We start from the raw sequence: 56,834 nt of genomic DNA on the forward strand, positions 1-56,834 counted from the left end.
ACATCTGGACTTCAATGAGTTTAATGCCAATGCCGTAGAACACGCAAAATCGCTATCTGCCCTGCAGGTAGCTGAGGCATGTATTTTGCAGCGAAACCGCATTCTGGATGCCATCACGGGGTTAACGGAAGAAGAATACATACAGGAATATAAGGATGGAGACCGCAAGAAGTTCAGCATCCGCAAGCATTTGCGGGGCTTCCTCCCGCATGACAAGCATCACCGGAAGCAGATCGAGACCTTTTTCAAAGGTCTGAAATAACGAGAATACCTAAGGGGGCTGACCATTCGTCAGCCTTCTTTTTATATAAAGCTGATCAACTTCGAGGATAAAAGTCTTTTCAAACTGATCTTTCCTCTGTTCCCACAATAGAAACATGCTAATCTACTTATGCAACAAGCTTACACATGATGTGTACTGCGAGACATGCGCATTTGATCAGAGCTTGAATCTAGGTAACGAAGGAGTCGGGAAGAATGAGCTTTTTTCCAGTAATGTACTCATTATTGTCTGCGGAGGCCCTATTATCGCATATCATGGGGACATATAAACTGAATCAACCTGCAGAGCTGCAGTTTTTTCTCAGGGGAATGAACGATACGTACATACTGACTGCCGGACAGGAAAAATACATCTTTAGGGTCTATCGTGCAGACCTGAGAAGCCAATCAGAGATTTTCTTCGAATTGGATTTGTTAGCGGAGCTTCATCAGAAAGGGATAGCAGTATCTATTCCCATTCCTCGGATAGACGGGAAGCTTATTAATGAATTTAACGTCCCTGAGGGTATTAGATACGGAGTGTTATTCAGCTATGCTGAAGGACATGAGCGGCACATTCGTACCCCAGAGGATAGTTATGCAGTCGGCAAGGCGGCAGCAGAGATTCATAAGGCTTCAGAAGGTTTTCGTAGCAGTCACAATCGGGGTGAACTGAATCTGGAGCATCTGATCGACAAGCCGCTTCGAATTATTCAAGCTCATATGGCTCACCGGCGTCAGGATTATGAGTTTCTGTATAGCCTTATTATGCAGTTACGACAGAGGCTGGACATGTATCTGGAACAGGGGCTGGATTGGGGGATTTGTCACGGAGATTTGCACGGCAATACCAACGCGGCATTCGCGGAAAATGGAACGTTAACCCATTATGATTTTGATATTTGCGGCTTCGGGTGGCGGGCTTATGATATAGCTGAGTTTCGTCTGGCGCGGGAGATTCATAGCGGTCACGATAAGAACGAGGTAGAGCAGCTATGGCAGGCATTTCTGCAAGGATATGCTGAGGTCCGGGAACTGGGAGAATGTGACCTGCAGGCAGTTCCGCTCTTCGTGGCATTGCGGCAGCTATGGCTGTTCAGTCTATGCTTCAGCGAAGCTGCGTATGTGGGTGCCGCAGATTTTGATGACGGGTTTATCGATGGCAAGCTGGAGTATTTCCGGGGACTAAATTTAACGTAAACAGGCGATTCACAGGCCGGGGCATGATTCTTTATGCTTCGGCCTGTTTGTGTTCATGCTTGATAAGGAGAGCGGACATATATCACTGTAAAAGGATGGAATCACAATTATAATGTAAGCGTTATCTTTTGTTTTATTTACAAATTATATCAAAGGAGAACCGCTATGCATTTGAAGAGAATCCCCTTTAATTTGCTGGTGTTTTTAGGGCTTGGCCTCCAATATAGTATGCTGCATGTGCTTTCGCCCGGTCCTACACTTGTCATTACTAACCTGGAGCTTGTCATCTATATTGCCTACACTGTCATCGGTCTTGCAGGATTCTTCTATAAGAGCCGAAGAGTGCGGAGTGAAGACGTCTCCAGTATGGCAGCGCTGTTCTTCGGCGTGCTATGGACCGTGGCGATCACCTCACATTTTCGGAAAGAGAGCTATACCGAGGTGCTGACACTGATGAACTCTCTCGGAATTTTCACAGCTGGTCTGATTCTGCTTACCGAACTGATTATCCTGTTCAGGGCATGAGCAGTGACAATAGTGTCGACTAGCGATATGGACAACAAAAAACGGCGCTGCCGCAATTCTGCGGACAGGCCGTTTTCATTTGAATTGATTTTTCTAAAAAGAAGGGAACTATCCTTGGAATTCTCCATTGTCATAGTTAAACTGCCATTGAATGCCGAATTTATCGGTGAGGTTACCATAACACTTACTCCAGAAGGTCTCCTGTAATTCCATACCCACCTTGCCGCCATCCTCGAGCTTGCCGAAGAGGGACTTGATCTCCTCGATATTATTGCTGCTATAGGACAGGCTGATATTGTTGCCCTGGATGAACGACATCCCTGGGAACGTGTCTGAGAACATGACGTTACTGCCATTGATGCTCAATCTTGCGTGCATAACCAACTGTTTCGCTTCCTCTGGAAGTGGGTAGTTCGGATCTGGTGGTGTATCGCCAAAGGTCATGATTTGCGGTTCTGCGATTCCAAATGTCTTAGCGTAGAATTCTACAGCTTCACGGCAGTTTCCTTCAAAATTAAGATACACGTCAATGGCCATTGTCTTCACTCCTCAGTTTTAAATGGATCGCACATATTGTATCATTTCAATTCTTGATAATCAAAACTTGTCCTACGTTCAAATGAAAGGGAATTTTGTGCCGTTATGTGATTATGGTTTTGTTAACTTTCTATTCACAATCCTCTGATAATCTCAATACGTGTTAGGGCGGATGATATCGAAGTCCCAATAGATGATGATACGGAGGATAAATGATGTTTACAACGATGAAAAAAAGGTTGGTCGCAGGTCTGGCCCTATTGGTTGTTCTAGGCGCCGGATTAGGAGATACACTGATATTTCCCGGGAAACCAGTCTCGGCAGAAGTCAGGCAAACCAAGCCGATGGCACAGCAGATTGAAGCCCCTGCTAATCTGGAAGACACCGCGGGTCTGACTAGGTTCGTGGACGGAATCATGGAAGAGGACATGAACCGGCTGCACATCCCGGGCGCAGTGATTTCGATTGTAAAAGACGGACAGATTATTTTGGCGAAAGGTTATGGCAGTTCCAATCTGGAGAAAGCTGCACCGGTTGATCCCAAGACCAGCATGTTTCGGATCGCTTCAACGACCAAGCTGTTCACCTGGACAGCGGTTATGCAACTGGTGGAGGAAGGCAAGATTGATCTGGATACCGATGTGAATACTTATCTGAAAAGCTTTAAGGTGCCGAATACCTATCCTGAGCCGATCACAATGCGTCATTTGATGACGCACACAGCGGGGTTTGAGGAAGGGGGAGTGGGGTATCAGATCACGACAGACCCTGCTAAACTGCCGAGTTCGATCTCGGAAACGCTGGACAAACATAGGCTAGCCCGGGTGAGACCGCCAGGTGAGATAAGTTCCTATTCTAATTACGGCACCGCATTGGCAGGCCTGATCGTGCAAGAAGTTAGCGGGATGTCTTATGACGATTATATTAAAAAGAATATATTTGATCCGCTGGATATGAAATATGCGACAGTACAGGAGCCGTTGCCGGAGGCATTCAAGCCTTACGCAGTTGTGGGATACAACAGTGAGAACGGCAGCTTTACTCCCGGCACGCCTACATTTGAGGCAGGCTTCCGCCCGGCCGGGTCCGGGACTGTTTCGGCAGTGGATATGGCACATTTCATGATTGCTCATTTGCAGAATGGACGATATGGGGACAAGCAAATTCTGAAAGCCGACACTGCAGGGCTGATGCATGCAACGGCGTTCCAATTCGATAAACGTATGCCGGGCGTAACTCTTGGCTTTGCCGAGAAAAAGGTCAACGGACTGACCCTCATTACCCATGGCGGTTCCGATCCGATGTTCAATACAGAATTATATCTGGTTCCTGCCAAAAATCTGGGCATATTCCTTTCCTATAATGGAGGGTCGGGTAGTGAATCGGCAGAGGGTCTGCTCCAGGCCTTTTTCAACAAATACTATCCTGCACGCCTTCATGAGACACCGGTAGACCCTTCAATTACGGCTGAATCGATTCAAAAATATGCGGGTTCCTATGAGTTTACACGCCGTAATTTTAGTGATATCGATAAATTTTTCAATTTCCTTGTACAGTTCAATGTCTCCGTATCCGATAATAAGTTGTCTCTGGGAAGCGGTAGTGAACAAGCCATTTACGCACCTATTGGGGAGAATTTGTTCCAGCAAGTTGGAGGTACCGAACAAATCGCTTTCCGCACTGATGATTCTGGAATGGTCACACATATGCTCTTGGGGGCTATCCCGGATATGCCACTGGAACGTACGCCTTTAATGGATCAAACGAAGTTCTGGTTCACTTTACTCGGGGTTTCAGCCTTTATTTTCATCACAGCCATACTGGGATTTATTTTTGGTAGACGCAAAATCAAGATGATGTCTGCTCCGGAGAAGTGGGCGTTCAGACTGTCGGCGGCGACCTCTGGCTGGGGATTGCTCTCCTTCGTCACGATATTTCTGGTAGTAATGTCCATGGATCTTATGACGAAGCTCAGCGGGATCAGTACCGCGCTTTATCTCAGTTTGGCCATGCCAATCCTATTTGTAGGTCTGACCTTGGCTTTACTGGTAGGGACTGTGATGGCCTGGAAAAACAAGTACTGGACGGCTTTGCGGCGTGTTCATTATACGCTTGTGGCATTTTCAGCAGTGACGTTAGTTGTATTTTTCTACCACTGGAATCTGCTGGGCTGGCAGTTCGGTTAAGGCCATTTCTTACTAAGCGTAAAACATTTATAATGGAAGCTTAAGAGAGGAGGGATGATTGTGGCGGTTATCCTTATCGCAGATGATGATGACAACATCCGGAAGCTGATGTCTTTATTTTTACGTAAAGAGGGCTTTGAGATCAAAGAAGCGAACGATGGTGCCAAGGCGCTGTCCATTGTGGAGAACTCACGGCTGGATCTCGTTATTCTCGATATTATGATGCCAGGATTGGACGGCTGGGATCTTTGCAGGGAGATCCGGCGTCAGGATGCCAACCTCCCCCTTCTGATGGTGACAGCCAAAGCCGAATCCGCGCACAAAGTAAAGGGATTCCAACTTGGCACAGATGACTATCTGAGCAAGCCATTTGATCCACTTGAGCTGGTAATGCGGGTAAAAGCACTGCTTAAACGTTCGCTGGTAGTTACTTCCCAGTCCGTGCAGGTGGGCAGTGTCGTTCTTAACCGCCGCACATTTGAGGCCACTCGCGGAGACGAATTGGTCAATATGCCGCTTAAGGAGTTCGAGCTTCTGTTTCTGCTAGCGAGCCATCCCGGACAAATCTTCACAAGGGAACAGCTGATCCAGCAGATCTGGGGACTTAACTATGATGGAGATGGCCGGACGGTCGATGTGCATATCAGCCGGCTCAGAGAGAAGTTTACCAGCAAGGAAGGACCTTTTCAAATTGAAACGGCCCGGGGGCTGGGATACCGGCTGATTCTGCAGCCATGATCAAGACCTTGTATGTGCGTGTTATTATCACGTTCCTGGCCATTATTATATTCAGCCTGTTATGCTCCTTTTTTATAGGACTGTATGTTTTTCAACAACAGATTAGTTACGAAGGTCAGAATGAAATGATCAGTGTAGGCAAAGAGATCATTCACCGCTATGATAACGCCAAACCCGCTGATACAGATGAATTTCTACGGAGTATGGTTAAAATATCTGCCTATCCGATTCATCTGTTCAATCATTCCGGTGAGCATACCTTTTACGGACTTAAGGATAATCCGGCTGTAAGTATCAATCCCGAAGCCGTGAAACAGGTGCTGCAAGGACAGTATTACCGCTCCACGACTGAAGAGCATGATACGTTCATCGGGATGCCTTTTCTTTTAAAAGGAGAATGGCAGGCCATGTTCTTGCAGTATTCCGCTGAGAACGAGAATATCTTCAACCGGATGATCTTTTTTGTACTGCTGCTTGTGCTGCTGCTGGGAAGCCTCTGTATTCTCATCGCTGCCAGATATCTGGTCGAGCCGATCAAAGCATTGACCCGGGCGACAAGAAGACTGGCTAAAGGAGACTTTGAGGTAGAACTTAAGGCCAATCGGATAGACGAGATAGGGGAACTGACGCAGAGCTATGTGGAAATGGCTGGGGAGCTTAAGCAATTGGAGCAAATGCGACAAGATTTTGTATCCAATGTCTCGCATGAGATCCAGACACCGCTTACGTCGATTTCCGGATTTGCCAAGGCCCTGCAAAGTCATGATCTGATCGCAGAAGAAGAGCGTAATGAATACCTTGAGATTATCGTAGCGGAAAGTGGACGGCTGTCGCGTCTCAGTGACAATCTGCTGAAGCTCGCTTCACTGGACTCGGAGCATCATCCCTTTAATCCGGTATCCTTTCATCTTGATGAGCAACTCAGAACTATTGTTGTAACCTGTGAGCCGCAATGGTCGGCCAAAGACATCCTCATTGATCTTGAGTTGCCGGAAGCTGTTACTATTGAGGCGGATGAAGATCAACTGAAGCAGGTGTGGATGAATTTGCTTAGCAACAGTATTAAATTCACACCAAAGGGTGGGCAGATCCGTATCACAATTGACGTTGGTGCAACAGAAATAACCGTTACCATAAGCGATAGCGGCATTGGGATCTCCCCGGAGGAATTCAGTGCTGTATTCCAAAGATTCTATAAAGTCGACAAGTCGCGGAACGGAAATAACAATGGCAACGGATTGGGGCTGGCGATCGTTAAGAAGATTGTGGCGCTGCACCAAGGGAACATCGAAGTGGATAGTGCAGTGGGAGAGGGCACGACGATCATTGTCAGACTGCCGCTCTCTGTGCCTTATGTCAGCGGGAATGACGAACGCCGTGCATAATGAAATCCTTGAATTGCCGGTCGGTGGCCCGATCCTCTTCCGTAATCTGGCCCCCGCGTTGTCGGGTAATGATGACAGCTTTTTGCAAATACATGAAATACAGGTGGGTGGACTTCAGCAGGATGTCTATCCACCTTGTTTTGTCTTCTGGCGCCACCGGCACTGTCTCCGGTTGCAGAAGTCTTGCTGACCAGCCTTGCATAGCTTTCTGGAAATCTGGCAACTCGGCCGGATTCTTGGAGAGGGTACTGTAATAGACTCCGAAAATAGCGTCGTAGTAGATCAGTGCTTCATTCTCCTCCCTAAGTGCCAAATACTTGTCCAGGATAGTTTCCAGAGACTGCTCCGGGTGTTCGAAATTAAAGTCAAACAGTAGCTGCCCGAACATCCGCTCTAAATTCTCAACATAGATTTGGGCAGCCAATTCTTCCTTGTCTTTATAATGATGATACAAGGTGCGCCGGGAGATGCCAGCTTCTTCGGCAATCTGAGCCATATCGGTGCGCTCAATGCCCTGGGCATTGAATAGTGACAGCGCTGCACCCTTGATTAGCTCCCGCGTCATCTGCATCTGTTTTTCACGCAGCTTCATTAGCGTTTCTCTCCTGCCTCTTTCCAGAATATCTTCCTTTCCATCGTACTGGACTTCTTCCTATTTCTCAAGGAACTCACTGCCGACGGAATATCGTTTGTGGTGGTTGACGGCATCACCTAGCCAATTCAGAAGCTTAATCCCATCCTGCTCGGCCTGATAGAAGGTGTCCCGGGTGGCAAAAGTATGCGGGGTTGTACCTTTTGTTGTATCCAGCCCGTAATCGGTCAGAAAGTAGTAGTAATTCGGCAGGGATGCCGTAAGCTTACGGACAGAGGTCCGCATTTCCTGTGACCATACATCTATGTTCTGCTGATCCAGCGGCCCTGAGTAATCATTGATTTTGTTCTGAAAATGAATCAGGATCTCGTCAAACAACGAATAAGATTGCAACAATACCGCATTGGCAGGTAAAAGATGGCCGTTTGCCTCAAAAGCCGCCCCGATAATATCCGGTTCAGCTGTATAACCAAAGGTTTTGGTGAAGTCTGCATGCCACTCTTGGTCAACTACATCTGGCCATTTATCCGATTGCAGGAAGGAGCTGTCGGAATACTGATAAATCTCCGAGTTCTTGTAATGGGAAGCGATTTCCTGTGCCCAGAAGGCAGAGCCGAATCCGCCCGCGCTTTCGCCTGCGATCAGCAGCTTGTCTGGGTTGTTAACATTGGCATAGATCCAGTCCAGACTGCTCCGTACATTGTTGCGCCCATTATAATGCATCGTGAAGAGGGTGCCGTCCTCTTTTTTGTATTCAGCGATGTGGTTCCCGATATGAAAATCACCGGTTGTATACGGGATGTAAACGACATTCCAGCCATGAAAGGGGTTGGCGGGATTATCGGTATCCATCATTCCTTGTAGCAGACTTAGCATATAAAAGGGGATGTTGGGAAAATAGTTGCCTGTATCTCCGCTTCTTATAAAATTCATGAGCTTAATAGGGTGCGCGGCGCTCTTGGCATCCCAACTTGCCCCACCTCCGGAGAAGAAGATAATCCAGTTATTATTCTCTCCTTTTTTATTCCATAGAAAATATTCGGAACCGTCACTGGAGATCACATTTCCGTCTAAGTTCATTTTATTCCACTTGTAGGGCTTCACATCTGCAAGCTCGGGGATGGCTGTTGGCCGTTTGATCACGAAAGCGCTAATGAGCACTACAGCGATCAAAATCAAACTTAGCAAGCCAACTCCAGTAAAGATTGTAATTTTGGCCAATTTCCTCATCTATATCACTCCTCGAAATTAGTATACATAATGATATTTCATTACACAATATGTGTAGTGAAATATTGTAGAATGAATGATCATATTTCCTGTCAGATCGAAATTCGGCTGTCCTTCAGTGGAAGTAAAAACTATTGACGTAGAAAGTTGTTTTACTTATAGTTGTTATAACAACTATATAGGGGAGTGACAAAATTATGCGTAATCAAGGATTGGATCATTCCATCGGATTCCGGCTGGCCATTGCCAGTCGCAGGTTCACGCAGATGTTTCTTATGCGGATCAAAGATTATGATTTGACGCCGGAGCAATGGTCGGTATTATACCGCATCCGGGACCGGGATGGCATGATTCAGAAGGAGATTGCGGACCGGGCTGGCAAGGACAAGCCGACAACGACCCGAATATTGGATTTACTGGAGGAGAAGGGCTACATTACGAAGCGATCCGGAGAGTCCGATCGTCGCTCGTACCATGTATATATTACTGAATCCGGTAGACGTGTAGCAGAAGCTATCGCACCAATCGAGCACCAGACGGATTTGGATGCCACGGAGGTGCTGACTGAAGAGGAGTATCTTCAGTTGATGGACATGCTGGAGCGTGTGAGCAATCATGCTGCACTTTGGATAGAGAACGGAAAGGTGTAGAGAACATCATGAACACACATCAAGACAAGCTATGGACCCAATCCTTTATCACACTGACGGTTAGCTACTTATTTCTGTTTCTATGTCTCCATATGCTGCTGACTCCATTTCCGGCTTATGTTAAGGAGCAGTTTCATCCCGGAGATTTTACCCTTAGTCTCGTCACTAGTCTGTTTGCACTGGCGGCGATTGCCTCCCGTTTTGCGACGGCTGCACTGCTGCGGAAAGTAACCCGCAATACGCTTCTACTAATAGGGATTGTGCTGGCTGCATTGACCACGCTGCTGTATCCGTATGCTGCCAGCATGTCGCAGCTACTTGTCCTGCGCGTGGTTTTTGGCGTGGGCTTCGGTATAGCCAGCACGATTCTTCCGACGATCGTCTCCCAGATTATCCCGCAGAACCGCATGGGAGAGGGGATCGGCTATTTTGGATTATCCACCAGCATAGCTATGTCAGTAGGTCCTATGGTCGGCCTAACGGTGCTGCATGATTACGGCTTTACCTCATTATCTATCATGGGAACGGTTTTTGCGTTAGCTCTTATTCCGCTGCTCTTGACTTCCCGAAGTCTGCCTGCACCAACCGACAGACCTGTTCAGGCAGACTTATCCTCTGAAGCATCAGCACATGCCAAACGGCGTGTCGGAAAAATGCTATTCCCCGCTGTGCTCAATATGCTGTTATCTGTTTCTTATGGTGGGTTGTTAGGCTTTCTGGCTCTGTACGGTCAGGAGAAGCACCTGGACCAAATTGGTTTGTTCTTTCTGTTCATCGCCGGTACGGTTCTGGTCATTAGGCCGATCTCGGGTAGAATGTTTGACCGCAAAGGGCCGGCACCAGTGTTGATTCCAGCTGCTTTGGTGACTATAGCAAGTATGGTGATTCTGTCCGTTGCAGATTCCATGCTACCTGTTATATTGTCAGCTCTACTGTATGGCCTCGGCTACGGGGCGATCCAATCTACTACCCAAGCCTGGGTGATCCGCGAAGCCGCGCCAGAGCAGCATAGCTTGGCAAACAGCCTGTATTACAATGCCATTGATCTCGGTGTCGCCGCCGGCTCGATGCTGCTAGGATTGGTCGCCTCCGCACAGGGCTACTCCGTGATGTACCGTTGGTCAGCCGGGGTAATGGTACTGTTCCTAATTGTTTTTGTCGTACAGCAATGGATGGGACGATCCCGGCGCAGACAGGCGCCCGGCAGGGCGTCTTGATCTCATCTTAAGATCCAACTGATTCTAAGGTCGAGATTTAAGCTGATTAGTTATTTCAAAAATGGTTATTCAATTTGATTATTTCAACGATCTCAGCAGAATCTAAATCCCTGATCACTTTAGTTTTCTTCGTATCAAGTGAGTATCTATATAATTTGAAGGTATCCGAAGGATATTCACTTTCAAAGTCTATGAACGCTCCCTTTTTGTCCCAGAAAATATAGGCGGTGGTGATCGTACTTACTTCTCTGGGTACATAGGTGAGAGAGTTATAGAATACGTTGTATATTGCTATTCTGCTAGTAGAAGGATCTCCATAAGCCAAGGCAAGCTTCTGGCCATTAGGGGACCAACTGTAAGCTGTTACTGTTTCAACTGCGGTTGCGCTCTTTACCAGATCATTGATGATTTTATAGGTGCCGTTATTAAGATTAACGACCAATAATTTGTTACCGCTGCTATACCCTGTTTGGATTGCGAGGTACTTGTTTGAAGAAGAGAGAGAAATTGAAGTAATGGTTGCAGGCTTATCTTCAAAAGGAATAGAGAATTTTATAGTTCCGTTAGTTACTGTTATAGAATCAATGGTAGTGGATGGAAGAACGGTTGATTTTTGCTTAATCGCAGAGACAGTCCACGGACCTTGTTTAAGGGTTATACGACTTGTCGTTTCTTGCTTAGTGAACTTTTCTGGTGTGATGAAATACTGAGAAGTGTCTGCTTTAACTTTTGCTGCGGCCTCAACTTTAGAATTTTCAGTAGATTGAAGTACAGGATAAATTAATGTGAAAATCAAAAGAATTGCGAAGATTTTTCGCATAAGAAGCATACCTCCAATGAATTTGTTGGTTATTTCCAGTTTAGCATATTATCGAAAAATAGCGCGAAGTAGAATCCCCTCTCGGAAGGGCAATATGAATCTCTTAATTCCAATGGGACTACTATAAATAATAATTGACATCGTCATCTCGCGATTATAATATTTCAATATAATATTTGATTATCGCATGATAATAATATAGAGACTAACCTGACAGATGGAGGTCTCATTTTCCCCCGCAGTGGGGAGAGTGAGATCTTTTTTTTTGTGAATAATTCCGATTATGTGCATTAACTTAATGAATTTTAAATTAGAAGGGTTTGGTGATTGGATATGGATGTAAATGTGAATGCTGTGGAATCCAAAAAGGTCAGAGTACTTGCGTCGAAAGGCTTGCGCCAGCAGAGCAAAGGTGGAGTATGAAAATTACGCGCGTAACGGCTAACTACTATTCCTGGCCCCGCACACGGCCAATCTCGAACGGTTCGCATACATGGAGCGATGTAGTGCGCTGCGTGCTCAAAATAGAGACGGATGAAGGTATCACCGGCTATGGTATCGGCAGTGCGTCAGACGGAGAGCGGCAGCTACGTGAAGCGTTCGCCGTACGTCTAATCGGGATGGACCCGCTGATGACCGAGCGAATCTGGTCCACGCTGTGGGATAGCAAGCTGAACGGACGGCGGGGTCATGAGACCGCTGCACTGTCCTCTATTGATATGGCATTGTGGGACATTAAGAGCAAGTACGCCGGTTTGCCCTTGCACCGATTGCTTGGAGGCTACAGTGACAAGATGCCTGTCTACATTGCGGGAGGCTACTATATGGACGGCGAGGGTATCACAGAATTGCAGCGCGAGATGTTGTCTTATGTCGAGCTTGGTGCGCGTGCTGTGAAAATGAAAATCGGCCGCCTGTCCATCCGCGAGGATGTCCAGCGTGTGCGTGCTGTGCGCGAAGCCATAGGGCCGGATATTACCCTTATGGTGGATGCCAACGCCTCGTACCGTTATTTCGAGGCTATTCAGATCGCCAAACGTCTTGAAGAATATGATCTCTTCTGGCTTGAAGAGCCGGTAGCTCCCGACGATTATGCCGGATATAAAAAGATTGCTGCGCATACGAGTATCACACTAGCCGCCGGAGAGCAGGAATATACCAAATATGGCTTCCGGGATTTGATTGAGACCGGCGCAGTCGGCATCCTCCAGCCGGACGCCCGCTGGATGGGTGGAGTTACGGAGTTTAGAAAGGTGGCTGCTTTAGCTGAAGCTTGTGGCCTGGCTATTTCGGCTCATGGCGATCACCAAATCAATCTGCCGCTGATGACCTCGATCCCCTGTGGGATCTGGATGGAATATTATCCGGCTGCGTTCGATCCCATGCTGGCAAGCTTTTATACTGAAGGCGCTGTTCTGGATGCGGATGGCTGTCTCCAGGTACCGGAGGTTGTCGGCAACGGGTGTACGCCGGACGAGATCCGACTTGCGCCTTATCAGGTGAGGCTGTGAGACTGTGAGACTGTGTCGGCATTTGATATCTTAAAAGGCTTAGATGATCTCAGCTGGAACAAAGAAGAAGCTGAAGGCGCACATTTTTAAAAGAATATATGAAGCTGGGTAACGCATGGTTGAAATACGATGTGGAGGGTGAGGAAATGAGCAGGACAATGACGCACCGGGATCATGAGATTGTCCGTGTGGAACCGATTCTGGCTGATATGCATGCTTTTGTGGAAATTGAGACGGCAAGCGGTCTGGTCGGCGTCGGAGAGATTGGGGTGTGGTCACATCTGGAAGCTGCGACTACACTGGCGGAGAAGGCCGGACGTTACCTGATCGGACAGAGTGCTGACCGGATTGAACATCACTGGCAGGCGTTAACCCGGTTTGGCAGCTATCATGGCTCCATTCTGATGGGGGTTGTATCCGCGATTGATATCGCTCTGTGGGATCTTAAAGGACAACAGCTTGGGGTGCCTGTATATGAGCTGCTGGGCGGTGCATTACGCGACCGCGTCAGAGTATACGGCCAGATCAGAGGAGCAAACCAGGAAGAAGTGATAAATAATGTCACGGCTCTTAAGACAGCGGGCTTCACCGCAGCAGGCCATCTGAATCCATTCCTGGATGTCTCGTCTGACATTCCGCTGGATTCCACCTATGCCAAGCGAATGTCTTCGGCACTGGAGGTACTGCACTCCGTGCGCGAAGCCGTAGGCAATGATCTCGACCTCGGCATTGAGCTGCATCGTCGGCTGTCGCCCGGCGAAGCAATTAGCTTCGCGCGGTCGCTGGAGTACTTGCAGCCGCTGTTTCTTGAAGATCCAATCCGGCCCGATTCCATTGAGGCTATGGCCGAGGTTCAACGATCAATTGGTGTGCCGATTGCCACCGGGGAGCGGATCTACTCGCTCCATGAGTTTCAGCAACTGCTTCGAGCAGGAGGTGCCCGCTATATCCGGCCTTGCATCGGATTATGCGGCGGATTCACCGGACTGCGCAAGATTGCCGCGCTGGCAGAAGCTTATGATGTGCAGATTATTCCGCACAATCCGTTCTCACCAGTCATGCTGAACGCCAATCTGCATGCTGCAGCGGCTCTGCCTAATTTTCTGATTCTCGAATACCCGACAGCTAGCTATATTGACCATACGTTCAGTACGTCACTTCGCGGCACTTCGCTGGTTACTTCTGTCCCAACATTCGATGCTGGGTATGTGACTGTCCCGGTCTCTCCCGGGCTTGGCACCTCCTTGGCCTCAGATCTTAAGGAGAAGCATCCTCCCAGAGAAATTCCGATCAAGCTGCGCCATCATATCGACGGTTCACTGGTGGAGCATTAGGTAGAGGTACGCACACCCTATAATAATGCTCTTATTTTCTTTATTTACTTCGATTCAAGAAATATTGTTAAGCAGACTGCATGAATCTTAAGTTCACTTCATATAGACAGGCAAGACCCGTGAGGGACCTAGCCTGTCTTTGTCTTTTCACCCAGGGGCTTGACGAATGCATATCTGCTGTTTATGGTTAAGTCATTTGAGGACGAGCAGCTCCGAAACGGAGGAAACCGAACGTGAAATTACAGCAATTCAAATATGCGGTGGAGATTGCCAATAAAAGCTCTTTTAGTGAAGCCGCGAGAAGTCTGTTCATCTCCCAGCCCAGCCTCTCCAACGCCATTAAGGAACTGGAGGAGGAGATTAATCTCTCCATCTTTATACGAACCCATAAAGGGGTCAGTGTGACGAAGGAGGGAGCTGAGTTCCTGAGTCATGCGCGACAGATGCTAGAGCATTATCAGCTCATGGAAGAGAAATATCTGCACTCCAAGCCGGCCAAGCAGCATTTTTCCGTCTCCACCCAGCACTATACGTTCGCGATTAATGCTTTTGTGAATCTAATCAAGGACTATGGCGCTGATGAATATGAATTCACGATCAGAGAGACGAAGACCTATGACATTATCGAGGATATCAGAAGCCTCCGCAGCGAGATCGGGGTGCTATATATCAACACTTTCAACGCCCGCATTATCTTAAAACATCTCAGAGAAAACGATCTTGTCTTCTCTGAGTTGTTCACCGCTCGGCCGCATATTTTTATCAGCACTCAGAACCCGTTGGCTCAGCGGACAAGCGTTACGATTGAGGATTTGGAGGAGTACCCCTACCTTTCCTTTGAACAAGGCGACAATAATTCTTTTTACTTCTCGGAAGAGATTCTCAGCAATTTAGAGCGCAAAAAAAGCATTAAAGTGACCGACCGGGCGGCGATTGTCAATCTACTTATTGGCCTAAACGCGTACACGATTTCGACGGGGATTATTGGTGAGGAGATTCATGGCGATGATTTTATCGCGATCCCGTTGGAAGTGGAAGAGGAGATACAGATCGGGACCATCAGGCATAAGAATATGAATCTGAGCCGCCTAGGTGAGCAATATTTGGAAGAATTGCAGCGTATGGTCAAAGACCTGGTCTAGCGCGTGTTGAAGTGGTTTTGGCGTTTGTTTGCTTTAAGGTATAGCTTTTAGTTATGGAGTACGATAGTTATTGGGATTTACCCTATAGAGGAAGAGGCCGTCTATAATTTCTTGTACATGAGCAGCAGGCTGAAAGTTGTCTTTCGGATACTGAAGCTCGGGACGAGAAGGGATGGTTCAGCATGAAGAGGCAACATAGTGTGAAGGAGAAAAAGCTTGGCGTATGGACCCTTAGCGGTCTGATAATTGGCCCTATTCTGGGTTCGGGTATTCTGATGCTACCCGCTACCATCTTCGAACTGGTCGGGGAGTGGGCGATTATCGCTTGGCTGATCATTATCGGGGTTAGCTTGCTGACGGCTTATATTTTTGGAGCAATCAGTATCCGTTATCCCGGCGACGCCGGTATTGCTAATGCAGTGAACAGTGCGTTCGGGGGACAGATCAAGGTGCTATCTTCCTTGTATTTGATCCTGGGCGTGTCGGTCGGAGCGGCAGCGGTCTTACTGACTGCGAGTGAATATTTGTCACAGCTTGGGTGGGGAGACCCCTTCTATATCGGATACGGTTTGACAGCGGGATGCGTGCTGTTGCTATTTTGCAGAATTACTTTTGTCGGAAAAATATCGCTGCTGCTGTCCACGGTTTCTGCAGTGGTTCTGTTCACAGGTTCAGCCGTGAGTCTGACCAATCATTCTAAGAACTTTATTATTACGGATACTTTCCAGCCCCAATCCTTCGGATATGCGGTGCTCATTCTCTTCTGGGCTGTCTTCGGTTGGGATATCATCGGGAATTACACGAGCGAGGTGAAGGATATCCGCAAGACGACCAGCAGAGGGATAATCCTGAGCTTTATCGTTATTGCTGCTGTCTATCTGGTGGTGGCGGCGGCTATGCAGTGGAGTAACCTGGCCGGTGCTGGCGAGGGACATTCACTTGGAGGAATTATGTATCCGTTGTTCGGAGACCGAGGGCAGCAGATCATTGCCGGGCTTGGCGTCTTCCTCTGCGCCTCTACCTATCTACTATACGTAGGAGGAATATCGCGGCTGACCGCTTCCTTGTCAGGAGACAGGATTTTGCCTGCTTTTCTTGGACAACGTACGAAGCACAATACTCCTTATGCGGCCATTGGCGTCATCGGTTTAGTGAATGCAGCGGTTATTTTGTTCATGCAGCTTGGGACTTATGATATTAGCGTGCTGGTTCTGATCGCGAACAGCTTTCTGGGAATGAACGCGTTAATCGGGATTCTGGCAGGAATCAAGCTGCTGAAAAGCAGAGTGGTTGCTATATTGGGAATTATTCTGTCGCTGTTCCTGATCGCCGTCATCGGGATGTATTCCTCCCGCAGCTTGCAGTTGATCATTAGCGTTCTTTGTGTGTTCTTTATCTACAAGGAGTGGAGGAGCAGAGTAATGCGTTCTCAACACTAACCAGTACATATTCATGCAAAAGCGTCCTCTGCAAGCAAATGCTGCCGAGGACGCCTTTTTTTCGTTACCGTTTAACCTCTGGAGAGATTGCAAGTCTGGATGCCAGCGCCAGGATCATCTCTCTGTCGTCATAATAACAAGCAGAACACTGGGTTCGGACGCCAGCGGCTTACGCTCAATTAAGCTTCGTTTCTGCATTCTTGTCAGATGATGGGACAATCGGCTCTTGGACCATTTTATAGAATTAACCAGCTCATATGTGTCCCCATGTGACGGATCGTATTTCATTATCGATCAATCTGAAGACATGTTATCTGTCCGTTCTGCCAACTTAGTAATCAATTCAACGTCTTGATCTGTTAATTGATCAAGAAAATATTTGCGTACTGCTTTTGCGTATACGGGACGAGAAGCATCGACTGCTGATTTTCCAGAGGGAGTGATGATAACTTGAACACCATTGCCTGTGTCTAATGGCTTCCTTAGAACAAGTCCACGTTGCTCCATCCGCGTCAGATGATGAGACAATCGACTCTTCGTCCACTCCATCGAGTCGACTAATTCCTGTTGGCGAAGGACACCATTCCCTAAATCAACTAACCTGACTAATACTCCAAAATCACCCTCTTCTGATAGTCCTGTTTTCTCGGACAAGTCTTTTACTACACGATCCATGATTTTCTTATAGTTGGATTTCCACGAATACCATAGCTGCATTTCCTCTTCATTTAGCCAGTCTTTATCCATTATCACATATCCTTTTCATTTAGTTTCGTTATGACCCATAGGGAAATTATCACTAGCGTTGCAAAAAGGCTGAACGCATGAAGCTGTTTCATTCACTTGAAAAACGACTACATAGCTGGTCGTTTACGATACATCATACCGATTTTATTAGCATCTAAATCAAAACGATTCACTCTAACGTACGGAAAAGGATTCAGCACATGGACAAGGATACCCTATTTTTTTTATTTGGTAAATGGTCATTACCTATTCGGAGTTGATGCGTCAACTTAAATGTATTATAGTGAACTAACTACCTGGTTGACGCGTCAACTTAGGTGTGATATAGTGAACCCATCGCTAAGGTTGACGTGTCAACCTGGTGATAGAGCAGATATATTACAAAGATTGCACATTGCTGCAAGAAAGGATGGTACTACAATGCATAATAATCGTGTCGCCCTGATTACCGGGGCAAATCAAGGAATCGGTCTTCAGGTTGCAAAGGATCTTGTAGCAAACGGCCTCACTGTGTTGGTCGGATCGCGTAATTTCGAGCGAGGTGAGGCTGCAGCCAAGGAGATTGGGCCGGGTGCCATCGCACTCCAGCTGGACGTGACCGATCAAGCTTCAATCACCGCAGCAGCAGAGCGCATCCGCAAGGAGCTTGGCCGCCTCGACGTGCTCATCCAAAACGCAGCAATTTCAAATACAGGAATGGGTTCCATGTCCGTCCAGGAGTACGCTAAATTAACCCTTCCGAGCAACGTATCCTTGGATGAAGTACGCGCAGTGTGGGAAACCAACGTGTTCGGCGTCCTTGCTGTTTACCAAGCGATGCTGCCTCTTCTGCGCGAGGCACCGCAAGCAAACATAGTCAATGTATCAGGTGGCGTTGGCTCGCTGACCAATAACTCGGATCCGTCCTATGCCTTCCGTTCGTACTTCCGCCCTACCTACCCTGCTTCCAAAACGGCCCTCAACGCTATGACGCTCGCCATGGCGATCGAGTTGGAGTCGACTGGAATTAAGGTCAACGCAGTCTCCCCGGGCTTCACCAAGACGGCCCTCAATGCAGAGGGTACGCAGACCGTCGAGGAGGGTGCTTCCGAAATCGTGCGCGTTGCGCTGCTTGGACCGGACGGGCCAACAGGCACGTTCATGAGTGCAACCTTTGGAACGATTCCGTGGTAATCGGTAAAGCTTAAACTATACGGTCCCTAAAAATAAAAATGCCATAATTGTTGTAGCGAGTTTTGTATCAAGTTCAGTAAAGCTGACGAGTTAGATAAATTACAAAAAAATGCACATTGATGCATGAAAGGAAGGTATTACAATGCATAATAAACGTGTCGCCCTGGTTACCGGGGCAAATCAGGGAATCGGTCTTCAGGTTGCAAAGGAGCTTGTGGCAAACGGCCTCACAGTGCTGGTCGGATCGCGCAATTTCGAGCGAGGCGAGGCTGCAGCCAAGGAGATTGGGCCGGGCGCTATCGCACTCCAGCTGGACGTGACCGATCAGGCTTCAATCACCGCAGCAGCAGAACGTATCCGTAAGGAGCTTGGCCGCCTCGACGTGCTCATCCAAAACGCAGCGATCTCCAATACAAGACAGGGTTCCATGTCCGTAGAGGAGTATGCTAACTTGACCCTTGCCAGTAACGTGTCCCTAGATGAAGTGCGCGCAGTGTGGGAAACCAACGTGTTCGGCGTCCTTGCCGTTTACCAGGCGATGGTACCGCTCCTGCGCGAGGCACCGCAAGCAAGCATAGTCAACGTATCAAGTGGCGTGGGCTCGCTGACGAGTAACGCGGATCCGTCTTATGCCTTCCGTTCGTACTTCCGCCCCGGCTACCCTGCTTCCAAGACCGCTCTCAACGCTATGACGCTCGCCATGGCAATCGAGCTGGAGCCAACTGGAATTAAGGTCAACGCAGTCTCCCCGGGCTTCACCAAGACGGCACTCAATGCAGAGGGTACGCAGTCTGTTGAGGAGGGCGCTTCCGAAATCGTGCGCGTTGCACTGCTTGGCCCAGACGGCCCGACAGGGATGTTCACCAGCGCAACATTTGGAACGATTCCGTGGTAATCGGTAAACCATGATTGTTACATCAAGTGCATTCATGCATAAAAACAAGTAATTTGCGCTTCTGTGTATGAAGCACCTGTCTATTAACATCACATAATAGACAGGTGCTTTATTTATATTAACGAAATATGCAACAGTTATTAAAATACATATCATGTACAGCTTATTGGTTAACCAATAAAGCGCGCCGGAGGAAGGGACGGCCATTGCGATTGATCTAGCAACACTCAATGATAACGGGCCAACAGGCGGTTTTTTGATGATAAGAGTAAGAATGAGTGGACCACCAAAATGTACAAAAAAAGCTTGGATTTCCTGTGTGTGTAATCACACCTTGAGTCTGGACTCTTTGATACGCTGAAACGGACGATTGATTATCTATGAATGGAGGATAACGAGATGTTTTGTTATCAGTGTGAACAGACGCCGGACGGTGGATGTACTGTTGTGGGTGTGTGCGGGAAGAACGAGACGATTGCGAGCTTGCAGGACACGATGATTTTTGCATTAAAAGGTATTGCCGCCTACGCGACACATGCGAGACAACTGGGCTATACCGATCCTGAGGTGGACCGGATTACTCACGAAGCCTTGTACATGACCTTGACCAATTCCAACTTTAATGTGCAGGAGCATTTGGAAATGGCCATGAAGGTTGGGAATGCAGCGGTACGAATTATGGATGTGCTGGACCGTGCGCATACGGATCGGTTTGGTATTCCACAGCCTATTACAGTGAGCCAGAACAAGATTGAGGGGCATTGCATCGTAGTGACAGGGCATAACCTGTATGCTCTGGAAGAGCTGCTGCGGCAGACAGAAGGCAAGGGAATCAACATCTACACTCACTCAGAAATGCTGCCTGCCCACGGCTATCCGGCACTGAAGAAGTATAGTCATCTGAAGGGCAATATCGGGAAAGCCTGGTATGACCAACGTAGATTGTTTGAGCAGTTTCCTGGTGCTATTCTGGCGACTACGAACTGTGTGATGCCGATTAAAGGGACGTATGCAGACCGCTTTTTCTCTTATGAAGTAGCAGGGCTTGAAGGGGTGGAGAAAATCATAAGCGAGGATTTCACCCCGTTGATTGAGCGCGCGCTGTCGCTGCCGGTGGCGGATGTGGAGTCGGATCTTGTACTTACCACAGGGTACCACCATGAGACAGTGCTGGGGCTTGCACCTGAGATTATTCAGGCAGTCAAGGATGGTCATATCCGCCGTTTCTTCGTAATTGCAGGTTGTGATGCGCCGGGCAAAGGGGGAGAATATTACCGTGAGCTGGCGACCTCACTGCCGAACGATACGGTTATTCTAACCACGTCCTGCGGTAAGTTCCGCTTCAACGACGTAGATTACGGGACAGTGGGGAACACGGGGATTCCGCGTTATATCGATCTTGGGCAATGCAATAATTCGGGTTCCACTGTAAAAATCGCACTGGCCCTCGCCGATGCCTTCGGCTGCAGCGTGAACGAACTTCCGGTCAGTATCGTACTGTCCTGGTTTGAGCAAAAGGCAGTGGCCATTTTACTAGGTCTGTTCAGTCTCGGCATACAGGATATCCGCATCGGGCCGAAGCCGCCGGAATTCATCTCGGAGGGTGTGCTGGACGTGCTTGTTGAAATGTTTGGACTGAAGCTAATTACAACAGCCGAAGCAGATATGAACGCTATGCTGGCATTATCGTAAACGACTCTATCCACAGGGTAACCTGTGGATTTTTTTTGTCTATTAGAAAGGATATAATGATGTTGCCGATGATGGAAGGATTTAGAAGACTCCGCGAAGTGCTATTTATCGTTCCTTGTACAAGATATCGCTGCTTCTTCTCTTTCACCATACGAACAAATAAAGGAGCAGTAGTATATGAGTGAACAGTTTATTGAACTTAACTGGCATAATGATCAGCTTTGGCGAGGCTGTACATTTGCTGCTATAGCTCATGCTATCATGGTTGCTCATTTTCCCAAGTCATCCAATGAACACTCTTGGGACGGAATGAACTACAGTGTACAAGATAGTATGGGGACAAGAGGAACTATTACGTTTAGTCCTAATTATGTTGTTGCTGCTTTTCGTAACGATAAAAGCGAACGGGTATCAGCAAACAAGTTTGCTGAAGCAATCAATTATTTTCATGGCGCACCGATTGAAGTGATTGAACTTGCAAAAAGCGAGACTCTTCAGTATCTATTAGATGATATCGATGGTAACGTTAAACCACTAATTACTACTGCCTTTTGGGGAACCTCGATTAAATCGTATTCCTTGGATTCTTTAGAGGAACTTAATGATCATGGCGCTTTTTTATTGGAAAACCAGCTGATGGATTTTGAAAATTCACTTGAATCATGGAAGGAATACTATGATATGTCAAGTGAGCAGTGTGATTTGTTGATATCGATATTTAACAGGAAAGTTACTAATCCAAACGAAACGATTGTATTAACGAAGGAAGAAATCACCATGTTAGGTGATGTTGATCAAGAAGGGCTAGATGAAAGTGAGATTTCGTTTAAAGAAATTGGAGTGGATTGGGAGTAGAATGATATTTCACAATATAACGAAGGTACTGATCGACTCAGGTGTTTAAAATCGAGCCTCAAACTGGAACTATTATAATTCTTAAACAATCTGATAAGCAGAATTGGATTACTGAAATTGAGGATCGGCTCCCTTATCCATTGCCGTGTAATGAGACAACATTAATTATCAATGGAGACAGAATGGACAAACACAGAAGTAGGTCTGCAAACAATAAGAAGAGTTAACCGGAGGTAAAGATGTATACGACGCTGAATGCGGATTTTTTATACGCACAAATCGATGAAGAAATAGGTGTATTAATGGTTGGTTTTGCTGACAACGAATTTGATACTCAAGAGTATGTGCTTCTTCAAAAAACATTAAATCCTAGTGAGGATGATGTAGTAGCAGGGTTTGATAAGGTTCATATTACGTATAATGATGAGTTGCAGTCGTTATATGGTGGAATTACTAAATGTTATTTTACACGTAATCAAATAGAAATAACTCTGAATGAAGAAGCGACTGAGATATTAAATAGTAAACCTGTTATTGTTATTAAATACGACCAAAAGAATCTTGATATTAATCAGTTCCATAACTACCTTCTTCAACTGTTTTCTAGTGAACAGGATGTATACAGTTACGATATTTAATGTTATCTACCTTGATTGGCTTCGTGCCTTTCAAGGTTTTTTAGTGGGGCTGCCCAGCCCCGAATGAGCTCATTTCTCAACCAATCACATGTTTAACCCGCATAATACCGCTAGAAGAACTCTTCAATTCTTTTAAAGTTATACAGATGCACGAAACAGGTCAATTATGCTCAGATACTACCATTATTGTCTTTTTTGTTATCTTCGTTTTCTTACGCTTTTTTTAAAACTCATTCGCAACTTAACCGACCTTAGCAAAGATGATTACTGTGTTAGGACAATCTGGTGACGAACAGCAACATATAGAGGTATGGATACTTTTTAGGATAGCCGTCTTCTCTACTTGGTTTGATCGGCAATGCGAACTAGGTCAAAATAAGGAGGTGTTCTGCACTTTTGGCTGCGGTACAGCACTTTTTTTACGGATGAATCTTATGATTTCCATGACCTGCATGCGGGATACCGTTATAATAGTAAAAGATTCAAGAGACAGAGGAGCGAGATTATACCCATGACAGAGAAAACAGAGAACAAAACACAATTCCAGCAGGTACGAGAGTTTCACCTTGGCTTTAACTGCCCAGCCCCTGAGGCGCCGGAAAAGCTATCGGATAAGCTTGCGGTTAACCGGGCCTCTTTTATTATGGAAGAGGTAATCGAGCTGCTGCATGCTACTGCTGGAAATGACGAGCGCTTCGCTATATTTTACGAGGATCTTATGACCCGTGCAGCAGAGTCTTATCGCAAGCAATTGCAGAAACCCTATCCTGACGACCAGTTGATCGGGCAGATGGATGCGTTCACTGATATTCTGTACTTCGCCAATGGTGGATTCGTAGAAGCGGGTGTGGAGCCCGAACCGATCTTTAACATCGTTCACGCTGCCAACATGGGCAAAATCTTCCCGGACGGTAAACCGCATTACAACGAAGTAGGAAAGGTCATTAAACCGGACAACTGGGAGCGCGATCACGCGCCAGAGCCTAAAATCCAGGCCGAGGTCAACCGCCAAATTGAGCTGGGTGGAAAACGGTTTGAGTAGTTGCATGTAACATTGTGTTAACAAACACATAGTATGCTTATTTCCCAAACAACCATGTATATTTTAGTGGGGAGGGTGTTGTATGCTACAAATCAAGCGAGTGTTTAGAAACCGTTGGTTTCAATGGATCGCCAGTATTTTTCTGATTGTGATTATTGCGTTCTCCACAGTATCCTTTTTACTGGTGAACTCGGTATCTGCTGCTTATAAAACGGGGAGTATCGAGGAGAAGTATGCGTTACCCGGAACGTATTCAGTCCAAACGGTTGATATTACGGGAGCAAAGGGAGCAAAGCTGTACAAAGTCTATTACCCAGAGTCCAAGGATGTCAGACATCCATTGATTGCATGGGGGAACGGAACGGGAGCACTGCCCAAACAATATGATGCGCTGTTCCGCCACCTCGCGGGTTGGGGATTTATTGTCATCGACAGCTATAGCACAACGACCGGAACAGGGAAAGAAATTCTGGCCTCGATTGAATATATGTTAGCTGCGAACAATGACCCCAAAAGTCAGTTCTATCACAGAGTTCAGCCTGATCGAATAGGTGCGGCGGGTCATTCCCAAGGCTCCACGGGCGTCATTAATGCTCATACGAATTATGAGCGTGGGAAAGTGATTAAAACCGTTGTATCCATCGCGCTTCCGAAGCTGGAATTTTGCGAACCTAAGGATGCTTATGATACATCTGCGCTAAAGGTGCCATTTTTGGTGCTGAGCGGTACCCGTGATTTTATCATCTCACCTGCCTCCTCCAACAAGCTGGAGATCAGCAAAGCTAAGCCGGATCTTCCGGTAATGATGGCCATGGCCAAAGGGGCCGCACATACAGCCATTGAACAGGATGGCGGTCAGCATAGAGGGTATCTGACAGCCTGGATGAGATACCAGCTGATGGGCGATGCAGAGGCCAAGCGTGCTTTTATCGGTAAGGATGCGGAGATTGTCACGAATAGCAATTGGAAGGATGTCACTTCAGCCAATATGCAGAAATGATTCATTTGAGAACAGAAAACAGAGTTATGGAAAATGAGAACGGAGAGACCTGGTCTGACATGACATGGGTTTCTCCGTTTTTTGTTAATGCAACGCTAGTGATTTGAAATCAAAGATAGATTCTCTTCTAGTAATTTCCCGACTTGTCTGGCTATATGTTCACAGTCAGAATTGATTTCATCCATAATAAAGGATTCCACAATACCTAGAACGGCTGTGCTCAGGAAACGAATCGTAAGGTCTCGATCTTGAGTGCTATCTACAATAGGAATTTCTCCCCCGATTTGTTCCATAAGACAATTGAGAAGTTGTTTTCTAAAAGATACAGTGCTTTCACTTTTAAATAAGGCATAGAAAAAATCTTTCCTTTGTTCAAAGTATTGAAACCATATGATTGTACTTTCTATAAAATCAGTTGCGTTACTTTCGGCACAAGTCGATTTGAGTTCTCTGATTTGTTCTTGAACGATCGTATCTAATAAGTCATTTTTATCAGTAAAATGTAAGTAGAAGGTTTTTCTACTGATATCAGCTTTTTCAGTAAGAGTCTTCACTGTAATGCTATCAAATCCATCATGAAGTAAAAGTGTCAAAAAAGTGGATTGAATTGCTTTTCTGGACTTTTTGGTTCTTCGATCTAATTTTTCTTCCATATTAAACTCCGTTTCATACACAGTTTAGAATAAATGAGTATTACTACATGAATTAATAAATGTGGTAATTGTTTTGTTAATCATTCTATTTTAAATTAAATATACAGGAGAGTATTAATACACACAAGGATAGAAATTAATTTTTGTAAAAGATACTTTTTCTGTTAAGAAAACTTGTTGCGATAAAGGAGAGAAAAGTATGAATAGACCTCATGTTATTTGCCATATGATGACGTCCTTGGATGGAAAAATAGACGGGGATTATATGAACACAGAAGAAGCACAATCTTTGTATTTGAAATATGTAGAAATCCAGGAAAGCTATAATCCTAAGGCTTGGATGTGCGGCAGGGTGACTATGGAAGGGAATTTTGCCTTTGGAGAAAAGGTGGAATTTAAGGGGGGTATCACCTTATCAGTACCTAGAACAGATTTTATTGCTGATTCTCATGCTGAAAGATATGTAATTGCCGTAGATCCTAAAGGAAAATTAAGATGGACTCAAAACACAATCCCAACATCGTTCCAGTTAAAAGTGGAATCACATATTGTAGTGGTAATCACTGAGGATGTAGCAGATGAATACTTAACATATTTACGTGATTTAGGGATTTCTTATATTTTTGGCGGTAAAGAACAACTGGATTTGCATGAAGTATTAAGAAAGATTCATACCTTATTAGGGGCCCAGGAAATGATGTTGGACGGGGGAGCTTATTTGAACGGTACTTTTCTAAATGAAGGACTCGTTGATGAATTAAGCTTATTAATTACTCCAACAGCCGATGGGGATACAAGTACACAAGCCTTATTTGCCAAACCAGATTCTCTGGTGAAACAGCCAGCGGCACGATTTATACTAAGAGAAGTTCAAAAATTAGAGTCTAACGGCATATATTTGAATTATACAATTAATAGATAATATTCATAGCGGAAACCAATCGGGGAGTTATGGAAAATAAGAACGGAGAGGCCTGGTCTAACATGACAGGGGTTTCTCCGTTTTTTGGTGATTAAGCAATTTAGGTATGTACCAAAAAGTCACAACACTATTCAACTAACAAGGCAACCCATATAAATATTACATATAGGAGTATCGCTGCCGCTAGGGCGCTAAGCGGAATAATCCAAATTAAATGTGTTTTGAGTGGCTGCGCTATTATTTTCAATCTTTCTTTTGTTGGCAGTATGCCTTTATTTGCTTTTTTGATAATTTTGGCAGCTTGTTTTTCATCAATATTAAGAAGACTTTCCCATAGTTGATTGTATTGCTCTTGAACCTTATCTTTATCAGGACTTTGTTTTAATAAAATCATTGTACCCTCCAATTATTGAGGCTTCACTCGTGTCGAACCTTTACTGTTAGGATGGCTAACAATCAGAGCTCTTTTCATTTTACCAAAAAATTGAAACCAATATAAGCTTGAAAAAAATGTTAGTGTAGATAATACTTATTCTGATCCTTATCGATATGAAAGGACGGAATCAAATGCTTAAATTAGCTTCCTTTGTAGTTGAATTACTCCGGATTTGTATTTTACTTGTTTTTACTTTACTAGTTTTAGATGGATTGGAAAAGGTCGTCTATCAATCGATACTTGGCCAGCCGCTTTATCATTGGAGCATGGCATTGGGAAATATGATATTATTTTTAGTGTTGTACCGTAATTATTTTCAGTTTAAAGGCTGGTATAAATCAGAGAATAATAAAAAATTGAATAAAGTCTGGACAAGAAGTTTAGTTATAATCTCACTAGTGCTATTATTAGTACCAATTTGGATAAACTAGTAGAGGACTTATCTAGAACCTAAGGGAAGTGTTAAACGATGGATTTTGAAATGGTAATGCAGGAGCTTGAAGACCTTGGCAAGGAACGGACGAAGAAGATCTACCAATCCAATGGCGCACAGGAACCGCTTTTTGGTGTGGCTACAGGGCAAATGAAGCCTATTTTTAGAAAAACAAAAATAAATCAACCGTTGGCTGAGCAACTTTATGCAACAGGGAACTACGATGCCATGTATTTTGCTGGCATTATTGCCGATCCCCAAGCGATGACGGCAGCAGATTTTGAGCGTTGGATCGAGGGAGCTTATTTTTATATGCTGTCCGATTTTGTGGTGGCGGTAACGTTGGCAGAGGCAGATATTGCTCAAGAAGTGGCCGACAAGTGGATTGCAAGTGGCGATGAACTGAAAATGTCTGCAGGCTGGAGCTGTTATTGCTGGCTTTTAGGAAATCGTCCGGACGCTGAATTTTCCGAGAGTAAAATTGCGGGTATGCTTGATATGGTGAAAAATACGATTCATGATGCTCCCGAGCGCGCAAAATACGCTATGAATAATTTTATCTACACAGTAGGAGTGTCTTATGTGCCGTTCCATGATACAGCGTTGGAGACTGCGAAGGCAGTAGGTCCGGTTGAGGTTGATCGTGACAAGAAAAAAAGCAAATTTCTACTCGCTTCTGAACGCATTCAAACCGCAGTAGATAAAGGACAGATTGGTTTCAAACGCAAGCATGTAAGGTGCTAAGTGCTTGTTCGAAACCTGCCTATACCAATTAGAAGATGCCAGGAGTCTCCTGTGCGTCTTTTTTTGTTATCTTTGTGCAGAATCAGCTTGAAGCTTTAAGAAAACTCACCTGATAAAATAATTAAATTGACAAGAAATTTATTTTATTGCTACTATAGCAATAAAATAAATGATAATGAAAATCATTATCATAAAAAAGAGTCATTAAAGCGATATATCATGCTCTTTTTCAAAAAATAAGATGAGAATGATTATCCTTTAACGATTCACCTAGCTATTTGGAGAGGAGTTGTAAGCAACAAGGTTTAGATTTGGCAGCTAGAGATTGATTAAGTCAACTAGAATAGTGAAAAGGAAAGTGAAACGATGAAGAAAAGCAAGTCAATGTTTTGTAAATTTGTTTTGTTAACTACTGTGATGGCATCCGCGCTATCTATTGGATATGGAGAGAAAGTATTCGCTGCTCCTGTATTTAGTCAATGGGGAGAAGATGGCGAGGAAGAGGGGCAATTTAGCTTTCCGCAAGGGATGGCAATTGATCAAGAAGGAAATCTTTATGTAGCGGATACCATGAACAGTCGTGTGCAGAAATTCACATCAAACGGGCAGTTTTTGCAACAATGGGATATTGACGGAATGGTCTATGGAATGCCAAGGGCCATTGCGGTTGATCATAGTGGGCTTGTCTATGTGAATAATGGGCAAGGCAACATTCGGGTATTTCAGTCAGACGGCACTGAACGGAGACGTTTGATTGACAGGAATTTTCTGAATGCTGGCGTGTTGGGGATGGCAGTCGATCAGGAAGGTAACGTATATGTATCGAATGCCGGATTGCATCAGGTACGAAAATATGATCCGACAGGACAAGTTTTGCTGACATGGGGATCGCGTGGGGCCGGTCCTGGGGAATTTAATGCACCGTCGGGTATCGCGATCGATCGTGAAGGCACTATTTTTATCGCTGATCCAGGCAACTTCCGCATCCAGAAATTCGATACTACGGGCCATTATCTTGGACAATGGGGAGAGAAGGAGAGCGCCGAACCAGGACAATTCAGTTTTCCACAAGCGCTCACCTTTGACAATTACGGAAATCTGCATGTCATGGAGACGAAGAATTATCGAATCCAAGTGCTAGATCCATATGGAAAATCAATCAGGATGTGGGGCAAGGAAGGCTCTGCGCCTGGGGAATTTGAGGTTACCTTCGGAGTTGCCACCGACAATTTCGGAAATATCTATGTAGATGATTCCATGCTGCGTCGTGTGCAAAAATTCTCACTTACTTTGGAGAGCCCGCAAATCGTCACCACTTCAGACCAAGCGACTATCACATGGCCTGAAGTAGAGGGGGCAACGGATCTTGAGCTTGAATGGTCTACAGACGGAAAAACCTGGAGTAAACAAACCTTGGCTGCCAATGCAACGCAGACAACGATTCAACCATTGGCAGACGATACAAACTATCAGTTTCGCTTGAGCGCCAATTTTGGTCCAGGCTACAGAATGGCCTCCAATCTGGTGGCAGCCAGAACGGCTAGCATACCATTGCCACCTGAAACGGACACACCATCGGAACAATTGCCGCCAACGAATGGTGAAACAACGCCTCCTGTAGATAAAGAGGGCGAAGCGCCAACAAATAGTCAACCAACGCCTTCTACAGATAAAGTAGTCGAGGTTGGTTTTGATAAGATAACGTCAGCAAATGGTCAAATTACACTTCCTGTAGGTAAAATGGGTGAGGTTAGTCTCGAGGATATGATCAGGCTCTCCATTCCAGCCAATGTAACAAATAAAGAACTGAAATTATCGATAGAGAAAGTCCTAAACCCGCAAAATCTTCTAAATAATAAAGAAATTCTGGGTAGCTCGATATTTGAAGTTCTGAAAAACTTCCCTGAAAACTTGAGTAAACCGGTAACGATAACTCTAGCATTTGATCCTGTAAGTCTGAAGAGTAATCAAACAGTGAGTGTCTTCCATTATGAAGATGAAAAGAAAGCATGGAAGGCTGTCTCTGGCGCTAAGATCAACGGTAACCGCATTAGTGTGGAAGTTAATGAACTTGGGAAGTTTGCGATATTCGTCGTAGATCAAGCTACGGGTCTGCCGGTAACGAGTCACAGAGCGGAAATGTCAACAGAAGCTAATATTAGCGATATCTCTGGGCACTGGGCCGAAGCGGACATCAAGCAAGCAATCAGTAGTGGAATCGTCATGGGGTATCCGGATGATACATTTAAGCCGAATCATGCTGTGACACGTGCGGAATTTACTGTAATGCTGATGAATACGTTGAAGCTGCAAGAAGCAGGAGTGACATTGAGCTTCACAGATGCTGCCGAGATTGGAGCTTGGGCGCAGAAAGCGGTCGCGCAAGCGTTGCAAGCTGACATCATTAAAGGTGATAATACCGGCTCATTCCGTCCGAATGCAGAAGTTACTCGTGCTGAGATGGCAGTGATGATAGCTCGCGCTATGAGCTTGTCTACCGAAATTAATGACGCAACTGACTTCGCAGATGACAAGGATATTCCTGTGTGGGCGAAAAGCAGTGTTGCTAATCTGAAGCAAGCTGGTATTATCAGAGGTAAAGGCGGAAACCAATTCGCTGCTCAAGATCATGCAACGAGGGCTGAAGCCGTAACGGTTCTACTGAAAATGTTGGTTCAAAAGAGCAAGTAAAGCAAAAACTATAAACTTGGACGGTCCTAATGGACCTTCTAAGTTTATTTTGCATTCGGTCGTACCTAAAATCAATGCAACTCTAAAGGAGAACAACAGATGACCATAATCGATAAACTAGCAACCTTACTCAATCGCAAAGACGAAGGTCCTAATCAGGAATTGGCGAAATATATTGCCGACCGAGAGGATAAGGAGGCTGTGAAGGAACTTGTTGATAACTTGCATAACAGCGACAAGAACATCCAAAGCGATTGCATTAAAGTTCTCTATGAAATCGGTGAAATAAAACCGTCTTTAATTGTTGAATACAACAAAGAGTTCATAACATTACTTGATCATAGGAACAATCGACTTGTCTGGGGGGCTATGACTGCACTAGATGTGATAACGCTTGAAAATCCAGCAACCATTTATTCATCACTTGCAAAAATTGTTGATATTGCTGACAAAGGATCGGTGATCACCAAAGATCGCGCAGTAAATATCCTGATTAAACTTTGTTCTATCGAACAATATGCTGATAATGCATTCAACCTACTCATTGAACAGCTTAAGAAATGTCCGACCAATCAACTTCCAATGTATGCGGAGAATGCGATATCCATTATTAACGGTACAAACAAAGGCGTATTCATAAAGACGTTGAGCTCACGACTCGACGATATTGAAAAGGACACAAAGCGAAAACGAGTGGAGAAGCTGATTAAGAAATTGAGTTGATCCTTGAGATCAGCTCTTTTTTTATTTTTTCTTTTTGAACCATGTAATCATCGACAACAGCAGCGCTAACACAATGAACATGATGGAGATTGCCCAAGGATGCAGAAGGATCACATGAGACTGCCAAGGCCACAGGTATCCTTTCATAGTGTTGTCCCCACTTTCTTGCGAAGCCAGGTGACCATCAACAGAATAGCCGGAACGACGAGAAAGAGGGGAATCCATAAGTTGTAAGGAAGGATTCGGGTCCCCACGAAGATGTGGTCAGACACATTTTGCGCCATATTGTTACCAATCCATAGTGTGATTACGGCGACGATAAGAATCGGCAGACGCAGTGTTTTGGAGGAGGTAAGCTTCTGGATAGCCAGAACAGCAGCCATCAGATGAAGGGACATTTTTAAAAAGATGGTTGTCATAAAGTACATCACACCCAGGGCATCGAGGTTATCCAGAAAATCACTGATGCTAAGCTGTTTCAGCAGCACCAGCAGCGGATAGATATTGCGCTGGAAGACGCCTTCACCCAGCACCATAATTGCGAACATATCAAACAAGGCGATAGTAACGCCAGTGACCAGCACGGCAATGATATTTATTTTGGCAAGTTGCCCCGGTTTTCTCAGAAAGGTCCACAACATCGCGAATTCGATGGTTTCGCCGAAGGTCTGCAGAATGCCAAAGGGCCAGACCGTCTTCCATACTCGCCCCCAGCCTTCTCCCAAGAGGGGCTGAAGATTGTCAAAATGAACACTTCTGGAACCCAGTAGTAGAAGGATCTCTACAACGAAGAAGAAAAATATAATCGGGAAAAGCAGCCCTGCGAGCCGAAAGATAACTTCGACACCACTGGATAACAAATATATAATAACGAGCATCATGGAGCCAAGGATGACCCATGTAGGTGTACCTGGCAGCAGGGTGAGCGGAACAAGCTCCTTCAGATCGCTAATTCCTCGTCCAGCATCATAAATAAACAGCATCGGATAGAACCAGGCAATCGGGATACCCAGCCAGGGACCAAATTGCTTGGGGAACCATTCAACCAAGGATAATCCCGGCATCATGTTCATAAGAGCAGTGTAGCCCAGGATCATGAACATTCCAATAAAAGCGGAGAGCAGTATCGCAATCCAGGCATCACGTCCGGCAGGAGAGGCGAACCCGAAGATTACTGTCGTTCCAAGCTGAAACAACACCGTAGTGGCAAACAGCTGATACCCCGATACCCTGACCATCCTGATACCCTCCCTTTTCAGCCTTTTATTCAAGCTCTATGGATTTATTGGTTAAACCTACCTGCGTTATTGAAATGTGTGGAATAATGTTTATTGGTACTTCCGGAAACAGATTCTCCCATTCCTTGGCATAGCTTGTGTTCCATTGTTTGGGGTGCTGGCGGTAGACGATTTGCCCGAACCCGAGAATATCTGTCTTATACTCTTGCTGTGCCTTGTGACAGACCAATTCAATTCTGGCCTTGACATCATCCGCAACCAAAGCTCTGACATAGTCCAGATCCTTGGGGCTACTCATGTCCAGCTTAGAAGTATTCTCGAAGATAGATATCCCCGCATAGGTATCCACATTTATCGTAATTCCTTTAGTGTCTGCAAGAGTATGATATTTCGTATGTGCTGTATGCACTTGTGCGCTGATCCGGCCGCCGCCCTTTTCCGCCGGAACTTCGGCAGTAGTGACCGCATCCTTCATCCGGTTCTTGAGCCACATGGCACCTCTGGTCTCCGTCTCGTTCAGCCAGCCGATTAGTTGATCCTTGTGAAACAGAGCTGCACCTCTGACGGATAGACTGCTAATCTGGGATGAGCCTGGATCTGACTCGTTGCTGTTTTTATCTATTTGAGCCGGGAGTAGCTGTACACGAGCTGCCATGGGCGTATCTCCCGGGGACACCATCATGTCCATAAATTGCAAAAGACGGACACTTACATTCCTTTTGGATTTGGCCTCTTCGCGCATGATTTCGGAGGACAGTTTCTCGAATACCGGATTATACTCCAATATTTTCACCGCCTCGCCTTTGGTAAACAGAATATGGCTCTTGATTTGCGATTGTTTGTACCGTTCAAAAAAATCAAGGACCGGGAGCATGCCGCTGCGCGCCAGCTTCTCTCCGATAACAATGACCTTACTGTGGTAAAAGACAATCTTACGCTGTACCTTCTGCTGAATGTACCTGTAGGCCTCTAGGATGGTCTCTCCCTCTGCGGACAAAATCCAGCCAGCTTTAGTCTCTAGCTTTTCGCCTCCGGTTTGATTAGTCACACCCAGTAATCGAGGGACGGCGAGTTCCAGTGAGAGCTGAATTTTTCCTTTGTCCGTCTTGTCGAGACCGACGGCAGTAACCATTGCTACGTCACTTACTTCCACTTTGCTCCAGCAGCCTGTCAACAGGGTAAGAATTAGGACAAGCATCATTAACAGGGTTACTGGTTTTACCTGCATTTTTCTCACCCCTCATCTTATTGTTGAAACGAAGCTTATGAATGGCATCGTATCAGAGTGCATGGTCTTGTTCTTATTCGCCAATTCCTCTGCGGCGATGAATCAGATTCCTCCAAGGTACCCGGAAGAGTGTATCCTTAAGATTATTCAAGGATAAGGGAGCTACGGGCGAAAGATAAGGTACGCCAAAGGAGCGGAGCCTAAGCAAATGGATGCATATGACCAGCAGCCCCAGGAGAATTCCGTACAGCCCCAGAGTCCCGGCAAGGAACATTAACGGAAAGCGCAGCAACCGTGCAGCGATCCCCAGGCTATAAGAAGGGAAAATAAAGGAGGCAATTCCCGTGAACGATACAATAATCACGAGGATCGCCGAGACAATACCCGCCTGCACCGCGGCTTGCCCAATGACAAGTGCGCCTACGATGCTTACGGCCTGTCCAACAGGACGGGGCATGCGGATACCGGCTTCACGAAGTCCTTCAAAGGTAATCTCCATGAGAAGTGCCTCGACTAGGGCTGGAAAAGGAACCGCCTCGCGTGAGGAGGCAATACTTAACAGCAGGTTGGTTGGCACCATTTCCTGATGAAAGGTCGTTACAGCAATGTAAAGAGAGGGAAAGGTCAGGGCGATGAACGCTAGCCAGTATCGTAGCCACCGGGTGGCTGTCGATATCATGTACCGTTGATAATAATCCTCCGGCGACTGCAGCAATCCCAGAAAAGTGATAGGCAATACCAATGCGAACGGCGTATTGTCAATCAGTAAGCCGACTTTACCTTCTAGCAGAGCTGCAGCTACCCGATCCGGGCGTTCTGTACTAAGTATTTGCGGAAACGGCGAATACGTATTATCCTCGATCAATTCTTCAATATATCCGCTCTCCAGAATCGCATCGATTTTTATTCGGTGAAGCCGTGTCCGCACTTCATCCAATAGCTCTGTCTTGGCCACTCCGTCCAGGTACACGAGGACAATATCCGTATTGGACACATCACCAATGGTTAGTGGCTCGATCTTGAGTTTATTCGTCTTGAGCCTGGTGCGCAGAAGAGTTGTATTGGTGCGCAGTTTCTCGGTAAAACCCTCCCTAGGTCCACGAATGGTTGGCTCAGAGGCCGCTTCCTCAACCGCGCGTGCTTCCCGCTTTTTCATATCGAAGATCAGGGCTTCAGGAGAACCTTCCAGAATGAGTACGGTGTCACCGTTCGTTATGGCAGATGCGATGGCATGAGCTTCACTCTCTAGCTTGCTCTGGCAGGCAGATACAATGCTTTTTTGCAGAATAGCTTGGACATCGTGATGCTTGACTTGTTCATTCAGCTTTTGTTCCAATTGGCTGCGTCCGTGCAGCAAGGGAGTAATGATGTGCATGTCCACTAGTGACACATCGATCAATCCGTCTATGAAAATAATAATGCCGCGGTATCCGCCGCAGACCAGTAATTCCTTGAATACGACATCACTTGAACGATCGAAAGCCTCCCTGAAGAACGCCACGTCGGCTTCGAAATCACCACTAAGTGTAAGGCCCTTCGGAGAATTCACTTGGGACAAATGAGGGGTTGATCGCTTTTTTTGTGATTTACTTTTCATAAAGATCCATTTGAACATAATTACATCCTTAGATGGGTCTGACTTGATATTCCCAGGTTATTATGCACAATTTGCATGGAATTATATTCTTGGAGCATCAACGGATACGATGCATTTTTGACTCGACTATGGAAAATTTACTTTAACTCATTCTTTACAATCCATATAATCCCACTTCGAGGTATAATCTAACTATTATTGTAATGGAGGGGATTCATGTGATCTGTGAGCTTAAGCCACAGGATTTCAAGAAAATAAAACATCTAACGGATCCCTGTTATAACATCGAAGTAAGGGCAATTGCTGAAGGTGTTAACCCGGGGCGGGTGTACACAGATAATCCTGATGAACCCGAAGCGGCTTTAATCTGGATTCAGGGCCAGTCTGATTTTCAAATTATCGGGAATCCGCGAAGCCAAGGCTTTTTGCAGGGCCTTGATTCCTATATGAGAACCTATCTTGAGCCTGAACTGATAAAGCAGAATATTCATGGGATAGAGATTGTGCCGGAGAACAGAGAGTGGGGCGAGACCATCACTGAGATCTTTCATCCGCGTCATCTCTCCCATGATATTCAGCATGTATTCGGGCTCATAGAGGACAATATACCTCCGGTACTGGAAGTGGTCTTTTCACAAGTAACGATCACCAGAATGGACAAGGAGACATTAAGACCCGGAAGGTATAAGAATTATTCCTTTTTGGAGGAGAAGATACTTCGCTTCTGGAGCTCGATAGAGGATTTTTTGCAGCATGGCATTGGATATATAGCAGAGTGTAATGAGAAGGTGGCCAGCGTGTGTTTTTCTGGCTTTGTAGCCGGGAGTACCCATGCGGCGGATGTAGAAACTGTGGAAGAGTTCCGAAGACAGCATTATGCTGCTGGAGCCGTCAGGGCTTTTGTGGCGGAATGCTATCGGAACAATATCCAGCCCTATTGGGATTGCTCTCCTGATAACATGGGTTCAATTCGGCTGGCTGAAGGTGCAGGCTTGTCTTTAGATTTTAATTACCCTATATTCTGGTATAATCTTGCCCCCAATAAGGAGGAATCTTAGTTCATGGAAATTCGCGGAGAACAGGTGCTGCTGTCCAGTCTAGCCAGTAGTGATCTGGACTTTATAAGCAGTACATTATGCAATAAAGATTTGTGGTATTACGAAGAGAGTGTAGATGATAACAGAGAGGAAGTACGTGAGAGATACCGGAGCAGGATTCAAGATACCGGGAATAAGGAGCATTATGATTTTGTGATTCGTAGAGCGAATGATTCCGAGGGCACGCCAATTGGGATAATAAAGCTTTGGAGCTATGTTGGTTTCCGCAGCAGCTGGGAGCTTGGTTATGCTCTGCTTCCGGAATACACTGGCAACGGATATGGAAGTGAAGCAGTGAGACTGCTGCAGCAATTTGCTTTTGAACAGCTGAAGGCCCATAAGGTTGTAGGAATGTGCAATAGTCATAATGAGCGATCGGCCGCACTGATGGAGCGAAGCGGGATGGTCAGGGAAGGGATTTTCAAGGAAGAGCTGAATTGGCAGGGACGCTGGGTTGATCAGTATTTTTATGCGATATTGGAGAGGGAATTTATACATATATAATCGAGCCTTAAGTTCGGATTTTAAGTTAGGATCTTAAGTTGGACTTACCTACCTACTAAAAGCACCTTTTTTGTGGTGGATGTTTGCATTAGTCTCATCCTCAGCAAAAGAGGTTTTTTCTGCGCTTGCATCTACTAAATAACATATGATACTATTAACATAAGTTACTTGATAAAGGATGGATTGTAATGTCAATCAAATTGGCGATTTTGGGTATCCTGAGCTGGAAGTCATCCACTGGATACGATCTAAAAAAAATCATTGAAGATTCATCAGCGATGTATTGGTCAGGCAACAACAATCAAATATACAAGACACTGGTGCAGCTCCTGGGAGAAGAACTCGTTACGAATGAAGTGCAGCATCAGGAAAGCTCGCCTTCTAAGAAGATCTATACAATTACGGAGAAGGGCAGAGCCGAATTGAAAAGCTGGGTACTTTCACCGTCTGAGCTGCCGGAGATCAAGAAAGGGTTCCTGACCCAACTGGCATGGGCTGATCAGTTAAGTCCAGCCGAGCTGGAAGAGCTACTGTCAGGATATGAGCAGGAGATCAGTCTGCAGATCAGCCTGGAGCAGGAGAAGGTTCGTAGAGGCCTCTTTTCCCCCAATCGCACCCCCCGTGAGACTTATCTCTGGAAAATGATTGACGAGAATATTATCGCTTCATATGAACAAGAGCTGCTATGGGTGCAGCAATTACGCCAAGGTCTGGCAGAGCAGGCTTCGAAAGACGAACAACCAAAGGAGAGAATAGAATGAATTACGAAGTGATCAGCAATAACAATGTAAACTATGTCTCATGCCTGTCCGCCGAGACACCGCTTAGCAGGGAACAGGATGCATTAGACCTCATCGCCTTATGCTCAGAGCATGACACCAAGCTGCTGATGCTTCATGGTGCAGTGCTGTCCGCAGATTTCTTCAACCTCAGGACAGGTCTGGCAGGTGGAATGATGCAGAAGCTTATCAATTATCATGTGAAAACTGCGTTGATTTTGGATGAAATGATTACAGAAGGCAGATTCAAGGAACTAGCTTCAGAATTGAATAAAGGAAACCAATTCAGAATCTTTGACAATACCGATGAGGCCGAGCAGTGGCTTCTCCAGCGAGCTTAGTATGGACATAGAAAAGAATCTTCAGGCTCCCGGAAGTCGCAGGGCTGAAGATTCTTTTTTTTACAAGTTGTGCTTCTGGGGCAGCAGGATCAGGATTTCAGTCCCTTGGCCTACTGCGGAATGTACTTTGATTTCACCACCATGTGCATCCACAATCGCCTTGGCGATGCTCATTCCGATACCGGAGCCTGCTGTGGATTCTTCTGTATTGGTTCCCCGGTAGTAGCGTTTGAACAGATTTTGCTGGGTGGTTTCATCCATTCCGCTTCCATTGTCCGCTACTTTGATGTAGGGGATGTTATTCATTAAGCCTACGGAGACGTTAACCGTTACACCAGGCCGATTGTGCTTCACCGCATTGGATAACAGGTTGTCCAATAGCCGCTGCAGCCAATTGTCATCTGCCTGAACATATAAGGCCTGATCTGTACCTTCATATGTGAAATCGCAGTCTGACATGGTTGCATCATTCACATATTTCAGAACAGAACGGCGTACTAGCTCTTCCAGGTCCAGCTTGTGGACTTTCATGAGGGAAGCCCCATGCTTGAGCTGATTAATGAGCGAGAAGTCAGTGATAAGCTCAAGCATGTAGTCGCCTTTTTCACGGATCATCGTGCCCATGACCTGAAGTTCCTCCTGGTCCCATTGCCCAGGCTGGTTCGCCAACATGTAGCCATACCCCTGAATGGTAGCCAGTGGTGTCCGCAGATCGTGCGATATGCCAGACATCCATTCTTCCTGCGCGTTCTCCAGCCGTTTGCGTTCTTTCTCCGTATGCGCCAGCTGTTCGGCCATATGGTAGAACGTCTGAATAACCTCGCTGTATAGCTTGTAGCTGATTTTCAGCTTCCCGCTTGGCTTAAAGACTTTGCGTTTGTCTTTCTCCGTCAGCACTTGATCATAATGCCCTTGGCTTAATTTCTGGAACCAATTGACGAAAAGAATCAGCGGTTGACCATAACGGTAGCCGTGCCAGAGAGAGATCGCCAGCGAGAAGACAAAGATGAAGACGGCCATCCAATAGATTCCACGAACAAGGCTCTGAACAACGGGCTGTCTGGGGATGTTCTCCACCGCATTTGGTGAGTATAACATCCAGGTCTTTGCTGTGTGCGGATCCCGGTAGACTGCAATGTTCCTATCCGTATTGGCTGGAGCCTGCTGCATTTTCAGGATTTCGAGCGTAGACTGGTTTGGATAAAAAGAGCTGCTCTTCCCGGCACTCTGAACGGTTGTCCCCGCTTCGTCAGTGATTTGCAAATACCTTCCGCTGTCCATCAACTCAGCTGATAGTTCGGGGAGCTTCGACTTGCTAACCAGCCCATTGCTCTGATAGCTGTTGAACAGATTCATGAGCAGATCCAGGTCAGGATTTTTGTACCCAAGGAGAAAAAGCTGGGTTTGTGAGAGGTTAAGATCCATTTGAGAATGCACCGAGTAATCTTCGTACTTACCTGATTCCTGTATGTTTAACAGTTGGGCCACAGAGTAGGAGGAGGGAAGCGATGGGACAATGGCTGAGTTAATGTCATAGATCACTTTTCCGTCTTCATTGATAATCTGCAGCCACATCCCCCGCTCCTTGAGCAGATTAATCCAGTGTGAGGGGACCTTGATCTCCCCGTTATTCCTTGAGACTTCCGTCGTGATGCTGGTCAAGGCTCCGTTTGGAAAATTGCGGCGCAAGTCATCGTCGATCGTTTTTTGCAGAAACATAAAGAGCAAGAACAGACCAATGGCCTGTATAAGCAGGGCATATAAAATAAATTGGTAGGTAAGATGGAAGGCAATCCGCCGTCTGATTTTCATGACTCCTGTGGCCCCTTTGCCAGCTTATAGCCTAGACCGCGGATGGTCAGCAAATATTGGGGGTTGCCAGGGTCTGTCTCGATGCGTTCCCTGATCCGTCGAATATGCACGGGTACCGTGGAATCATCCCCCAGTCCGTCAATTCCCCATACCGCTTCATAGAGCTGGGTGCGGGTAAAGACGATCCCCGGATGCTTGCAGAAATGGAGAAGTAACTGAAATACCTGGGCCGGGCAGGAAACGGGTTGTCCATCTACAAGGAGTTCACCTTCTGCCTCGTTGACGACAAAATGCCCGAATTCGTACAGCACAGCTTCAGAGCGAGGCGGATTAAGTGTCACCGGTGAGCCCTCGGCATTCTGTCGGCGCAAACGAGCTTTAATTCGTGCCACGATCTCCAAAGGATTGAAGGGCTTGGTGATATAATCATCCCCACCCATGGCAAAGCCAGTCAGCACATCCAGGTCTGAAGCTCTTGCCGTTAGAAACAGGATATGGGGATTGCCATATTCTCGAATACGCGAGCAAATATCCAGCCCACTGCCGTCAGGGAGCATGATGTCGAGCAGTACGATTTCGGGGCGGACACGCCGGGCGACCTCCAGCGCTTCCCGGCAGGTAGCGGCAGTATAGATATCCTGGAACCCTTCCTTGCGCAGCACCATTTGGAGCATCGTAATAATTGAAGATTCATCGTCTACGATGACTATTTTTGTATCGTTCATTGTTGTCATATATTCTTCACCCACTCTCATCGTATCATATTTACTTTAACAGAACTTGAACGGTAGAGGAACATAAGTACTACGGTTAATCGAACCGCTATACAGAAGAGGATGCAATAAGAATTAAGCGGCTGCGGAGAGCCTTCTAGAGTTATAATAATGGAAGTTTGTCCCAACCTCAGGAAAGCTATTGCTAAAGAATCATAAACCTGATATATTGAACTCACAACTCATACGTATGAGTTAACGACAGGCAGAACAACATGAGATGAAAGCGCTAAATCACTTGTAGCATGGGACTTGTGCAGAATGGACGGTACAGCCTGCTGGCTATCCCGTGATTGCGTGTAAGGAGGCAGATATGCTTAACAAGCACGACAGTGTTCCGCTGTACATCCAACTGCAGAACATTATCCGGAATGATATCATCAATGGTAAGTTCAAGGAAGGGGGAATGATTCCTTCTGAGACGGAAATGATGAAGCTGTATCAAGTCACAAGGACTACGATCCGTAAGGCGATTGATGGCCTCGTCGATGAAGCACTTCTGGTGAAGATGCATGGCAAGGGCACCATGGTATGCCTGCGGGAGATGAAGCATAATATCTGGAACTTTAGCGGTTTTACGGAAGCTGCGCGGAAGAAGAATGAAATTCCCGTCTCGCGTGTGCTGAAGAAGGAGATTATCAGTCTGGAAGGCAGCTCTTACATGCATTTGGTTCGGCTCCGCGGGACGCGCAAGGAGAGCAGCATTAAGTGGCTGACCCTGGATACCTCGTATGTTCCGTTGGCTCTTTTTCCAGGCATTGATCAATATGATTTCTCCGAGCAGTCCCTGTACCAGATTATGAATCAACGCTACAGTATTTATCCGCAGAATGCAGCGCTGGCCATTCATCCCATTAACAGCAGCAAGCGAACAAGACAGCTGTTTGAATATGAGGGAGATTTCCCACTGATCATGACCAAAGGGAGTGTATTGGATGAGAAAGGGATCGAAGTGGAAAAGGTAGAGGTTATCTACGGGCCGAGTGTCGAGTTCAAAGTGGTGACCCATATTTAATCGCCGAGTGAGCTCGGCTTTATTTCAAGAACAACTCATACGTACAACCGTATGTGTAGAATATATTAAGGATAGGAGACAAATTACATGAAGAACAAAATTCTCGGTGCATTATACGGAATGGCCATTGGTGATGCGATGGGGATGCCGTCAGAGCTATGGGGCAGAAACAAGGTAAGGAAGTATTTTGGAACCATAACGGATTTTCTGGATGGCCCTAAGGAAAATGATGTGGCGTGCAACTTCACCCGTGGTCAATTTACGGATGATACCTCACAGGCTCTGCTGATCCTTGATGCTCTAGTTGAAAGCGATTTCGTCCCGGATACGGCTGTAATTGGCCGGCACTTGCTGGAATGGGCCGACAGGCTGAATGCTTTTGAGAACAACATTCTCGGGCCAAGCTCCAAGGCTGCGCTACTCGCTCTAAAGGCAGGTAAAGATGCGACGGAGTTTACTTCCAAAGCCGAAACCAATGGGGCCGCGATGCGGATCGCGCCTATCGGCGGGCTATTCCTGCCAACAGAGGTCCAGAAGTTATCTAAATTTGTGTACGACATTAGCAAGGTGACGCATTCTACGGATGTGGCTGTAGGTGGAGCGGCAATGATTGCTGCAGCAGTCGGAGCTGCCATAGTCGATAAGTCGTGGGAGGATATTATGACCCATGCGGTCTCGGCCTATCTGGAAGCGAAGGATTACGGTGCAGAGACGTACAGCGCATCGCTCCCGGCGCGGCTGAGGCTCGCACTGGAATACGCGGACAAGTACGAAGGTCAGGACGACAAGTTCCTTCAGGTAATTTACGATGTTATCGGTAGTGGGGTAATCACCAGCGAATCCGTTCCAGCCGCGCTCGCCATTGCGTATTACGCCAAGGAGCCGCAACGATGCAGCCTGCTATGTGCAAATTTGGGTGGTGACACAGATACCATCGGAGCGATGGCGACTGCCATCTGCGGTGCCAAATCAGGAGCAGAAGGTATTGATCCCTCCTGGAGAGCATTGATTGACGAGGCCAATGGTGTGAATCTCAGTCAGTATGCCGATCATATTCTTGCGTTCAGAACACAGCATTAATTCATTCTGATTCATTATAGGGGGAAGAAGAACATGTCTAATTCGAAGTCTGAACTGTTTATCCCGTTTGATGAGAGAACCGGAAGTCCCAAGGAACTTTTCTTTATCTGGTTTGCCGGTAATATTGGTATTCTGGGCGTAGTCTATGGCGCTCTTATTGTGAGCTATCATCTGAGCTTTATCCAGTCCATACTAGCGGCAGCCGCAGGTGCATTGTCGTTTGGACTTGTGGGTTACCTAAGCCTGTCCGGCCTCAAATCGGGCGGTACCACCTTCGTGTTGTCCAGAGCGGTCTTTGGCGTCAAGGGGAACTATATTCCTAACCTGCTCGGATGGCTAAGTCTAATAGGCTGGTTGGCAGTGAACGTCATAACGGGAACACTTACCTTGATGTCACTGTTCGGGCTGTTTGGCATCGGTCAATCGGCGGTACTGACGGTGATAAGTCTGGCGTTGTTCGTGGTGCTGATTCTAACCTCGAATCTCTTTGGGCAAAATGTCCTTGTCAAAGTACAGACCTTCTTCACCTATGTGTTCGGGGCATTAACCTTCCTGATTCTGGTCATTCTCATTCCCCAGACAGACTGGACGGCGTTGTTCAAGATGAGCAATGGCAATTGGTTGAACGGCTTTCTGCCGGCGCTCTCTATTATCATTGCGGGAACGGGGATTAGCTGGTCCATTGCCGCCGCTGACTACAGTGCATATCAGAACCCGGCCAATTCCGGTAAAAAGGTAGTCGCTGGTGTCACGATTGGTGCCTTCATTCCATTGTTCTTCATCATGGGCGTGGGAATTCTGCTCAGCACCTCTGTGCCGGATCTGGTGTCTGCTTCTAACCCGATCCAGGCCATTGGGAATGCGCTTCCAAAATGGATGACAATCGTCTACTTCATTACTGCGCTTGGCGGTCTGATTCCGCAGTGTATCATCAGCTTGAAATCGGCTCGTGTCAACATGGAAACACTGAACATCAAGGTCAGCGATAAAACGGCTATTGGCATTCATGCGCTAATTATGATTCTTATTCCTGTCTACGTTCTGTTTATTTCAGAGGATTTCCTGATGAACTTCCAACTGTTCCTGGGTATTCTCGGCATCGGTCTGGCAGCCTGGGCGGCGACCTTTATGTTCGACTATGTGCTGCTGCGAAGCAAAACTGGGTATGATGCAGGTTTGCTGGACAATGCTACAGGCAAGGCATTTAATTACAATGGCGTAATCAGTTGGATTATCGGGGTAGTTGTAGGTTTTCTGTTCACCAACTCGCCGTTCTTCAGCGGCCCGTTTGCCACAGGAATTTTTAAAGACAACAGTCTCGGTGTGCTGCTGGCCTTTGCGGCAAGTGCAGTGACAACCATCATCTTGCATCAGGTGAACGGAAAGTCCAAGCAAGGAGGAGTATCTCATGAATGAAAATATTCTGGATCGTGTAAAATCCGATAAAAGTCGCAGAATCCTCGTGATCGGTGCAGCCGTAGTCGATGTAATCATCCAGCTCGACAAACTGCCAAGAACGGCTGAGGATGTCATGGCTGAGCATAAAGAAACTATTGTGGGCGGCTGCGCCTACAATGTGTCCAATATTCTGAATCAATTGCATGTAAATTACAGTCTGTTCGCCCCGGTGGGAAAAGGAAGCTATGGCGATATCGTCAAAGCCCAGCTGCAAAAGGACGGTGTTCCTGTACTCCTGGAGGACCTATCTGGAGATAACGGCTGGAACCTTTCCATCGTAGAACATGATGGGGAGCGGACCTTCATCACTATTCCCGGAATTGAAACACGATGGGCTCCTCACTGGTTCGGGGCACTTGACTTGGCTAGCTACGACTACATTTATGTTAGCGGCTACGAATTGGAAGGACCGTCAGGCCCAGTTATTCTGGACGCCTTGAGCCAGCGCAAGTCAACCGGGAAAATTGTCTTTGATCCAGGTCCGCGCGGAGAGTTCTTGGAACCAGCAATTCTGGAAAGAATCTTTAGTATGGGTACAATTGTGCACGCCAATAAGAACGAGATTCAGGCCATCATGGGGGTAGATGATGCCAAGGAAGCAGCAGCCAAACTGACTCAACTGACGGGCGAGGCAGTCGTCGTCACCTTGGGTGGAGATGGCACCCTGTACTGTTCACGTGATGAAGAGGGGATCGCTGAGACGGAGCCAGTAAAGGTCGTGGATACGATTGGTGCAGGCGATTCGCATACAGGCGCATTTATTGCGGGACTGGCCAGAGGCTATACCCTGCAGCAGGCTTGCGAGCTGGGAAATGTCATAGCCGGTAAAGTGGTGCAGCAGCAGGGCGGACGGCTACAATTGTAAAGGTCAAATTTAGGGTTGACCACCGCCATGGGCCAAACACCGCGCGCCGGGAGGCGCACGCAGTGTGAAAAAACATCTTCGAAAAATCCGACTGAGGCTTACCGCCCAGTCGGATTTTTAAGTATGTAGTGTTACTTTTCCATTTACAATTGGGTAAACTTGAAGTACAAAGCTTGTCATTCTCAACTAACTGTACAGAGGAGTGCGAAGATGAGAAATGCGGTTGCGATTTGGGCGGGGAATTTCAATTCTGAAGAAGAGCTTATGACCTATACGGAGGGTTCCTCTGGTGACGGAGTGGCAGGGGGCAGTTTTATGGACGAGGCAGGACTGGAGGGGCTGGATCAGGATTTTATGGAACGGCATTACATCGGGAATGGGGAAGAGCGTCGGAGTTTGGTTACCTATCTGCGGCTTGAGTACACAGAATATAGTGAGTTCGCAGAGCAGTTGCCTGCCGACCTGGAAGCCCGTCTCGTCCCATACAATTCGGTGGTGCTGCTGTATGGCAATGATTCTCCCTATGGTCCAGTGAATGAGATGCTGCTGGAGAGCTTCTCTTCCAAGAATACTTCAGCATCCTTTCCGATGATTCTCATAGCACGTGTGGAGTACGAGACATTGGGGAAGTAACAGTGAAAAAAGGGCTTCCCGCCGGTTCTGTGACCTGACGGGAAGCCCTTTACGTTAATCCTGTGAACAATCCTTTCACCGGATTATTTTTTTGCTTTAAGTCCCATAGAATCCATTAGCTTGTGGAAGACTTCAGTATTCTCGTAGATACCTGTGAAGAGATTCGCATTTCTGCCCATAGCTGTGATAGGAATATCTACCGCAGTGTGGCCTGAGGTTGTCCAGTCTACCACAAAGTTAGCTTTGGAATTGGCAATGGCGAATGGACCGTCTTCTTTAGAAATACCGTCGCCAGATTCGTCGCTATCATTCACTTCTTCAATCGAGAAACCGCCAGTTTCATGGTCAGCCAGGACCAAGACTAATGTGTCAGGGTTTTTCTTGGCGAAATCCTTGGCAACCTGAACGGCTTTATCCAGTTCTTGACCAGATTTGATCGTCATTTTGGCGTTGTTTCGGTGGGCAAATTCGTCGGTACCCTCTTCTTCAACCATCAGGAAGAAGCCATTTTTATTCTTAGAAAGGGTGTCGATTGCTTTTGTGGTCATTTCTTTAAGGGAGACGACAGGGTTATAGATATCGCCTTCACCTTCAGGCTTTTGCTGGAACATTTCCTCATTAGCGAACAGTCCGAGCAGCTTGCCACCCTTTGCTTGTTGCAGTTCTGTTTTGGAAGAGACATGGTTATAGCCCAATTGCTTAGCTTTTTCTACAAGATTACCTTGAGTTCCTTTGCTTTTCTCGGAAGGGTCTTCTGCAGGCTCATCTTGGAATTTACCCGGGTTGCCTGCCGGGTACCAGAAATCCTCACCGCCACCAAGCAGTACATCGACTTTACTCTTCGTCAACAATTGCAGTGCGATGTCACTTTGCTTGGAACGGTCTTCCACATGTGCGCCAAAAGCGGCACCAGTGGCATCCGTAATTTGACTGGTCGTAACCACACCAGTGGATTTACCGGCTTCTTTGGCATATTCCATAATAGTCGGTACAGATTTCTTGTTGGCATCCATGCCGATGGCACCATTGTAAGTCTTCACACCACTGGCATAAGCAGTAGCGGAAGCTGCCGAATCCGTTACCGGAACAGTGGAGCTTGTATGGATCAGACCAGCGTAGGGCATAGAATCCATAGCCAGATTTCCTTTTTCTCCAACAGTGGCTAACCGGATCGCGTTCCGTTGCGCGGTACCCATTCCATCACCGACAAACAGAATAACATTTTTAGTCTTGGAAGGAGCGGCGTCCGCACGATTGGTGACTTGTGCAGTTATTACGCTTGAAGCGAATAGGGCAGTTGCCGCTGTAGCTACAACGGCAGTCTTGATACCGTACTTTTTCGGTGATTTCATAAGTTCCCTCCTAATGTTTATACTACCAACCAAATCATAAAGAACTTAGATTATGAGAGTGTTTTCGGAATATGCAAATAATATTAACGTCAAGCGCGTGTTCAGATATCGAAATTTAGTATAATAATCGAAGCAGTTATCTTTTTGTAAGAAGGGAAGAAACAACGTGAGCAGACAACAGGTATTCACAGGCTCCCCTTGGGAACCGATCGTAGGGTATTGCCGCGCTATTCGTGTGGGCAACCGGATTGAGGTCGCAGGCACAACAGCGATGAAAGATGGGGAAGTCATTGGCTTAGATGATCCTTACGCTCAAACGAAGTTTATTCTGGAAACCATTGAGCGGGCTCTTAACGAACTAGGGGCTGATATGACCCATGTAGTACGAACCCGCATGTTTGTTACGGACATCTCCAGATGGGAAGACATCGGGAAAGCGCATGGTGAATTTTTTAGAGATATTCAGCCAGTAGCGAGTATGCTGGAGGTAAAGGCGTTAATAGACCCGCGTCTTTTGGTCGAGATCGAAGCAGAAGCTATCATTGATACAGAGCTGAGTTAAGAGATTGGGAAAATATTTTGATAACATTAAGCAAAGGGGCTGTCCCAAAAGTAGATTTTTCTACGGAGGGATAAGCCCCTGTTTTATTTAATAGTATGATAGTAGAGCTTTTTCATTAGCGGTTGACATAATTTGGATCAAGGTGTAATCTGTAATAGACCGACGGTCGGTCGATGAATGGACAGAATGGAGGCATTGCGCAATGAGAATTACGAAAGAACCTGAAGAACGTAGAAATGAAATTTTGGATACGGCGGAGAAGCTTTTTTATACAAAAGGATACGCGGGAACGACAGTAAACGATTTGTTGCGGGAAATCGGGATCGCGAAGGGGACGTTTTATTATTATTTTAAATCTAAGGAAGAGGTTATGGACGCGGTAGTTATGCGATTCATCGAGGCAGGGGTGTCATCGGCTAAACAAATTGCAGGCAATCCTGATCTGACTGTCCATGAGAAGCTATTGTCCATCATTATGGCACAGAAGCCAACTGATGAACGAAAAGAACATATGATTGAGCAGTTCCACCAGCCGGACAATGCCCAGATTCATCAGAAAAGCCTGGCCCAGACCATTCTTCACCTAACCCCGGTGTTGACTGAGGTCATAGAGCAGGGAATTCGCGAGAAGATGTTCCATACGCCATATCCCAAGGAATCGGTAGAATTCCTGCTGACCAGCTCGGAGTTTCTGTTCGATGAAGGAATTTTCCACTGGCAGCCGGAGGAGATCACTCAGAAGATTGAGGCGTTCATCTATATTATGGAGACGATACTGGGTGCGGCCCCAGGCAGCTTCTCTTATGTGGTGCAGATGTTTGAACAACGGTCAAAAGGACGAGGAGATGAGCAAGGATGGGGAGCGCAAGCCATAAGTCGTTTAGATCTTTTCTGATCCTATGGACGGGGGAGTGGATTTCCAGTATTGGCAGCGGACTGACTGCTTTTGCACTTGGTGTTTATGTCTACCAAATGACCGGGACAGCTACGAGTGTGGCGCTGGTGACCTTATGTGCTTTTCTCCCATCCATCTTGCTTGGACCGATCGGTGGGGTACTCGCGGACCGTTTTGACCGTAGGCTGCTGATGATGGTGGGTGATTTGTTCTCTGCTGTTGGCCTTGTATTTATTCTGGTGGCAATGCTGCTGGGTGATCCGCCGTTATGGCAGATCTGTATGGGTGTTGCTTTCAGCTCCATCTTTGTTTCTCTGCTCGATCCCGCCTACAAAGCGACGATAACAGACCTGTTGACCGAAGAGCAATTTGCCAAGGCCAGTGGCCTGGTCCAGCTTGCGGCATCCTCCAAATATCTCCTTTCACCGGTTATCGCCGGAATTCTACTGTCTCTTTTTAACATTAAGGTCGTGCTGTTGATTGACATCTTCACGTTTCTGGTTACGGTACTAACGGTACTGGCTGTGAAAAGAACTCTCGGGACCCCCCTCCAGAGCAAGGAACCATCGTCTTTCGTCAATGAACTGAAGGAGGGATGGAGTGTCTTAGCTTCCACCAGGGGTGTGCTTTCCCTGACCTTCATACTATCCGTGGTGACGTTCGCCATTGGTTTTCTCCAGACCTTGTTCACTCCCATGCTCTTACCCCTTACAGATTCGGGAACACTTGGGACGGTAATGTCTGTAAGTGCCATCGGGATGCTGGCCGGAAGTCTAATCATTGGCATCTTCAGTATGAAGAGCAACTATATCCAAATGCTGATGATCGGGCTGGGGGTAGCCGGGTGGTGCTACGCTGCGGTGGGCTTGACGACCCACATTTATTTTATCGCTGGAGCAGCCTTTCTCTTCTTCGCAGCGATTCCCTTCATTAATACAAGTGCTGATGTGATGATTCGTTCCAATATTCCAAATGATGCTCAGGGCCGGGCCTGGGGCATTATCGGCATCTTGTCCCAGCTAGGTTATGTGGCTGCTTACGCGCTGGCCGGTGTGCTTGCGGATCGCATCTTCAACCCGATGTTGCGGGAAGGAGGACTGCTGGCTACTACGGTGGGGCGAGTTATCGGTATTGGGGAAGGACGGGGGATCGGTCTGTTATTTATCGTGTGCGGATTGCTGATTGTCGTCCTGGCCTTCTTGATTCCCGGTATTAAATCTATCCATTCACTGGAGAAGGAATAGCTGACTTTATGCAAGGGGAGGAGGGGATACGGAAAGATGCTGTTGAAGATTGCCATAAAGGATTTTCAGCGTAATAAAATCGTGACGGTCGGACTGTTCCTGTTCATTATGTTATCGTCTCTGCTTGTGGCCAGTGCGTCCCATATCATCATGGAGCTGTCGGGGTCCTTGAACAACCTGCTGCTTAAATCGAGCGCACCCCACTTTGTGCAAATGCACCAAGGTCCAATCAATAACGTAGTGATTCAACGGTTCGTCTCGGCTAATCCATTAGTGAAGAAGCAACAGACGGTAGAGATGCTGCGTATAGATGGTTCGAATATCTCGCTAGGGAATCAATCAAAGACAGAAGTTAATAGTGTGATGGACATTGGTTTTGTGAGACAGAATCCATCGTTTGATTTCTTGCTCAATTTGGACAATGAGGTGATTCAGCTAGCGGAGGGAGAAATTGCCGTTCCCATCTATTACAGACAGCAGAACCATCTGAATATCGGCGATCCCGTCACCATTTCCGCTGGGGCTACCCGGTCTACATTTACCATTGTTGATTTCGTTCGTGATGTACAGATGAACCCGGCGCTTGTCAGCTCCAAACGTTTTGTGGTGAGTGACAGAGACTACACAGTTCTTAAGCAATCCTTCAAGGATTCTGAATATTTGATCGAATTTCAACTTACAGATCAGAGCAGACTCAGTGAATTCCGTAGTAGATATGAAGCTTCAGGCCTACCCGCTAAAGGTCCGACGGTGGACTATGGGTTATTCAAGACACTGAATGCCTTGACCGATGGTATCATTGCGCTCGTTATTATTTTGGCCAGTATTTTACTAATGATAATTGCCCTGCTATGCCTGAGATTCACGATGATTGCCGCGCTAGAGGAGGATTACAGGGAGCTTGGTGTCATGAAGGCCATCGGGATTCCGCAGTCTGAGATCAGAGCGATTTACATGGCAAAATACATTCTCATGGCAGCATCGTCTTCGCTGCTGGGATACTTGGCCTCTTTAGCCGTGATGCGGATTTTCACTGCCAACATCAGCCTGTATCTGGGCACAGCTTCACCTAGCTTGCTGCAGCACCTTGTTCCTGTTCTGGCAGTGGGTCTTGTATTTGGCGCAGTCGTGTTCTTCTGCAAGCTGCTGCTAGGAAGATTAAATCAGATCACAGCGGCCCAGGCACTACGGTCTGGCACGGCCGGGGCAACGAAACTGAACACCAGTATGATTTCGCTCAGTCGGCGCAAATGGATGAACGTGAACATTGTCCTCGGGATCAAGGATGTGGTGGGACGCTTCAAGATGTACGGGTTATTGCTGTCTATTCTTATGATCTGTACATTCATCATGATTGTACCGGTGAATCTGCTATATACGCTGCAGTCCCCGCAGTTTATTACCTATATGGGTATAGGGCAGAGCGATATTCGGATCGACCTGCAGCAATCGGGGGCTACCGAGCGGAAGTTTGAATCAATGCTGAGAACGCTTGATAAAGATGCAGACATTGAGAAGTTCTCGCCGCTAGTGACCTCACGCTTTAAAGTGCTGGGAAGCGATGGGGTATGGGAGAGCTTGAATGTTGAGAGTGGGGATTTCTCCATTTTCCCGTTATCCTATATCGAAGGTACGTCTCCAAAAAGCAGTAATGAAATTGCACTTTCGGATCTGAACGCCAGAGAGCTGAACAAAGGGCTTGGGGAAGAACTGTTACTGGCCGTGGGTGGAACACAGCGGAAAATGATCGTTAGCGGAATCTACCAGGATATCACGAACGGGGGACGAACGGCAAAAGCGCGACTCCCTTACGACCCTAAGACTGCTATGTGGTATGTAGTGGCTATAGATGTCAAGCTGGGTGTTGGGGTGAGTGAGAAGGTGGATCAATATGCTAACCTCTTTTATCCCGCTAAAATCACACATCTGGACAGCTATCTATCCCAGACCCTGGGGAGTATGATTACACAACTGCGGCTCGCGACTCTCCTGATTATTGGCGTTTCCCTAGCTATAGCCGTGCTGATCACCTCTTTATTTCTAAAGATGTTGCTGGCCAAAGATACCTCGCCAATCTCGATTCTGCGAAGCATCGGGTTCACACTAGGGGATATCCAGACTCAGTATCTGGTCCGCATGCTGCTGACAGCTGGACTGGGTATTCTGCTGGGAACGGTGGCCGCCGGTACGCTTGGACAAAGTATGGTTCGGGTGATTGGATCGGTGATGGGGGCTTCAAAGATTCAATTTGTGATTCAACCGATGACCGTATATGGATTGCTCCCGCTAGTCTTCGTTCTGGTCATCGGCATGACAACCTTCGTAAGCACGATGTCCATCAGACAATCCAGTATTGCGGCACAGATGAGTGAATGAGAGGGGATGACAGAATGTACATATTGGAAGCCAGCGGGTTAAGTAAAGCATACCCTTCAGGGAAAGGGGCCGGGCAACTAGTGTTGCGAGAGATCCAGCTCCAGATCGAGCAGGGTGAATTCGTGGCGATAATGGGGCCTTCCGGGTCCGGCAAATCCACATTGCTCTATACAATCAGTGGCATGGATGGAATTAGCACAGGGAAGGTGATCTTTAAGGGACGGGAGATCAGCGGTCTTGCCGAGAAAGAGCTGGCGGAACTCCGGCTGCATGAGATGGGATTTATTTTTCAGCAGATGCATCTGTTAAAAAACTTGAATATCCGCGATAACATCATTCTGCCTGCGTACCGTGCGAACAAGAACAGACGCGCAAGTATCAATAGAAAAGCTGCTGATTTAATGAAAAGAACCGGCATTGCAGCACTGGCAGAACGGGATATCACACAGGTGTCAGGTGGCCAAATGCAGCGGGCAGCCATCTGCCGGGCCTTGATCAATGGTCCAGATATTCTCTTTGGTGATGAGCCAACCGGTGCGCTAAACTCCAAGGCCGCCGGGGAGATCATGGAGATTATCGGCGAGATTCACCAGACAGGAACGACGATCCTATTGGTCACGCACGATACCAAGGTTGCTGCTCAGGCCGAACGTGTGATGTACATGCTCGATGGCAGCATTGCCGCAGAACTCCGGCTTGGTAGATACGCGAAGAGAAACAATGATCTCAAGACACGGGAAGAGAAGCTGACTGCCTGGCTGATGAACATGGGCTTTTGAACCGTGGATTATACCGTTAAAGAGTCAGCTTGTTGCCCCACGTATGCAAAATAACCTATGAATGATATTTGTAAGCTGCAATGACGGCGTTTGCTATACGAACCAGGGCTATGATAATGATCCACGGCCAAAAGCTCAGCGTGTCCTGACCAAGCCAACTTGCCGTAAATACGATAATCATTGTATAAAATAGCAAATCCGCTGCTGTATCCAAACGGGCTCCCAATTCACTTTGCGTGCCTGTTTTGCGCGCGATGTATCCATCAAGCACATCACTTAGCCCACATAGCAGATACAACAAGGTGAAGACCCATACGTGTCTGAATAAGAACAACATGCACAGCGTAAGAAGTATCCGGCTTAGGGAGATGAGATTAGCAGTATGCTTCATGCCGCTTGACCTCCTTTCAAAATATTGGATTTTTGATTATTATATAAATACCCAATTATAGGAATGAAAAGTGGATTGCGTATAGTGAGGGGATTCTATGAAACAAGTTGCCACCCAGGTATCGGGAGTATTTATTGGAAGAGCGATGAAGTGTTTTTTACTTATCTCAATCCTGTTCACAATTCTGGAAAAATACTCTATTACCGCACATATGAGCGCTATACTCGTTGGTGTTACTTTATTTTCATTAGGAAATGATTACTTCAGAATGAGATTCAACAGCATGTCCGCCGCTTGGTACACTTCCTTCATAATTAGCAATATTCTCGCAGGTTTTTTATTGTTCAAGGCTTACAGTATAGGGTCACAAATCTACATCATTATTTTACTTGTGGAAATCGTTGTGAGTACAAAGAAAATTCCGGTGAGTGTGTTGTGCTTACATTTCGCTATTTTCACAGTTGCCTTGCTCGCAGAGCATACGACTATCAAAGAAATTTTATCTTCTTACATAATCATTGTAGCTATCGTCTACTTGTTCCGGAATGTCGTGATTGAAAAAGCAAAAACACAAGGGCTGAATCAAGAATTACAGGTAGCAAATGCGAAGTTGCTAGAGTACTCCAGCCAGATTCAGGAGCTGACCATTTCCACAGAGAGGACGAGAATTGCCCAAGAGCTTCATGATTCTCTCGGCCATTACCTCGTAGCCTTGAATATGAATCTTGAATATGCGAACGCTACCGTGGATGTGGAGCCGAACAAGGCTAAAGTGGCGATCACCAAATCTCATGAGCTGTCCAAGGAATGTATCGTTAATCTGCGGAAGGCTGTAGTTCTCCTGAGGGAAGAGCCTGCTTCAAAAGAGCTTCTTGAGTCGCTTCACGAAATCTTTGCCAACTTCCAAGGGACGAATAAGATTCAGTTTGAACTGAACATGGACGATGATATTGAACGGGTGGATTCCGATATCAAACATTGTATATATAAAACGGTGCAGGAAGCTATAACGAATGGGATCAAACATGGCGAGGCCACATACTTCTCCATTGATATCCATAAGAATATGGATCAAATCTCCCTGCTCATTCATAATAATGGAGCAAAATGCACGGAGATCATTAAGTCCAATGGGATTCAAGGAATAGAAAACAGGATTACAGCCTTGGGTGGAACGGTAAGCTTTTACTGTAGTCAGGCTCCAGGATTCAATGTTGAGGCTAGTATTCCTAAAATTGCTGTTGATTTTCAAGGTTGATAAGTAAGGAGGGCTGTTCATGGTGAATATCGTTATAGTGGATGATCAGCAGATTGTTAGAGAAGGCTTGAAAATGATTCTGAGCTTACACAAAGAGATTAATGTGATCGGCGAAGCGGCCAATGGAGAGGAGGCTCTGGAGCTGCTCACATACACTTCCCCTGAAGTGATTCTAATGGATATTAAGATGCCTGTAATGGACGGGATCGAAGCCACAAAATTGGTGAAAGCCAAATACCCGGAGATCAAGGTTATTATTCTTACCACATTTAATGATAGCGAATATATTTTTACAGGACTTAAGAATGGAGCCGATGGATACCTCCTTAAAGATGCAGGCGCTCAGGAAATTATTGCTTCTATTAAAACTGCTCGCGAAGGCAATATCCTGCTGAACCCCAAGATTACTAGGGAAGTAGTGAATGCACTGAATGCAGTACACCACAATAAAGAATTTAGTGCCGAGAATACACACAACGAGCAAATCATGCAGCTGCTTACGCCGCGCGAACTTGAAGTGGCCAGAAGGATTATGGAGGGGAAAAGCAATAAGGCGATCAGTAACGATTTATTTATCACAGAAGGTACGGTCAAAAATTATGTCTCCCGGATGCTTGAGAAACTCGAGTTAAAGAATAGAACCGAGCTAACGCTATACCTGCAAAAAGCGCTCTGACGCAGCTTCTTTAGAGCCGTGTCTGCTCCCTCTCTAAATTGTTAAAGCTTTATCTCTTCCCTCACCGTTTCGTTTCCAGTATGCCGCTGTTAAGTCCGTCTGTTCTGCAGGCGTTTGACTTAGGCAGCGGCTTATTTTTGTTGAACCTGACGAAAGTAATACTCCAATTGATAACTAAAGTAATACCCGGATTGAGTACTATAGTGAATATTTTTCAAAAGGAAGCGGGGGTAGAATGATAGCAGAACAAGAAATGCAAGCGGGGAGTGCATTGCGAATGCTTGAATTAATGAATTTGACCAAAAAGTATAACGATGTCACGGTGGTCAACAACATTTCGTTACATGTGAACAGTGGTGAGATCTTTGGTTTGTTAGGTCCCAATGGAGCCGGTAAATCGACGACCGTATCCATGATCAGCACAGTGCTTGGACCAACCAGTGGAAGTATAAACATTGATAACAAATCTCTTAGGGAACAGCCTATAGCAATCAAAAAGATCATGGGCATTGTGCCGCAGGATCTAGCGTTGTATCAAGCCTTAAGCGCCAAAGAAAATCTGGAGTTCTTCGGTAGCTTATACGGACTTTTCGGGAAAAGGCTGAAGAGTAGAACCGACGAGGTATTGGAAATCATCGAATTACAGGATCAGAAAAATCAGGATGTTGCCGAGTTCTCTGGAGGAATGAAGCGCCGGGTCAATATCGGAATTGCCCTCATGAATAATCCTAAATTATTGATCCTGGATGAACCTACTGTAGGCATTGATCCACAATCCCGCAATCATATCCTAGAGACGGTGAAAAAACTGAACAAGGAGAGAGGAATGACGGTAATTTATACAAGTCACTACATGGAGGAAGTAGAGTACTTGTGCAAGAATGTGGCCATTATTGACCATGGCTCCCTGATTGCACTGGGGACAAAAGAAGAATTGAAGCAGAACCTGGCCGCGTGCGATACGTTGACAGTGAATTTTAGCGCTGCTAGTGAAGGTACAATTGAGCAGTTAAGTCAGATTCCTGGTATTTCCAAGGTTACTGTAACGGGTAATCAAATTAGCATGCTGGTTTCCATGAGTGGGAGAAATGTGATTGAGATTGTGGACGACATCAAAGGATTAGGAATCAAGCTCACCGGCTTTAAATATGAGGAAGTGAACTTGGAAAGCATGTTTTTGCAGATTACAGGCAAGGCCTTAAGGGGGTAATAAGGGGGTGATTTGGTGAGAAAACTATTGCGTTTATTTCTGCTGGATCTTCGGTTGTTAACCAAAAACAAGTCATTTTATTTAAAACTAATACTGTTTCCATCCCTGCTGATTCTTATTTTAGGAACGGTATTCAGTGATTCCAGGTCTCCAATCAAAGCCTTTGATGTAGCTTTCTATAATTCAGATACAGGCACCGTCGGGAACGGGAACTCTTCCATGTCTCTGGGAAATGTGTTGAGAGATACCGTCCTCAAACA

Annotated in this window: 57 protein-coding genes (2 of these 57 only partly in view); 41 read left to right on the top strand and 16 right to left on the bottom strand. The window is 46.3% G+C overall.

From position 1 onward, the window contains the following. The 3 genes from ACFORK_RS04965 to ACFORK_RS04975 form a co-directional block, all read left to right on the top strand. Positions 1-262, top strand: the 3' portion of a protein-coding gene (locus ACFORK_RS04965; protein WP_379196283.1) for a DinB family protein. Its footprint begins 218 nt before the window's first position; only the last 262 of its 480 coding nucleotides appear in the window; the start codon falls outside the window, past its left edge; the stop codon is at positions 260-262. Between the two features lie 215 nt (positions 263-477). Next, entirely contained in the window at positions 478-1,461 is a 984-nt protein-coding gene (locus tag ACFORK_RS04970; protein WP_379196285.1) for a phosphotransferase enzyme family protein, read from the top strand. Between the two features lie 165 nt (positions 1,462-1,626). Next, the gene (locus ACFORK_RS04975) at positions 1,627-1,986 is read left to right on the top strand and encodes a hypothetical protein (RefSeq protein WP_379196287.1); all 360 of its coding nucleotides are present in this window, start codon (positions 1,627-1,629) and stop codon (positions 1,984-1,986) included. Positions 1,987-2,094: 108 nt separating this feature from the next. Here ACFORK_RS04975 and ACFORK_RS04980 read toward each other — a convergent pair whose 3' ends face one another. Next, positions 2,095-2,523, bottom strand: coding sequence for a VOC family protein (locus ACFORK_RS04980; protein ID WP_379196289.1), 429 nt, complete (start codon positions 2,521-2,523; stop codon positions 2,095-2,097). 227 nt (positions 2,524-2,750) lie between these two features. Between ACFORK_RS04980 and ACFORK_RS04985 the strand changes: the two genes are divergently transcribed. From ACFORK_RS04985 to ACFORK_RS04995, 3 genes are read left to right on the top strand one after another with little or no spacing between them, the layout of a single operon-like run. After that, entirely contained in the window at positions 2,751-4,709 is a 1,959-nt protein-coding gene (locus tag ACFORK_RS04985) for a serine hydrolase domain-containing protein (protein ID WP_379196291.1), read from the top strand. A gap of 60 nt (positions 4,710-4,769) precedes the next feature. Further along, on the top strand, positions 4,770-5,447 hold the full coding sequence (locus ACFORK_RS04990; RefSeq protein ID WP_379196293.1) for a response regulator transcription factor: 678 nt from the start codon (positions 4,770-4,772) through the stop codon (positions 5,445-5,447). Continuing rightward, positions 5,444-6,832, top strand: a complete 1,389-nt coding sequence (locus ACFORK_RS04995) for a HAMP domain-containing sensor histidine kinase (protein WP_379196295.1) — start codon at positions 5,444-5,446, stop codon at positions 6,830-6,832. The genes ACFORK_RS04990 and ACFORK_RS04995 overlap by 4 nt, the downstream gene beginning before the upstream one ends. On the opposite strand, the gene ACFORK_RS05000 is transcribed toward ACFORK_RS04995, so the two are convergent. Next, on the bottom strand, positions 6,804-7,424 hold the full coding sequence (locus ACFORK_RS05000) for a TetR/AcrR family transcriptional regulator (protein ID WP_379196297.1): 621 nt from the start codon (positions 7,422-7,424) through the stop codon (positions 6,804-6,806). The two genes, ACFORK_RS04995 and ACFORK_RS05000, sit on opposite strands and share 29 nt — an antisense overlap. Positions 7,425-7,484: 60 nt before the next feature. Then, positions 7,485-8,654 (bottom strand): pectin acetylesterase-family hydrolase, encoded by a 1,170-nt coding sequence (locus ACFORK_RS05005; RefSeq protein WP_379196299.1) that lies wholly within the window; start codon positions 8,652-8,654, stop codon positions 7,485-7,487. A 197-nt stretch (positions 8,655-8,851) separates the two neighbouring features. Here ACFORK_RS05005 and ACFORK_RS05010 point away from each other — a divergent pair, with 197 nt between their 5' ends. Continuing rightward, positions 8,852-9,304, top strand: a complete 453-nt coding sequence (locus ACFORK_RS05010; RefSeq protein WP_379196301.1) for a MarR family winged helix-turn-helix transcriptional regulator — start codon at positions 8,852-8,854, stop codon at positions 9,302-9,304. Between the two features lie 8 nt (positions 9,305-9,312). Then, positions 9,313-10,521 carry an MFS transporter gene (locus ACFORK_RS05015; protein ID WP_379196303.1) on the top strand — a complete coding sequence of 403 codons (1,209 nt, stop codon included), beginning with the start codon at positions 9,313-9,315 and terminating at the stop codon, positions 10,519-10,521. 55 nt (positions 10,522-10,576) lie between these two features. On the opposite strand, the gene ACFORK_RS05020 is transcribed toward ACFORK_RS05015, so the two are convergent. Continuing rightward, positions 10,577-11,341 (bottom strand): hypothetical protein, encoded by a 765-nt coding sequence (locus ACFORK_RS05020; protein ID WP_379196305.1) that lies wholly within the window; start codon positions 11,339-11,341, stop codon positions 10,577-10,579. A 419-nt stretch (positions 11,342-11,760) separates the two neighbouring features. Between ACFORK_RS05020 and ACFORK_RS05025 the strand changes: the two genes are divergently transcribed. The 4 genes from ACFORK_RS05025 (at position 11,761) to ACFORK_RS05040 (ending at position 16,767) form a co-directional block, all read left to right on the top strand. Next, on the top strand, positions 11,761-12,852 hold the full coding sequence (locus ACFORK_RS05025; RefSeq protein WP_379196307.1) for a mandelate racemase/muconate lactonizing enzyme family protein: 1,092 nt from the start codon (positions 11,761-11,763) through the stop codon (positions 12,850-12,852). Between the two features lie 98 nt (positions 12,853-12,950). Next, on the top strand, positions 12,951-14,186 hold the full coding sequence (locus ACFORK_RS05030) for a mandelate racemase/muconate lactonizing enzyme family protein (protein WP_379196309.1): 1,236 nt from the start codon (positions 12,951-12,953) through the stop codon (positions 14,184-14,186). A 233-nt stretch (positions 14,187-14,419) separates the two neighbouring features. Further along, positions 14,420-15,328: a LysR family transcriptional regulator gene (locus tag ACFORK_RS05035; RefSeq protein ID WP_379196311.1), complete on the top strand. Its 909-nt coding sequence runs from the start codon at positions 14,420-14,422 to the stop codon at positions 15,326-15,328. A gap of 182 nt (positions 15,329-15,510) precedes the next feature. Next, positions 15,511-16,767, top strand: coding sequence for an APC family permease (locus ACFORK_RS05040; RefSeq protein WP_379196313.1), 1,257 nt, complete (start codon positions 15,511-15,513; stop codon positions 16,765-16,767). A 114-nt stretch (positions 16,768-16,881) separates the two neighbouring features. On the opposite strand, the gene ACFORK_RS05045 is transcribed toward ACFORK_RS05040, so the two are convergent. Both ACFORK_RS05045 and ACFORK_RS05050 read right to left on the bottom strand, forming a co-directional pair. Continuing rightward, on the bottom strand, positions 16,882-17,055 hold the full coding sequence (locus tag ACFORK_RS05045) for a hypothetical protein (protein WP_379196315.1): 174 nt from the start codon (positions 17,053-17,055) through the stop codon (positions 16,882-16,884). A 6-nt stretch (positions 17,056-17,061) separates the two neighbouring features. Further along, the gene (locus ACFORK_RS05050; RefSeq protein ID WP_379196317.1) at positions 17,062-17,514 is read right to left on the bottom strand and encodes a MarR family winged helix-turn-helix transcriptional regulator; all 453 of its coding nucleotides are present in this window, start codon (positions 17,512-17,514) and stop codon (positions 17,062-17,064) included. A gap of 420 nt (positions 17,515-17,934) precedes the next feature. On the opposite strand from ACFORK_RS05050, the gene ACFORK_RS05055 reads away from it, so the two are divergent. From ACFORK_RS05055 to ACFORK_RS05085, 7 genes are all read left to right on the top strand, one after another. Continuing rightward, positions 17,935-18,687 carry an SDR family NAD(P)-dependent oxidoreductase gene (locus ACFORK_RS05055; protein ID WP_379196319.1) on the top strand — a complete coding sequence of 251 codons (753 nt, stop codon included), beginning with the start codon at positions 17,935-17,937 and terminating at the stop codon, positions 18,685-18,687. Positions 18,688-18,829: 142 nt separating this feature from the next. Continuing rightward, positions 18,830-19,582 carry an SDR family NAD(P)-dependent oxidoreductase gene (locus tag ACFORK_RS05060; RefSeq protein WP_379196321.1) on the top strand — a complete coding sequence of 251 codons (753 nt, stop codon included), beginning with the start codon at positions 18,830-18,832 and terminating at the stop codon, positions 19,580-19,582. Positions 19,583-19,981: 399 nt separating this feature from the next. Then, positions 19,982-21,274 carry a hydroxylamine reductase gene (gene hcp, locus ACFORK_RS05065; RefSeq protein WP_379196323.1) on the top strand — a complete coding sequence of 431 codons (1,293 nt, stop codon included), beginning with the start codon at positions 19,982-19,984 and terminating at the stop codon, positions 21,272-21,274. A 177-nt stretch (positions 21,275-21,451) separates the two neighbouring features. Continuing rightward, complete coding sequence (locus ACFORK_RS05070) at positions 21,452-22,129, top strand: hypothetical protein (protein ID WP_379196325.1); 678 nt, start codon at positions 21,452-21,454, stop codon at positions 22,127-22,129. 239 nt (positions 22,130-22,368) lie between these two features. Then, positions 22,369-22,767 (top strand): Imm10 family immunity protein, encoded by a 399-nt coding sequence (locus tag ACFORK_RS05075; protein WP_379196327.1) that lies wholly within the window; start codon positions 22,369-22,371, stop codon positions 22,765-22,767. 511 nt (positions 22,768-23,278) lie between these two features. Continuing rightward, complete coding sequence (locus ACFORK_RS05080) at positions 23,279-23,809, top strand: pyrophosphohydrolase domain-containing protein (RefSeq protein WP_379196329.1); 531 nt, start codon at positions 23,279-23,281, stop codon at positions 23,807-23,809. An 82-nt stretch (positions 23,810-23,891) separates the two neighbouring features. Beyond that, entirely contained in the window at positions 23,892-24,809 is a 918-nt protein-coding gene (locus tag ACFORK_RS05085; RefSeq protein WP_379196331.1) for a poly(ethylene terephthalate) hydrolase family protein, read from the top strand. A gap of 95 nt (positions 24,810-24,904) precedes the next feature. Here the strand turns inward: ACFORK_RS05085 and ACFORK_RS05090 are convergent, their stop codons facing one another. Beyond that, positions 24,905-25,462, bottom strand: a complete 558-nt coding sequence (locus tag ACFORK_RS05090) for a TetR/AcrR family transcriptional regulator (protein ID WP_379196333.1) — start codon at positions 25,460-25,462, stop codon at positions 24,905-24,907. Between the two features lie 199 nt (positions 25,463-25,661). Between ACFORK_RS05090 and ACFORK_RS05095 the strand changes: the two genes are divergently transcribed. Next, positions 25,662-26,384, top strand: a complete 723-nt coding sequence (locus ACFORK_RS05095; protein ID WP_379196335.1) for a RibD family protein — start codon at positions 25,662-25,664, stop codon at positions 26,382-26,384. Positions 26,385-26,511: 127 nt separating this feature from the next. On the opposite strand, the gene ACFORK_RS05100 is transcribed toward ACFORK_RS05095, so the two are convergent. Continuing rightward, positions 26,512-26,778 (bottom strand): hypothetical protein, encoded by a 267-nt coding sequence (locus ACFORK_RS05100; protein WP_379196337.1) that lies wholly within the window; start codon positions 26,776-26,778, stop codon positions 26,512-26,514. Positions 26,779-27,289: 511 nt separating this feature from the next. Between ACFORK_RS05100 and ACFORK_RS05105 the strand changes: the two genes are divergently transcribed. The 3 genes from ACFORK_RS05105 (at position 27,290) to ACFORK_RS05115 (ending at position 31,411) form a co-directional block, all read left to right on the top strand. After that, complete coding sequence (locus ACFORK_RS05105; RefSeq protein WP_379196339.1) at positions 27,290-27,997, top strand: DNA alkylation repair protein; 708 nt, start codon at positions 27,290-27,292, stop codon at positions 27,995-27,997. A 366-nt stretch (positions 27,998-28,363) separates the two neighbouring features. Continuing rightward, the gene (locus ACFORK_RS05110) at positions 28,364-30,688 is read left to right on the top strand and encodes an S-layer homology domain-containing protein (RefSeq protein WP_379196341.1); all 2,325 of its coding nucleotides are present in this window, start codon (positions 28,364-28,366) and stop codon (positions 30,686-30,688) included. Between the two features lie 99 nt (positions 30,689-30,787). Then, positions 30,788-31,411 carry a hypothetical protein gene (locus tag ACFORK_RS05115; protein ID WP_379196343.1) on the top strand — a complete coding sequence of 208 codons (624 nt, stop codon included), beginning with the start codon at positions 30,788-30,790 and terminating at the stop codon, positions 31,409-31,411. Positions 31,412-31,432: 21 nt separating this feature from the next. Here ACFORK_RS05115 and ACFORK_RS05120 read toward each other — a convergent pair whose 3' ends face one another. The 4 genes from ACFORK_RS05120 to ACFORK_RS05135 all read right to left on the bottom strand — a co-directional run bounded on the left by ACFORK_RS05120 (position 31,433) and on the right by ACFORK_RS05135 (position 35,426). After that, entirely contained in the window at positions 31,433-31,558 is a 126-nt protein-coding gene (locus tag ACFORK_RS05120) for a hypothetical protein (RefSeq protein ID WP_379196345.1), read from the bottom strand. Continuing rightward, complete coding sequence (locus tag ACFORK_RS05125) at positions 31,555-32,649, bottom strand: GerAB/ArcD/ProY family transporter (protein ID WP_379196347.1); 1,095 nt, start codon at positions 32,647-32,649, stop codon at positions 31,555-31,557. The genes ACFORK_RS05120 and ACFORK_RS05125 overlap by 4 nt, the downstream gene beginning before the upstream one ends. Before the next feature lie 25 nt (positions 32,650-32,674). After that, positions 32,675-33,877 (bottom strand): Ger(x)C family spore germination protein, encoded by a 1,203-nt coding sequence (locus ACFORK_RS05130; protein ID WP_379196349.1) that lies wholly within the window; start codon positions 33,875-33,877, stop codon positions 32,675-32,677. Between the two features lie 73 nt (positions 33,878-33,950). Beyond that, entirely contained in the window at positions 33,951-35,426 is a 1,476-nt protein-coding gene (locus ACFORK_RS05135) for a spore germination protein (RefSeq protein WP_379196351.1), read from the bottom strand. Positions 35,427-35,692: 266 nt separating this feature from the next. Between ACFORK_RS05135 and ACFORK_RS05140 the strand changes: the two genes are divergently transcribed. The 4 genes from ACFORK_RS05140 (at position 35,693) to ACFORK_RS05155 (ending at position 38,195) form a co-directional block, all read left to right on the top strand. Then, positions 35,693-36,532 (top strand): GNAT family N-acetyltransferase, encoded by an 840-nt coding sequence (locus ACFORK_RS05140; protein ID WP_379196353.1) that lies wholly within the window; start codon positions 35,693-35,695, stop codon positions 36,530-36,532. A gap of 3 nt (positions 36,533-36,535) precedes the next feature. Continuing rightward, positions 36,536-37,075, top strand: coding sequence for a GNAT family N-acetyltransferase (locus ACFORK_RS05145; protein WP_379196355.1), 540 nt, complete (start codon positions 36,536-36,538; stop codon positions 37,073-37,075). A gap of 188 nt (positions 37,076-37,263) precedes the next feature. Further along, a complete protein-coding gene (locus tag ACFORK_RS05150; RefSeq protein ID WP_379196357.1) occupies positions 37,264-37,836 on the top strand; it encodes a PadR family transcriptional regulator in 573 nt (190 codons plus the stop codon). Further along, positions 37,833-38,195, top strand: coding sequence for a DUF4180 domain-containing protein (locus tag ACFORK_RS05155; protein ID WP_379196359.1), 363 nt, complete (start codon positions 37,833-37,835; stop codon positions 38,193-38,195). The genes ACFORK_RS05150 and ACFORK_RS05155 overlap by 4 nt, the downstream gene beginning before the upstream one ends. A 60-nt stretch (positions 38,196-38,255) precedes the next feature. Here the strand turns inward: ACFORK_RS05155 and ACFORK_RS05160 are convergent, their stop codons facing one another. Further along, on the bottom strand, positions 38,256-40,007 hold the full coding sequence (locus ACFORK_RS05160) for a HAMP domain-containing sensor histidine kinase (protein WP_379196361.1): 1,752 nt from the start codon (positions 40,005-40,007) through the stop codon (positions 38,256-38,258). Further along, positions 40,004-40,732 (bottom strand): response regulator, encoded by a 729-nt coding sequence (locus tag ACFORK_RS05165; RefSeq protein ID WP_379197102.1) that lies wholly within the window; start codon positions 40,730-40,732, stop codon positions 40,004-40,006. Before ACFORK_RS05165 ends, ACFORK_RS05160 begins: the two co-directional genes overlap by 4 nt. A 361-nt stretch (positions 40,733-41,093) precedes the next feature. Between ACFORK_RS05165 and ACFORK_RS05170 the strand changes: the two genes are divergently transcribed. From ACFORK_RS05170 to ACFORK_RS05190, 5 genes are all read left to right on the top strand, one after another. Continuing rightward, positions 41,094-41,795 (top strand): GntR family transcriptional regulator, encoded by a 702-nt coding sequence (locus tag ACFORK_RS05170; protein ID WP_379196363.1) that lies wholly within the window; start codon positions 41,094-41,096, stop codon positions 41,793-41,795. A gap of 87 nt (positions 41,796-41,882) precedes the next feature. Continuing rightward, complete coding sequence (locus ACFORK_RS05175) at positions 41,883-42,875, top strand: ADP-ribosylglycohydrolase family protein (protein WP_379196365.1); 993 nt, start codon at positions 41,883-41,885, stop codon at positions 42,873-42,875. Positions 42,876-42,908: 33 nt separating this feature from the next. Next, positions 42,909-44,291 (top strand): purine-cytosine permease family protein, encoded by a 1,383-nt coding sequence (locus ACFORK_RS05180; RefSeq protein WP_379196367.1) that lies wholly within the window; start codon positions 42,909-42,911, stop codon positions 44,289-44,291. After that, entirely contained in the window at positions 44,284-45,198 is a 915-nt protein-coding gene (locus ACFORK_RS05185; protein WP_379196369.1) for a PfkB family carbohydrate kinase, read from the top strand. Before ACFORK_RS05180 ends, ACFORK_RS05185 begins: the two co-directional genes overlap by 8 nt. A gap of 210 nt (positions 45,199-45,408) precedes the next feature. Then, positions 45,409-45,831 carry an immunity 22 family protein gene (locus ACFORK_RS05190; protein WP_379196371.1) on the top strand — a complete coding sequence of 141 codons (423 nt, stop codon included), beginning with the start codon at positions 45,409-45,411 and terminating at the stop codon, positions 45,829-45,831. An 83-nt stretch (positions 45,832-45,914) separates the two neighbouring features. Here ACFORK_RS05190 and ACFORK_RS05195 read toward each other — a convergent pair whose 3' ends face one another. Further along, positions 45,915-47,183: an alkaline phosphatase gene (locus tag ACFORK_RS05195; protein WP_379196373.1), complete on the bottom strand. Its 1,269-nt coding sequence runs from the start codon at positions 47,181-47,183 to the stop codon at positions 45,915-45,917. Positions 47,184-47,349: 166 nt separating this feature from the next. On the opposite strand from ACFORK_RS05195, the gene ACFORK_RS05200 reads away from it, so the two are divergent. The 5 genes from ACFORK_RS05200 (at position 47,350) to ACFORK_RS05220 (ending at position 53,039) form a co-directional block, all read left to right on the top strand. Then, positions 47,350-47,745 carry a RidA family protein gene (locus tag ACFORK_RS05200; protein WP_379196375.1) on the top strand — a complete coding sequence of 132 codons (396 nt, stop codon included), beginning with the start codon at positions 47,350-47,352 and terminating at the stop codon, positions 47,743-47,745. A 202-nt stretch (positions 47,746-47,947) separates the two neighbouring features. Then, positions 47,948-48,640 carry a TetR/AcrR family transcriptional regulator gene (locus ACFORK_RS05205; protein ID WP_379196377.1) on the top strand — a complete coding sequence of 231 codons (693 nt, stop codon included), beginning with the start codon at positions 47,948-47,950 and terminating at the stop codon, positions 48,638-48,640. After that, on the top strand, positions 48,601-49,884 hold the full coding sequence (locus tag ACFORK_RS05210) for an MFS transporter (RefSeq protein WP_379196379.1): 1,284 nt from the start codon (positions 48,601-48,603) through the stop codon (positions 49,882-49,884). The genes ACFORK_RS05205 and ACFORK_RS05210 overlap by 40 nt, the downstream gene beginning before the upstream one ends. Before the next feature lie 36 nt (positions 49,885-49,920). Continuing rightward, entirely contained in the window at positions 49,921-52,260 is a 2,340-nt protein-coding gene (locus ACFORK_RS05215; protein WP_379196381.1) for an ABC transporter permease, read from the top strand. 14 nt (positions 52,261-52,274) lie between these two features. After that, entirely contained in the window at positions 52,275-53,039 is a 765-nt protein-coding gene (locus ACFORK_RS05220) for an ABC transporter ATP-binding protein (RefSeq protein WP_379196383.1), read from the top strand. 55 nt (positions 53,040-53,094) lie between these two features. On the opposite strand, the gene ACFORK_RS05225 is transcribed toward ACFORK_RS05220, so the two are convergent. Then, positions 53,095-53,430, bottom strand: coding sequence for a CDP-alcohol phosphatidyltransferase family protein (locus tag ACFORK_RS05225; RefSeq protein WP_379196385.1), 336 nt, complete (start codon positions 53,428-53,430; stop codon positions 53,095-53,097). A 97-nt stretch (positions 53,431-53,527) separates the two neighbouring features. Here ACFORK_RS05225 and ACFORK_RS05230 point away from each other — a divergent pair, with 97 nt between their 5' ends. From ACFORK_RS05230 to ACFORK_RS05245, 4 genes are all read left to right on the top strand, one after another. Next, positions 53,528-54,688 carry a sensor histidine kinase gene (locus ACFORK_RS05230; protein WP_379196387.1) on the top strand — a complete coding sequence of 387 codons (1,161 nt, stop codon included), beginning with the start codon at positions 53,528-53,530 and terminating at the stop codon, positions 54,686-54,688. Between the two features lie 22 nt (positions 54,689-54,710). Continuing rightward, complete coding sequence (locus tag ACFORK_RS05235; protein WP_379197104.1) at positions 54,711-55,364, top strand: response regulator; 654 nt, start codon at positions 54,711-54,713, stop codon at positions 55,362-55,364. Between the two features lie 277 nt (positions 55,365-55,641). Next, complete coding sequence (locus ACFORK_RS05240; protein ID WP_379197106.1) at positions 55,642-56,574, top strand: ABC transporter ATP-binding protein; 933 nt, start codon at positions 55,642-55,644, stop codon at positions 56,572-56,574. A 15-nt stretch (positions 56,575-56,589) separates the two neighbouring features. Continuing rightward, positions 56,590-56,834: the 5' portion of an ABC transporter permease gene (locus ACFORK_RS05245; protein WP_379196389.1), read on the top strand. The gene runs 1,039 nt beyond the window's last position; 245 of the gene's 1,284 nt are visible here — the first part of the coding sequence; it begins with the start codon at positions 56,590-56,592; its stop codon lies beyond the right edge, outside the window.

It is taken from the genome of Paenibacillus sp. GCM10012306 (genome assembly GCF_042649265.1).
Classification (GTDB): Bacteria; Bacillota; Bacilli; order Paenibacillales; family Paenibacillaceae; genus Paenibacillus_AQ.

What these genes read in the sequence shown, in the direction of transcription:
- ACFORK_RS04970 (WP_379196285.1), top strand. Translation starts at nt 478, where the DNA reads ATGAGCTTTTTTCCAGTAATGTACTCATTATTGTCTGCGGAGGCCCTA.
- ACFORK_RS04975 (WP_379196287.1), top strand. Translation starts at nt 1,627, where the DNA reads ATGCATTTGAAGAGAATCCCCTTTAATTTGCTGGTGTTTTTAGGGCTT.
- ACFORK_RS04980 (WP_379196289.1), bottom strand. Translation starts at nt 2,523, where the DNA reads ATGGCCATTGACGTGTATCTTAATTTTGAAGGAAACTGCCGTGAAGCT.
- ACFORK_RS04985 (WP_379196291.1), top strand. Translation starts at nt 2,751, where the DNA reads ATGAAAAAAAGGTTGGTCGCAGGTCTGGCCCTATTGGTTGTTCTAGGC.
- ACFORK_RS04995 (WP_379196295.1), top strand. Translation starts at nt 5,444, where the DNA reads ATGATCAAGACCTTGTATGTGCGTGTTATTATCACGTTCCTGGCCATT.
- ACFORK_RS05000 (WP_379196297.1), bottom strand. Translation starts at nt 7,424, where the DNA reads ATGAAGCTGCGTGAAAAACAGATGCAGATGACGCGGGAGCTAATCAAG.
- ACFORK_RS05005 (WP_379196299.1), bottom strand. Translation starts at nt 8,654, where the DNA reads ATGAGGAAATTGGCCAAAATTACAATCTTTACTGGAGTTGGCTTGCTA.
- ACFORK_RS05010 (WP_379196301.1), top strand. Translation starts at nt 8,852, where the DNA reads ATGCGTAATCAAGGATTGGATCATTCCATCGGATTCCGGCTGGCCATT.
- ACFORK_RS05015 (WP_379196303.1), top strand. Translation starts at nt 9,313, where the DNA reads ATGAACACACATCAAGACAAGCTATGGACCCAATCCTTTATCACACTG.
- ACFORK_RS05020 (WP_379196305.1), bottom strand. Translation starts at nt 11,341, where the DNA reads ATGCGAAAAATCTTCGCAATTCTTTTGATTTTCACATTAATTTATCCT.
- ACFORK_RS05025 (WP_379196307.1), top strand. Translation starts at nt 11,761, where the DNA reads ATGAAAATTACGCGCGTAACGGCTAACTACTATTCCTGGCCCCGCACA.
- ACFORK_RS05030 (WP_379196309.1), top strand. Translation starts at nt 12,951, where the DNA reads ATGAAGCTGGGTAACGCATGGTTGAAATACGATGTGGAGGGTGAGGAA.
- ACFORK_RS05040 (WP_379196313.1), top strand. Translation starts at nt 15,511, where the DNA reads ATGAAGAGGCAACATAGTGTGAAGGAGAAAAAGCTTGGCGTATGGACC.
- ACFORK_RS05045 (WP_379196315.1), bottom strand. Translation starts at nt 17,055, where the DNA reads ATGAAATACGATCCGTCACATGGGGACACATATGAGCTGGTTAATTCT.
- ACFORK_RS05050 (WP_379196317.1), bottom strand. Translation starts at nt 17,514, where the DNA reads ATGGATAAAGACTGGCTAAATGAAGAGGAAATGCAGCTATGGTATTCG.
- ACFORK_RS05055 (WP_379196319.1), top strand. Translation starts at nt 17,935, where the DNA reads ATGCATAATAATCGTGTCGCCCTGATTACCGGGGCAAATCAAGGAATC.
- ACFORK_RS05060 (WP_379196321.1), top strand. Translation starts at nt 18,830, where the DNA reads ATGCATAATAAACGTGTCGCCCTGGTTACCGGGGCAAATCAGGGAATC.
- hcp (WP_379196323.1), top strand. Translation starts at nt 19,982, where the DNA reads ATGTTTTGTTATCAGTGTGAACAGACGCCGGACGGTGGATGTACTGTT.
- ACFORK_RS05070 (WP_379196325.1), top strand. Translation starts at nt 21,452, where the DNA reads ATGAGTGAACAGTTTATTGAACTTAACTGGCATAATGATCAGCTTTGG.
- ACFORK_RS05075 (WP_379196327.1), top strand. Translation starts at nt 22,369, where the DNA reads ATGTATACGACGCTGAATGCGGATTTTTTATACGCACAAATCGATGAA.
- ACFORK_RS05080 (WP_379196329.1), top strand. Translation starts at nt 23,279, where the DNA reads ATGACAGAGAAAACAGAGAACAAAACACAATTCCAGCAGGTACGAGAG.
- ACFORK_RS05085 (WP_379196331.1), top strand. Translation starts at nt 23,892, where the DNA reads ATGCTACAAATCAAGCGAGTGTTTAGAAACCGTTGGTTTCAATGGATC.
- ACFORK_RS05090 (WP_379196333.1), bottom strand. Translation starts at nt 25,462, where the DNA reads ATGGAAGAAAAATTAGATCGAAGAACCAAAAAGTCCAGAAAAGCAATT.
- ACFORK_RS05095 (WP_379196335.1), top strand. Translation starts at nt 25,662, where the DNA reads ATGAATAGACCTCATGTTATTTGCCATATGATGACGTCCTTGGATGGA.
- ACFORK_RS05100 (WP_379196337.1), bottom strand. Translation starts at nt 26,778, where the DNA reads ATGATTTTATTAAAACAAAGTCCTGATAAAGATAAGGTTCAAGAGCAA.
- ACFORK_RS05105 (WP_379196339.1), top strand. Translation starts at nt 27,290, where the DNA reads ATGGATTTTGAAATGGTAATGCAGGAGCTTGAAGACCTTGGCAAGGAA.
- ACFORK_RS05110 (WP_379196341.1), top strand. Translation starts at nt 28,364, where the DNA reads ATGAAGAAAAGCAAGTCAATGTTTTGTAAATTTGTTTTGTTAACTACT.
- ACFORK_RS05115 (WP_379196343.1), top strand. Translation starts at nt 30,788, where the DNA reads ATGACCATAATCGATAAACTAGCAACCTTACTCAATCGCAAAGACGAA.
- ACFORK_RS05120 (WP_379196345.1), bottom strand. Translation starts at nt 31,558, where the DNA reads ATGAAAGGATACCTGTGGCCTTGGCAGTCTCATGTGATCCTTCTGCAT.
- ACFORK_RS05125 (WP_379196347.1), bottom strand. Translation starts at nt 32,649, where the DNA reads ATGGTCAGGGTATCGGGGTATCAGCTGTTTGCCACTACGGTGTTGTTT.
- ACFORK_RS05130 (WP_379196349.1), bottom strand. Translation starts at nt 33,877, where the DNA reads ATGCAGGTAAAACCAGTAACCCTGTTAATGATGCTTGTCCTAATTCTT.
- ACFORK_RS05145 (WP_379196355.1), top strand. Translation starts at nt 36,536, where the DNA reads ATGGAAATTCGCGGAGAACAGGTGCTGCTGTCCAGTCTAGCCAGTAGT.
- ACFORK_RS05150 (WP_379196357.1), top strand. Translation starts at nt 37,264, where the DNA reads ATGTCAATCAAATTGGCGATTTTGGGTATCCTGAGCTGGAAGTCATCC.
- ACFORK_RS05155 (WP_379196359.1), top strand. Translation starts at nt 37,833, where the DNA reads ATGAATTACGAAGTGATCAGCAATAACAATGTAAACTATGTCTCATGC.
- ACFORK_RS05160 (WP_379196361.1), bottom strand. Translation starts at nt 40,007, where the DNA reads ATGAAAATCAGACGGCGGATTGCCTTCCATCTTACCTACCAATTTATT.
- ACFORK_RS05165 (WP_379197102.1), bottom strand. Translation starts at nt 40,732, where the DNA reads ATGAACGATACAAAAATAGTCATCGTAGACGATGAATCTTCAATTATT.
- ACFORK_RS05170 (WP_379196363.1), top strand. Translation starts at nt 41,094, where the DNA reads ATGCTTAACAAGCACGACAGTGTTCCGCTGTACATCCAACTGCAGAAC.
- ACFORK_RS05175 (WP_379196365.1), top strand. Translation starts at nt 41,883, where the DNA reads ATGAAGAACAAAATTCTCGGTGCATTATACGGAATGGCCATTGGTGAT.
- ACFORK_RS05180 (WP_379196367.1), top strand. Translation starts at nt 42,909, where the DNA reads ATGTCTAATTCGAAGTCTGAACTGTTTATCCCGTTTGATGAGAGAACC.
- ACFORK_RS05185 (WP_379196369.1), top strand. Translation starts at nt 44,284, where the DNA reads ATGAATGAAAATATTCTGGATCGTGTAAAATCCGATAAAAGTCGCAGA.
- ACFORK_RS05190 (WP_379196371.1), top strand. Translation starts at nt 45,409, where the DNA reads ATGAGAAATGCGGTTGCGATTTGGGCGGGGAATTTCAATTCTGAAGAA.
- ACFORK_RS05195 (WP_379196373.1), bottom strand. Translation starts at nt 47,183, where the DNA reads ATGAAATCACCGAAAAAGTACGGTATCAAGACTGCCGTTGTAGCTACA.
- ACFORK_RS05205 (WP_379196377.1), top strand. Translation starts at nt 47,948, where the DNA reads ATGAGAATTACGAAAGAACCTGAAGAACGTAGAAATGAAATTTTGGAT.
- ACFORK_RS05210 (WP_379196379.1), top strand. Translation starts at nt 48,601, where the DNA reads ATGGGGAGCGCAAGCCATAAGTCGTTTAGATCTTTTCTGATCCTATGG.
- ACFORK_RS05215 (WP_379196381.1), top strand. Translation starts at nt 49,921, where the DNA reads ATGCTGTTGAAGATTGCCATAAAGGATTTTCAGCGTAATAAAATCGTG.
- ACFORK_RS05220 (WP_379196383.1), top strand. Translation starts at nt 52,275, where the DNA reads ATGTACATATTGGAAGCCAGCGGGTTAAGTAAAGCATACCCTTCAGGG.
- ACFORK_RS05225 (WP_379196385.1), bottom strand. Translation starts at nt 53,430, where the DNA reads ATGAAGCATACTGCTAATCTCATCTCCCTAAGCCGGATACTTCTTACG.
- ACFORK_RS05230 (WP_379196387.1), top strand. Translation starts at nt 53,528, where the DNA reads ATGAAACAAGTTGCCACCCAGGTATCGGGAGTATTTATTGGAAGAGCG.
- ACFORK_RS05240 (WP_379197106.1), top strand. Translation starts at nt 55,642, where the DNA reads ATGCTTGAATTAATGAATTTGACCAAAAAGTATAACGATGTCACGGTG.